This window comes from Bacteroides sp. M10 (assembly GCF_014334015.1).
Taxonomy (GTDB): domain Bacteria; phylum Bacteroidota; class Bacteroidia; order Bacteroidales; family Bacteroidaceae; genus Bacteroides; species Bacteroides intestinigallinarum.
On sequence record NZ_CP060488.1, the window covers coordinates 2,432,639 to 2,490,309 of the forward strand.

General features: G+C 42.4%; 36 protein-coding genes and 1 pseudogene (2 of these 37 running past the window's edge). 23 read left to right on the forward strand and 14 right to left on the reverse strand.

Going from position 1 to position 57,671, the window contains the following annotated elements; translation table 11 throughout:
• Together H8796_RS08640 and H8796_RS08645 are read right to left on the reverse strand one after the other, a co-directional pair.
• Window positions 1-1,922: the 5' portion of a TonB-dependent receptor gene (locus tag H8796_RS08640; RefSeq protein ID WP_117935448.1), read on the reverse strand. The gene continues 916 nt to the left of window position 1, outside the view; the window shows 1,922 of its 2,838 coding nt (coding positions 1-1,922); it begins with the start codon at window positions 1,920-1,922; its stop codon lies off the left edge, out of view.
• Between the two features lie 241 nt (window positions 1,923-2,163).
• A complete protein-coding gene (locus H8796_RS08645; protein WP_117935450.1) occupies window positions 2,164-3,171 on the reverse strand; it encodes an aspartate-semialdehyde dehydrogenase in 1,008 nt (335 codons plus the stop codon).
• A gap of 514 nt (window positions 3,172-3,685) precedes the next feature.
• On the opposite strand from H8796_RS08645, the gene H8796_RS08650 reads away from it, so the two are divergent.
• Genes H8796_RS08650 through H8796_RS08660 form a run of 3 tightly spaced genes read left to right on the forward strand, consistent with a single transcriptional unit; the run spans window position 3,686 to window position 7,201 of the window.
• Window positions 3,686-5,821 (forward strand): cation:proton antiporter, encoded by a 2,136-nt coding sequence (locus tag H8796_RS08650; RefSeq protein ID WP_117935452.1) that lies wholly within the window; start codon window positions 3,686-3,688, stop codon window positions 5,819-5,821.
• Window positions 5,803-6,537 (forward strand): ThiF family adenylyltransferase, encoded by a 735-nt coding sequence (locus tag H8796_RS08655; RefSeq protein ID WP_085938514.1) that lies wholly within the window; start codon window positions 5,803-5,805, stop codon window positions 6,535-6,537. Before H8796_RS08650 ends, H8796_RS08655 begins: the two co-directional genes overlap by 19 nt.
• A 7-nt stretch (window positions 6,538-6,544) precedes the next feature.
• The gene (locus H8796_RS08660; protein ID WP_117935594.1) at window positions 6,545-7,201 is read left to right on the forward strand and encodes an ABC transporter ATP-binding protein; all 657 of its coding nucleotides are present in this window, start codon (window positions 6,545-6,547) and stop codon (window positions 7,199-7,201) included.
• A 182-nt stretch (window positions 7,202-7,383) separates the two neighbouring features.
• On the opposite strand, the gene H8796_RS08665 is transcribed toward H8796_RS08660, so the two are convergent.
• Together H8796_RS08665 and H8796_RS08670 are read right to left on the reverse strand one after the other, a co-directional pair.
• Complete coding sequence (locus H8796_RS08665) at window positions 7,384-8,301, reverse strand: helix-hairpin-helix domain-containing protein (protein WP_117935454.1); 918 nt, start codon at window positions 8,299-8,301, stop codon at window positions 7,384-7,386.
• Window positions 8,301-9,671 (reverse strand): sodium-dependent transporter, encoded by a 1,371-nt coding sequence (locus H8796_RS08670; RefSeq protein WP_117935456.1) that lies wholly within the window; start codon window positions 9,669-9,671, stop codon window positions 8,301-8,303. The genes H8796_RS08665 and H8796_RS08670 overlap by 1 nt, the downstream gene beginning before the upstream one ends.
• Before the next feature lie 103 nt (window positions 9,672-9,774).
• Here H8796_RS08670 and H8796_RS08675 point away from each other — a divergent pair, with 103 nt between their 5' ends.
• Entirely contained in the window at window positions 9,775-10,167 is a 393-nt protein-coding gene (locus tag H8796_RS08675) for a VanZ family protein (RefSeq protein ID WP_117935458.1), read from the forward strand.
• A 118-nt stretch (window positions 10,168-10,285) separates the two neighbouring features.
• Here the strand turns inward: H8796_RS08675 and murF are convergent, their stop codons facing one another.
• Window positions 10,286-11,581 carry a UDP-N-acetylmuramoyl-tripeptide--D-alanyl-D-alanine ligase gene (murF, locus tag H8796_RS08680; protein WP_117935460.1) on the reverse strand — a complete coding sequence of 432 codons (1,296 nt, stop codon included), beginning with the start codon at window positions 11,579-11,581 and terminating at the stop codon, window positions 10,286-10,288.
• 77 nt (window positions 11,582-11,658) lie between these two features.
• Window positions 11,659-13,674 carry a HAMP domain-containing sensor histidine kinase gene (locus tag H8796_RS08685; protein ID WP_117935462.1) on the reverse strand — a complete coding sequence of 672 codons (2,016 nt, stop codon included), beginning with the start codon at window positions 13,672-13,674 and terminating at the stop codon, window positions 11,659-11,661.
• A 117-nt stretch (window positions 13,675-13,791) separates the two neighbouring features.
• Between H8796_RS08685 and folP the strand changes: the two genes are divergently transcribed.
• From folP to H8796_RS08720, 7 genes are all read left to right on the forward strand, one after another.
• Window positions 13,792-14,658: a dihydropteroate synthase gene (gene folP, locus H8796_RS08690; protein WP_008649554.1), complete on the forward strand. Its 867-nt coding sequence runs from the start codon at window positions 13,792-13,794 to the stop codon at window positions 14,656-14,658.
• A gap of 11 nt (window positions 14,659-14,669) precedes the next feature.
• Window positions 14,670-15,434 carry a diadenylate cyclase CdaA gene (cdaA, locus tag H8796_RS08695; RefSeq protein WP_004309664.1) on the forward strand — a complete coding sequence of 255 codons (765 nt, stop codon included), beginning with the start codon at window positions 14,670-14,672 and terminating at the stop codon, window positions 15,432-15,434.
• Between the two features lie 113 nt (window positions 15,435-15,547).
• Window positions 15,548-16,666 (forward strand): ATP-binding protein, encoded by a 1,119-nt coding sequence (locus H8796_RS08700; protein ID WP_117935464.1) that lies wholly within the window; start codon window positions 15,548-15,550, stop codon window positions 16,664-16,666.
• Between the two features lie 151 nt (window positions 16,667-16,817).
• A complete protein-coding gene (locus tag H8796_RS08705) occupies window positions 16,818-19,154 on the forward strand; it encodes a beta-galactosidase (RefSeq protein ID WP_187343960.1) in 2,337 nt (778 codons plus the stop codon).
• 45 nt (window positions 19,155-19,199) lie between these two features.
• A complete protein-coding gene (locus H8796_RS08710) occupies window positions 19,200-20,177 on the forward strand; it encodes a glycoside hydrolase family 43 protein (protein ID WP_032853229.1) in 978 nt (325 codons plus the stop codon).
• A 320-nt stretch (window positions 20,178-20,497) separates the two neighbouring features.
• A complete protein-coding gene (locus H8796_RS08715; RefSeq protein WP_117935468.1) occupies window positions 20,498-22,963 on the forward strand; it encodes an alpha-L-arabinofuranosidase C-terminal domain-containing protein in 2,466 nt (821 codons plus the stop codon).
• A 35-nt stretch (window positions 22,964-22,998) separates the two neighbouring features.
• Complete coding sequence (locus tag H8796_RS08720; RefSeq protein WP_117935470.1) at window positions 22,999-24,945, forward strand: glycoside hydrolase family 97 protein; 1,947 nt, start codon at window positions 22,999-23,001, stop codon at window positions 24,943-24,945.
• A gap of 798 nt (window positions 24,946-25,743) precedes the next feature.
• Here H8796_RS08720 and H8796_RS08725 read toward each other — a convergent pair.
• Both H8796_RS08725 and H8796_RS08730 read right to left on the reverse strand, forming a co-directional pair.
• A complete protein-coding gene (locus tag H8796_RS08725; RefSeq protein WP_117935472.1) occupies window positions 25,744-28,224 on the reverse strand; it encodes a glycoside hydrolase family 31 protein in 2,481 nt (826 codons plus the stop codon).
• A gap of 83 nt (window positions 28,225-28,307) precedes the next feature.
• Window positions 28,308-30,897: pseudogene (locus H8796_RS08730) on the reverse strand (helix-turn-helix domain-containing protein).
• Between the two features lie 161 nt (window positions 30,898-31,058).
• Here H8796_RS08730 and H8796_RS08735 point away from each other — a divergent pair.
• The 5 genes from H8796_RS08735 (at window position 31,059) to H8796_RS08755 (ending at window position 37,661) form a co-directional block, all read left to right on the forward strand.
• On the forward strand, window positions 31,059-32,615 hold the full coding sequence (locus tag H8796_RS08735; protein ID WP_117935474.1) for an ATP-binding protein: 1,557 nt from the start codon (window positions 31,059-31,061) through the stop codon (window positions 32,613-32,615).
• A 296-nt stretch (window positions 32,616-32,911) separates the two neighbouring features.
• Window positions 32,912-34,168 (forward strand): DUF2264 domain-containing protein, encoded by a 1,257-nt coding sequence (locus H8796_RS08740; protein ID WP_117935476.1) that lies wholly within the window; start codon window positions 32,912-32,914, stop codon window positions 34,166-34,168.
• A 27-nt stretch (window positions 34,169-34,195) separates the two neighbouring features.
• Window positions 34,196-35,218, forward strand: a complete 1,023-nt coding sequence (locus H8796_RS08745; RefSeq protein WP_117935478.1) for a glycoside hydrolase family 43 protein — start codon at window positions 34,196-34,198, stop codon at window positions 35,216-35,218.
• Between the two features lie 9 nt (window positions 35,219-35,227).
• Window positions 35,228-36,523, forward strand: coding sequence for a BNR repeat-containing protein (locus H8796_RS08750; protein WP_117935480.1), 1,296 nt, complete (start codon window positions 35,228-35,230; stop codon window positions 36,521-36,523).
• A gap of 4 nt (window positions 36,524-36,527) precedes the next feature.
• Complete coding sequence (locus H8796_RS08755; protein ID WP_117935596.1) at window positions 36,528-37,661, forward strand: glycoside hydrolase family 88 protein; 1,134 nt, start codon at window positions 36,528-36,530, stop codon at window positions 37,659-37,661.
• A gap of 91 nt (window positions 37,662-37,752) precedes the next feature.
• Here H8796_RS08755 and H8796_RS08760 read toward each other — a convergent pair whose 3' ends face one another.
• The 4 genes from H8796_RS08760 to H8796_RS08775 are packed head-to-tail and all read right to left on the reverse strand — an operon-like array spanning window position 37,753 to window position 40,891.
• Window positions 37,753-38,769 carry a GNAT family N-acetyltransferase gene (locus H8796_RS08760; protein ID WP_117935482.1) on the reverse strand — a complete coding sequence of 339 codons (1,017 nt, stop codon included), beginning with the start codon at window positions 38,767-38,769 and terminating at the stop codon, window positions 37,753-37,755.
• Window positions 38,770-38,782: 13 nt separating this feature from the next.
• Window positions 38,783-39,700: a DUF2156 domain-containing protein gene (locus tag H8796_RS08765; RefSeq protein ID WP_117935484.1), complete on the reverse strand. Its 918-nt coding sequence runs from the start codon at window positions 39,698-39,700 to the stop codon at window positions 38,783-38,785.
• 55 nt (window positions 39,701-39,755) lie between these two features.
• Window positions 39,756-40,451, reverse strand: a complete 696-nt coding sequence (locus H8796_RS08770; RefSeq protein ID WP_004299735.1) for an LrgB family protein — start codon at window positions 40,449-40,451, stop codon at window positions 39,756-39,758.
• On the reverse strand, window positions 40,448-40,891 hold the full coding sequence (locus tag H8796_RS08775; protein WP_004299736.1) for a CidA/LrgA family protein: 444 nt from the start codon (window positions 40,889-40,891) through the stop codon (window positions 40,448-40,450). The genes H8796_RS08770 and H8796_RS08775 overlap by 4 nt, the downstream gene beginning before the upstream one ends.
• Before the next feature lie 196 nt (window positions 40,892-41,087).
• Here H8796_RS08775 and pta point away from each other — a divergent pair, with 196 nt between their 5' ends.
• The 5 genes from pta to H8796_RS08800 all read left to right on the forward strand — a co-directional run bounded on the left by pta (window position 41,088) and on the right by H8796_RS08800 (window position 49,049).
• Window positions 41,088-42,107: a phosphate acetyltransferase gene (gene pta, locus H8796_RS08780; protein WP_117935486.1), complete on the forward strand. Its 1,020-nt coding sequence runs from the start codon at window positions 41,088-41,090 to the stop codon at window positions 42,105-42,107.
• 39 nt (window positions 42,108-42,146) lie between these two features.
• A complete protein-coding gene (locus H8796_RS08785) occupies window positions 42,147-43,346 on the forward strand; it encodes an acetate kinase (RefSeq protein WP_117935488.1) in 1,200 nt (399 codons plus the stop codon).
• A 205-nt stretch (window positions 43,347-43,551) separates the two neighbouring features.
• On the forward strand, window positions 43,552-44,487 hold the full coding sequence (locus H8796_RS08790) for a site-specific integrase (protein ID WP_117935490.1): 936 nt from the start codon (window positions 43,552-43,554) through the stop codon (window positions 44,485-44,487).
• Window positions 44,488-44,861: 374 nt separating this feature from the next.
• The gene (locus tag H8796_RS08795; RefSeq protein WP_117971640.1) at window positions 44,862-47,558 is read left to right on the forward strand and encodes a PL29 family lyase N-terminal domain-containing protein; all 2,697 of its coding nucleotides are present in this window, start codon (window positions 44,862-44,864) and stop codon (window positions 47,556-47,558) included.
• 501 nt (window positions 47,559-48,059) lie between these two features.
• A complete protein-coding gene (locus tag H8796_RS08800; RefSeq protein ID WP_117935494.1) occupies window positions 48,060-49,049 on the forward strand; it encodes a glycosyltransferase family 2 protein in 990 nt (329 codons plus the stop codon).
• A gap of 192 nt (window positions 49,050-49,241) precedes the next feature.
• On the opposite strand, the gene H8796_RS08805 is transcribed toward H8796_RS08800, so the two are convergent.
• Window positions 49,242-51,257, reverse strand: coding sequence for a family 20 glycosylhydrolase (locus tag H8796_RS08805; RefSeq protein ID WP_117935496.1), 2,016 nt, complete (start codon window positions 51,255-51,257; stop codon window positions 49,242-49,244).
• A 144-nt stretch (window positions 51,258-51,401) separates the two neighbouring features.
• Between H8796_RS08805 and radC the strand changes: the two genes are divergently transcribed.
• Entirely contained in the window at window positions 51,402-52,097 is a 696-nt protein-coding gene (gene radC, locus H8796_RS08810; RefSeq protein ID WP_004299741.1) for a DNA repair protein RadC, read from the forward strand.
• A gap of 33 nt (window positions 52,098-52,130) precedes the next feature.
• Here the strand turns inward: radC and H8796_RS08815 are convergent, their stop codons facing one another.
• Window positions 52,131-56,066 carry an ATP-binding protein gene (locus H8796_RS08815; protein WP_117935498.1) on the reverse strand — a complete coding sequence of 1,312 codons (3,936 nt, stop codon included), beginning with the start codon at window positions 56,064-56,066 and terminating at the stop codon, window positions 52,131-52,133.
• 259 nt (window positions 56,067-56,325) lie between these two features.
• On the opposite strand from H8796_RS08815, the gene H8796_RS08820 reads away from it, so the two are divergent.
• Window positions 56,326-57,671, forward strand: partial view of a TonB-dependent receptor gene (locus H8796_RS08820; protein ID WP_117935500.1) — the 5' end (the start) only. The gene runs 1,981 nt beyond the window's last position; 1,346 of the gene's 3,327 nt are visible here — the first part of the coding sequence; its start codon is at window positions 56,326-56,328; its stop codon lies off the right edge, out of view.

Here is a 57,671-nt window from a genome sequence, read left to right on the forward strand (position 1 = left end):
ACATCGTAGGAGAACGGAGTATAAGTACTTGTGTACTTATACGGCAGCTTGGTGCGGTTGAAATAACCGACTAATGAAATCCGGGTACGGGCGATGTTGACGTCCAAACCGATTTCTGCGTTCTGATTTCGTTGCCAGCGTAGGTTTTCATTGTGCAATAACGTGTAGGGCTGACTATAATATATATAAGATGATTCAATCTTATTATAGGAAAAGCCGAAAGTCTGTATATCCCGATATTCTTGTTTGGGATACAAGGTATAGAAAGAGGGAAGTTTTTCGGTAATTCCCCAGCCGCCACGGATAGCGATATATTCGTTCAACTGCCATCTGGCATTGAAACGCGGAGACAGAGTATTCAGATTTTTATATTTCGTTCCCTTGATAAACAAATGTTCCCAACGTACCCCTGCCATCAGTCTAAGCATAGTATTTCCCACAGGAAATGAGAGACTTTCTTCTGCATAAAGCGAAACATTATGCATATATGGATAAGCCGTGTAAGGACGGGGACGATAACCGTTCGGAGCCAATGCTGGGTCTTTGTAATATTCTCCTTCGCCCACATTGCCTGTTGCTTTCCATTGAACGCCCGCTTTCAGGTTGCTGTTTACAGTCTTAAACCGTCTGTTCCATTCATATTTTAACGATGCGGCATAATCCAGTTCTTTGGAGTCGATGATTTGGTCGGCAAAGTAAGTATATGGCAGTTTGTTTGCCATAAAATATCCTTCCTCTGTGGCATGAACAGCCGGTTGCTCCGATGCATACGAGTAGAACGTATGCGCGTGGGAGTTGTTATCATTGTAGTATATTGATGCGTCGAACTTAAGGTTGGTTATCCACGATTTGTTGAGCAGCCAGGCGAGTGAAGTGTTTGCCCGGAATACGTTATCTCTCACTTTGTTGTATTCTCCCGAATAGGCATCAGGATCATCTTTGGTATTCATTCCTCCGATATTGCCTGTAACACCGATGTCGAATCTCAATACGTTGCGGAACGTGTTGCTATATCCGGCAGAGAATCCCCTTCTTGTATAAGAAGAATAGGGAGATACCAACTTTTGAGTAGCCTTGGTCCACTCACCATTTATGTTGATGACACCTTTATCGTTTCCTAAATCCAGTCCTTTTGCAAATGAAACCTGTTCGGTGCGAGGATTGATAGACAGCAATATGTTCCAGGGTGTTTTCCCTTTCCGGGTGTGAATCTTGACCATACCACTATTCAAGTCTCCATATTCTGCCGAAGGCACTCCGGTGATGACTTCCACCGATTCAATATCTGCAACAGTGATATTCCGGGTATCCACTCCGTTCATATTGCCAAACGAACCATTGTTTCCAATACGAACTCCATCCACTTCTACGGCTGTTCCAAATGCGGCATTACCGGCTGTTGACCCTCCGTCGCGTAATGAGAAGATATGATTGGCGGTAAGATCCGGCACTTTAGTCTTTCCTCCCGGAAGGAGAGCGGAGATATCACTCACGTTGGACACCTGTAGATGCTCCAATGCATGATTTCCGATAGTGAGCGTTGTGTTTAATTCATTTTTGGGTGCTTGTGCAGTGACGACTACATCATCTAGTGCAAGTGTATTTTCTTTGAGTATGATAGGAAGGTTCTTGATATTGCTGCGTACATTTACGGGAATGGTTGCCGGTACATAACCAAGAAAAGAAACCTCCAGATTATATTTCCCTTCCTGTACTCCTTGTATCGTAAATTCTCCTTTCTGATTGGATACGGCCCACAAATAGGTACCTTTAATGAGAATAGAAGCACCAGGCAAGGGGGAATTCGTTTTTGCCTCGGTCACACGTCCCGAGATTGTATAGATGTTTGAATTAGCTGCGGCCTCAAATAAATTGAAAAATAGTAGCCCCCAAAATGCTATATTAAAAAGACAATACTTCATAGATAAGTTTTGCGCAAAATTCGATAAAAACCGAGTTTGTATCAATCACTATAAATAGTTATTTTGGCAAACCCTGATACCTATAACTAGTGACTCATTACCTACGAATAGGTATTTTCCCCTCTAATTGCAGCTTGGAGAATAAAAAACCGGCTTGCATTGCGATTACTATCACATTGCAAGCCGGTTGATTTATTGGGCTTATCTATAGTTGTCCGGATATTATTTCCAGTCCGCTATATTAGATATTTTTTACTTTAATCAGATATTCGGCAATCTGAACAGCATTCAGGGCAGCCCCCTTCTTGATCTGGTCACCTACAATCCAGAAAGTCAATCCGTTTTCGTTTGTCAGGTCTTTGCGGATACGGCCTACATATACCGGGTCTTTACCTGCCAGGAACAACGGCATTGGGTATTCTTTTTCGGCAGGATTGTCCTGCAGAACCAGACCTTCGCCATTAGCGAATGCTTCACGAGCCTCTTCTACGGAAATCGGACGTTCAGTTTCTACCCAAATACTTTCAGAGTGAGCACGTAATGCAGGAACACGTACACAAGTTGCACTAACTTTTACGTCAGAATGCATGATCTTGCGTGTTTCATTATACATCTTCATCTCTTCTTTCGTATAACCATTTTCTGTAAACACGTCGATCTGCGGAATCAGGTTGAAAGCCAACTGATAGGCAAACTTATCTACAGTCACAGGTTCGTTTGCCAATACCTGACGATATTGTTCGTACAATTCGTCCATGGCAGCGGCACCCGCACCACTTGCTGCCTGATAGGTAGACACGTGCACGGTTTTTATATGAGAAAGCTTTTCGATGGCTTTCAGTGCAACTACCATCTGGATAGTCGTACAATTCGGGTTGGCGATAACGCCGCGCGGACGTTCCAATGCATCCTCTGCATTTACTTCAGGCACCACCAAAGGCACATCGGCATCCATACGGAAAGCGCTGGAGTTGTCGATCATCACAGCACCATACTTGGTGATTGTTTTTTCGAACTCCTTAGATGTTCCTGCACCGGCAGAAGTGAAAGCAATGTCTACCCCTTTAAAGTCATCGTTGTGTTGTAAGAGTTTCACCTCGATCTGTTTACCGCGGAAAGTATATGTTGTTCCGGCACTACGTTTAGAACCGAACAAAACTAACTCGTCCATCGGGAAGTTTCTCTCATCGAGCACGCGCAGGAACTCTTGTCCTACGGCTCCGCTTACGCCAACAATAGCTACTTTCATCTTTTTCTTTTGTTAAATTGTGAATATTGAATTTCTTTCCTTCATCCTGTCGAATCGGAAAGATTTGGCTGCAAAATTATAACAATTTAGCATATAAACATCGATTTTGAGAGAAATATTTCAGCCTTTCGGAGGATTTCTTTAACCTTACGTATCGTAAGGTATGGTTGTTGGACGGGATAAACGTATCCAAAGGGAGCCATTTCCTGTTGCGATGCGAATCGGATTGATTCCGTAGCCTGATAAGATTCTCTTTATTGCCTAATATTACTTCGTTCCACTATAGTGTTCCGCAAGGATAACTATAGTCTCCCTTGCGTTACACTATAGTTATCCGCAAGAGACACTATAGTAGAACGAAATAAAAGTGCCTAACGAAATATATCTTGATAGGTAAGCGGGGGAAAAGAAGTAGTAAGGTGAGTAATTGACTACTGAATAATACGTCTGGACATTCATTGTGATTCTGCAAACTTTTTTGTTCCTTTGCATTGAATTCCTAAAGCCACAGCCTATGAACCTGTTTGATTTTAATTTAACCTTACCGATTACCGACCCGACTTGGGTATTCTTTTTGGTATTGATTATCATTCTTTTTGCTCCGATGATTTTGGGGCGTCTCCATATACCTCATATTATAGGCATGATTCTGGCGGGTGTCTTGATTGGCGAACACGGCTTTCATGTACTCGACCGAGACAGTAGTTTCGAACTGTTCGGCAAAGTAGGACTCTATTATATCATGTTCCTTGCCGGTCTTGAGATGGATATGGAGGACTTTAAGAAGAACCGGACGAAAAGTTTCGTGTTCGGCTGGCTTACCTTTCTGATTCCTATGGTGTTGGGAATATGGAGTAGTATGAGTATGCTGGGATATGGTTTTCTCACGGCGGTATTGTTGGCAAGTATGTATGCTTCTCATACCTTAATTGCTTATCCTATTATTAGTCGTTACGGACTGTCTCGTTTGCGCAGTGTCAATATCACCATTGGTGGTACTGCTGTCACCGTCACCCTTGCTTTGATTATTCTTGCTGTCATAGGAGGCATGTTTAAGGGAACTGTCGATGGCTGGTTCTGGGTATTTCTTGTGGCAAAAGTGGCTTTCCTCGGATTTCTGATTGTGTTCTTTTTCCCCCGTATCGGACGCTGGTTCTTCCGGAAGTACGATGACAGCGTGATGCAGTTTGTATTTGTGCTGGCGATGGTTTTCCTCGGAGGAGGATTGATGGAATTTGTAGGAATGGAAGGAATCTTAGGAGCTTTCCTGGCGGGTTTGGTATTGAATCGCCTGATTCCTCATGTATCTCCTTTGATGAACCGCTTGGAATTTGTGGGAAATGCGCTGTTTATTCCTTACTTCCTGATTGGCGTCGGGATGATTATTGATGTAAGAAGCCTGTTTACCGGAGGTGAAGCATTGAAAGTGGCCATTGTGATGACAGTGGTGGCAACCTTTAGTAAATGGCTGGCTGCCTGGATCACACAAAAAATCTATCGGATGCAGTCGAATGAACGGAGCATGATATTCGGTTTAAGTAATGCGCAGGCCGCAGCTACACTGGCAGCAGTGTTGATCGGTCATGAAATCATTATGGAGAATGGAGAACGGTTGCTGAATGATGATGTATTGAACGGTACGGTAGTGATGATACTTTTCACTTGTGTCATCAGTTCTTTGGTAACCGAACGTTCGGCACGTCGTTTTGCTCTGGATGAAAATGTGCAGGCGGAAGAAGAAGCTAAGAAAGTAAATACGGAACAAATCTTGATTCCGGTGGCTAACCCGGAGACGATTGAAGATTTGATTAATCTGGCTTTAGTAATAAAGGATGCCAAGCAGAAAAATGCATTGGTGGCATTGAACGTTATCAATGACAATAACAGTTCGGAGAAGAAAGAGCAGCAGGGTAAACGTAATCTGGAGAAGGCGGCTATGATTGCCGCTGCCGCTGATGTGCCTGTTACGATGGTGAGTCGCTATGACTTGAATATTGCTTCGGGGATTATCCATACAATCAAGGAGTATGAAGCTACGGATATTGTGATTGGTCTGCACCGGAAAGCAAATATTGTCGACTCTTTCTTCGGACATCTGGCCGAAAGTCTGTTGAAAGGTACGCATCGTGAAGTGATGATTGCCAAATTCCTGATGCCTGTTAATACCCTGCGTCGAATCAATATTGCCGTTCCGCCAAAGGCCGAATATGAATCGGGATTCTCTAAATGGGTGGAACACTTCTGCCGTATGGGAAGTATCCTGGGCTGTCGGGTGCATTTCTTTGCCAATGAGCGTACATTGATGCGTGTTCAGCAACTTGTGAAAAAGCGACATGCAGGTACTCCGACGGAATTCTCCATATTGGAGGAGTGGGAGGATCTCTTGCTGTTGACAGGGCAGGTAAATTATGACCATTTATTGGTAGTTATCTCTGCCCGTCGCGGATCTATCTCTTATGATCCCTCTTTTGAACGTCTCCCGGCACAATTAGGAAAATATTTCTCTAATAATAGTTTGATAATCCTGTATCCCGACCAGTTTGGCGAACCGCAGGAAATTGTGTCATTCTCCGATCCTCGTGGACATAATGAGTCTCAACATTATGAGAAGGTCGGCAAATGGTTCTATAAATGGCTAAAGAAAAACTAATGGAAAGATACGACTGGCAACAGAGAACGGAACTCCTGTTAGGGGAGGAAAAGATGGAACGCATCCGGAGCGCGCACGTATTGGTCGTGGGACTGGGTGGAGTAGGTGCTTATGCCGCCGAGATGATCTGCCGTGCAGGTGTCGGACGGATGACGATTGTAGATGCCGATACAGTGCAGCCCACCAATATGAATCGTCAGTTGCCGGCCATGCATTCCACACTTGGGAGGACGAAAGCGGAGGTGTTGGCAGCCCGTTATAAAGATATAAATCCGGAGATTGAGCTGGCTGTCCTGCCTGTTTACCTGAAGGATGAAAATATACCGGAACTGCTGGATGCCGATAAATATGATTTTATAGTAGATGCTATTGATACGATCAGTCCGAAATGTTTTCTGATTTATGAAGCGATGAAACGTCATATAAAGATAGTTTCCAGTATGGGAGCAGGGGCGAAGAGTGATATCACCCAGGTTCGTTTTGCTGATCTTTGGGAGACGTATCATTGCGGTTTGAGTAAGGCTGTGCGGAAGCGTTTGCAGAAGATGGGAATGAAACGGAAACTTCCGGTGGTATTCAGTACGGAACAAGCTGATCCGAAAGCGGTATTGCTGACGGAGGATGAACAGAATAAGAAATCGACATGTGGAACAGTTAGTTATATGCCGGCCGTGTTTGGGTGCTATCTGGCTGAATATGTCATTAAACGATTATAAGGCTATGATGATAAAACTAGAAGGGATTACGAAGAGTTTCGGCTCATTACAGGTGTTGAAAGGCATTGATCTGGAAATCAACAAAGGAGAAATTGTTAGTATTGTAGGCCCGAGCGGTGCGGGTAAAACTACGTTATTGCAGATAATGGGCACTTTAGATGAACCGGACGCAGGTGTGGTACAGATTGACGGAACAGTGGTGAGCCGGATGAAAGAGAAAGAACTATCTGCATTTCGTAATAAGAATATTGGTTTTGTTTTCCAGTTTCACCAACTACTGCCGGAGTTCACGGCATTGGAAAATGTGATGATTCCCGCCCTAATCGCCGGAGTATCTTCGAAGGAGGCGCACGAACGCGCAATGAAGATTCTGGATTTTATGGGACTGGTTGACAGGGCTTCTCATAAACCGAATGAATTGTCGGGAGGCGAGAAACAACGGGTAGCGGTAGCGAGGGCTTTAATCAACGATCCGGCAGTTATTCTGGCAGACGAACCATCCGGTAGTCTGGATACACATAATAAAGAAGATTTACATCAACTGTTCTTCGATTTGAGAGACCGGCTGGGGCAGACTTTTGTCATTGTGACGCATGACGAGGGGCTTGCCAAAATTACGGACCGGACCGTTCATATGGTGGATGGTATGATTAAAAAAGATTAATTAGAGAACCTAATTTCTAAAAATGTATACCAAAAAGGTAGAGCCTTGCAAGTGTTCTATCTTTTAGCTATATATTTATAGTCGCTTCTCTACGGAAGTCTGTGAAGATGATAGTAGAGTGTTTGTTTTGTTTGTGTGTGATGCATTCTTGTCTGGTGTGATAGGAATGCATCTTTTTTTTATTAATTATAACAAATGTAGGGCTCTAGCCGTTCAAGATCAATAGGAGTGAACTCCTCGTAGAGAGATAATTGCTTCAGACTTTTTAAGAATCCTTTCTTTTTCCGATATTCTATGATAACCTTTGCTTGGTAGTAGTTTATGTATGGATGATGCATCATTCGTTCCATACCGGCTTTATTTACATTGATGCGGCGTGTCTGATGGGTGTCAATGGAAAACCACGAACGGAGTTTCTCTGCCTTTAGATGAATCTCCTGTAACTGCTCTATTCGGAAAAAGCCTCCCAGCCGTTCACGGTAATTCACAATCATCCGGGCAATGTTGCTTCCGATTCCCGGAATCTTCTTCAGTTCGGTGGTATCTGCGGAGTTGAGGCTGATGATAGTTCCCGGGAGATATTTCACAAGGGTGTCCCGTTGTATGCTTGGTGTGGTTAACAATCGTACCGTGTCTTTATTTGTCGAACTGAAATCTTCTGTAATTTGTATATAAGGACGAAGAGTCTGGTATTGTTCTTCCGTGAGTCCATATATCTTTCGAAAATCTTCCGGGTGGCGGAATTTACCTTGTTTATAGCGATAGTGCAGGATATTCTTTATCATCCAAGATGGCAACCCAAGCGAAAGAAAAGTAGTAGAGTCTGCGATGTTCGGATCGAACACCGCAAGTTTGATTTCCCTTTGAGGGGATGATTGAAAAGAATGACCGGACTTTTGGTGAGGTTGGGTTTCCCGGAGGGAGGAAATAAAGTCGTTGTATTCCTTATCGAACTTCTCGTTCTCTCTGCAGTCGGTATCTTCAGCGTGTGTGAAAAAGGAGAAGAGTTTAGGAGCGGCATATACTCCTAAAATAAGAACGACAAGGACGATAATGCCTTGTCGTTCAGTTTTAGTATAATAAAGGAAGTCTTTCCACATTATAGCTTGATTAATCCCAGTTCATTGATAAATATCAGTGAGATGGCGATTGGTGCGATATATTTTAATATAAAGATAATGAGTTTGTATACCGGTACCTTTAATGAACCGTCATTGGTAATCTCCGACCATACAATCTTCTTGTCCAGATACCATCCGGTAAAGAGGGAGATGCACAATCCGCCCAGTGGTAACATGATTTTAGCTGTTACAAAGTCGAAGAGGTCGAACATGCCCAGTCCGAAAACGGTAAATCCTTTCATGACTCCCAGTGATAATGAACAGAATATTCCGAGGAAGACACAACCGCCGGTGACTAACCTTGCTGCTTTTCCACGGGAGAGGTTGAACTCCTCATGTAAATAAGCGGTTACTACTTCGTGCAAGGAAATAGTAGAAGTTAAAGCAGCCATTGCCAACAACGCGTAGAACATGACAGAGAATATATATGCCAGTATGGGAACTCCGCTAAATGCCTGTTGGAATACATTAGGCAGGGTGATAAAGATCAGACTCGGACCAGAATCAGGTTGTATGCCTACGGAAAAAGCTGCCGGGAAGATGATAAATCCGGCTAGTATCGCCACAAAGGTATCAATGATTCCTACGCTGAAAGCTGTTTTAGTCAGGTTGGTTTCTCTGCTGAAATAGGAGGCGTACGTGCAAAGGCATCCCATTCCCAAACTCAATGAGAAGAACGCCTGTCCCATGGCACTCAAAAATACATTTCCGTCCACTTTGCTAAAGTCGGGCTTGAGCAGGAATTCGATACCTGCACCGGCTCCCGGCAGAGTGACCGAGCAAACAACCAGTATGAGGATAATGATAAACAGGGTAGGCATCATGATCTTGGAGGACTTTTCGATTCCTTTTTCTACCCCTTTCACAATGATGAAATGAGTAATCAACAAGAATGCCACCAACCATACAACCGGTCTCCATGGGCTGCTGGAGAATTGTTGAAAAGAGGATATGAACTCTCCGGAGGTTTTTCCGGCAAAGCCATTAGTAGCAGCTTCAAAAATATATTCGAGTGTCCATCCTGCTACTACAGCATAATAACTAAGTATCAGGAAGCCCGCCAATACTCCCATGCGTCCTACCCAACGCCAATGTGTTCCAGGTGCTAATTTCTGATACGCTCTCGCTGTGTTAGCTCTCGAACGGCGTCCTATCAGGAACTCGGCAATCATAATAGGCAATCCCAGAAGAAGAATGCAGCCTAAATAGATCAATATAAAAGCAGCGCCTCCATGGTTTCCTGTTTCATAGGGAAACCTCCATATATTACCCAATCCGACTGCAGAGCCGGCAGAAGCGAGTATGACTCCTAATTTACTGCCGAAGTTTGCTCTATCATTTTTTGCCATAAATCTTGTTTTATCTTACAAATCGTTATAAAATATACGTATTAAAGTGCAAATATAGAAAATGATACTTATATTTGCACGAAAATTGTAACATTATTTAGATATGCTATCTTATATTAAGAAATATCCGATCTCGCTTTTTATCATTCTGACAGTGATTTATCTGTCGTTCTTTAAACCGCCTAAGACGGATTTAAATGAAATTCCCAACCTCGACAAACTGGTTCATGTTTGTATGTATTTTGGTATGTCGGGAATGTTGTGGCTGGAATTTTTGCGTGCGCATCGCAGGGATCATGCTCCGATGTGGCATGCATGGGTAGGCGCATTCCTCTGTCCGGTGCTTTTCAGCGGTTGTGTGGAATTACTGCAGGAATATTGCACTACTTACCGGGGTGGAGACTGGTTGGATTTTGCAGCTAATACTACGGGAGCGATTCTGGCTAGTTTAATAGCCTATTATGTCGTACGACCGAGGATGATGAAGGCTGATTGAAATTTGCTGGCTAGAAGGGTTTTCAGGCACGGATTACGCGGATTACACGGATTTTAGAATTAGCATTTATAAAGCAACCGTGTAATCCGCGTAATCCGTGCCTGAAAAAATAGTATAATTATAAGTATTCTACCATTGAGCTAAGTTTGATTCCGTTAGAGCCTTTGATAAGAATGGTATACCCTTTGGGTTTGTCAGCTTGCAAATCCTTTATAACTTCCTGCACATTTGTATAAGTTTTAAAAGAATGTTCACTTGCGGCAAACAGTTCTCCTACGAGCCATACTTTTTCAAAACCACTTTCCTTTATGTAGTCAACGATTTTCTGATGTTCGGCCGGGCTTTCAGCACCTAGTTCGCGCATATCTCCTAATATGAGCATCTTGTGGGGGACTGTCATGTTCCGGAAGTTTTGCAAAGCAGCCATCATGCTGGTTGGATTTGCATTATATGCGTCGATGATAAGCGTGTTATCTTCTGTCTTTTTAAGTTGGGAGCGATTGTTCTGTGGCGTATAGCTTGCCAAAGCCTCATCAATCTTCTTCGCTTCCACTCCAAAGAAACGTCCGATAGTGATGGCAGCCAGGGTATTCGGGAAATTATATTCTCCGATCAACTGTGTGCGAACTTGATGGCGTTCACCGTCCTTACCGGCTTTCCATTCGAAAGCGAGATAAGGCGAATTGTCAGTAATCTGTCCGTTGACATAGAGATCATCTTCAGTTCCATAAGAAATCAGGTTCAATCCTTGCGCGATATTCATCAAATAAGTGTTATCGTGATGAATAAAAGTGATGGCATCTTTCTTACGGAGGAAATCATATAACTCTCCTTTAGTCTTAATCACTCCTTCGAAAGAACCGAATCCTTCCAGGTGAGCTTTACCTACATTGGTAATAATGCCATAATCCGGTTCGGCTATTTCACAAAGAAACTTGATTTCTCCCGGATGATTGGCACCCATCTCGATAACAGCAAGGTCATGCTCCGGTTTCAAACGCAATAGGGTGGTCGGTACACCGATGTGGTTGTTGAGATTACCTAAAGTATAAAGCACGTTATGGGTTTGGCAGAGAACACTGGAAATTAATTCTTTGGTGGTCGTTTTCCCATTAGTGCCCGTAATACCGATCACACGCGTTCCGAGTTGGCGGCGATGATAGTTGGCAAGTTGCTGCATTGTCTGCAAGCAGTTGTCTACAAGTATATATCGTTTATCACCTTCTACGGCATATTCGGCTTCATCAATAATGGCAAATGCGCATCCGGAGTCTAGTGCTAGTTTTGCGAATGCATTACCGTTGAACGACTCACCTTTCAAGGCGATAAACAAAGAACCGTCCGGGCAGTTCCGGCTATCAGTAGTTACTGATTGGCAATCCAGAAAAATCTGGTAAAGAGCAGAAAGTTTCATAACCTGATCTTTTATTTAAAACGCTGCAAAGATAGGCTATTCTTTCGGATTTGATGGGAGTTCGGACAGATTTTTACTTAGGCATATACCAAAGGAAGAGTCAGTATCATCCGGCATCCGTCCGTATAGGAAGAGTCGATCCGGAGGCTGCCTCCTAACTTCTCGGCAATGCTCCGGCATATCGGCAGTCCGAGACCGGTGCCCTGTGTGAAAGAATTCATTTTGTAGAAACGCTCAAATACCGCCTCCTGCTGATCTTTCGGAATACCAGTTCCTGTATCGGTGACACTGATTTCAATTTTCTTTTCAGCTTCCAGTACCGAGTAAGCTATGCGGATACTGCCATGAGTTGTAAATTTGGCGGCATTATGCGCCAAGTTGTTCAACACCTGTGATATGCGTTCCGAATTACTGCGTATGAGCAGGTTTTCTTTTGCAGGTTCGAACAGAACTTCCACATCCTTTTGCCTGTTGTCTTTGGCCACTTCAGAGGCAAGTTGACAGATCGTATTCATATCTGTTTCATCATCTGTGGGCAGTTGCTCATATTGATCCAGTTCCGACAGAGCGAGCACGTCAGTGACCAGTCGGAGCAAGTCGTTACTGTTGCTCTTGATAATATTGACAAACTCCTGTGTTTCCGGACTATTGCTGTAGTGATCGCTTAACACCTGCGAGAAGCCTACAATAGAGTTGAGCGGTGTACGGATTTCATGGGTCATGCTCTGGATGAACGTTGTCTTCATCCGGCTGCTCGCTTCCGCTATGTCTTTGGCTTTACGTAATTCTTCCCTCGACACCGTAAGTTCCTCATTCTTTGTTTTGAGTTCTGCTTCCGAAACTTTCAGTTTGCGTTTCAGGAAGTTTTCTCTATAAAGGAATAAGAATAGAATACCTAATAAAATAATCAATGAGATAATCAATGTTGTTTTATTATGCAACTCCTTTTCCTGTGCCTGGAGTATTAGTTCTTTCTTTTCGGCATTGAGTTTCTCAACGTTTAGCAAGGTGGCAAATTCGCTGCTGGCTACTTGCTCATTGGCTATTTTTAAGGAGTCATCGGTGTTGATATACATTTGCAGATATTTGACTGCCATGTTCATATTCCCCATCTTCTGGTAGATTTCTCCCTGTGTGCGATAGTGACTGCTGCTAAGTATACTTTCGCTTAAACGGTGCTCTTCCTTTTCTTGCATCTCTGCAGCTTCCAATGCTTTTTGATATTGCCTGGTCTGCTGATAGTACAAACATTCTATATTATACAGTCTCTTTTTGATCGATTCCAGTCTTTTATCCTGTTCGAATGCAATCTGACATTCCTTCAATATTTTTTCGGCTGCCTGAAAGTCACCGAACTTGCTGTAGTAGTTAACGTACTCCAACTTGGCAGATATTTGCTGTGTAGAAGAATTGGCTGTTGAAATGGCCTTTTCCACAGCTCTCAATGCTTCTTTTTGCTTTTTCTGGCTGATGTAATAGTTGGCTATCTGGGCATACGTCTGGGAAATATTATAGTTTTCGATATTGTATTTTTCAGTTAGTTCGATTTCCTTCAACCGCCATTCGAAGGCCATCGAATCGAATCTTTTGATAGTGTAGATTTGCGACATAATGTTGTAGCAACGGGACAAACCGGTTTTGTCATCCTCCTCTTGAGCCTCTTTTAACATATTTTGCACTTCGTAAAGCGCTATGTTTGTTCTGCTTGTTTTTAAGTAATAGGTAACTAGCCTGTTGGCCCATGCAAAATAATAATATTTAGGCTGATGAGTGGCTTTGGCGAATTCTTTTACTTTGTTGGTATAGTGGATGACACTATCTTCATTGGTTCCCTGAAAATAATAGTAATCCAGTCGGGTGGCTATGGCTACTGCCTGCATTCGTTCATCATGCCGTTCACCGGCCATTCTGAACAATGTGTCGGACATGCTAAGCACAACAGGCTCTAATAAGTATTCTTGACAACGTTGATAATATTCATAGAGAGTAGAGTCAACATTGAAAGTTTCAGCCTCTTTTTGAGCTTTAGCAGTAGTGGTAAAGAACAAAATGAGGAAAAGAAATCCTACGTGAAATAGGGTTAATCGGCTCATGGTATGAATTTTTCGGTTTCTTCTATAGTTTGCAAATATACGTTTATTTCTTCTTTTTAGTACGAATACTTGCTTTTTTTATCTACATTTGTAGGCGATCTAAAAGGAATGTTGTCAATGATGAAACCTATATCTCCTATTTATATAAATGTAAAAGGGCGGTTGCTCGATCTTGCTACTCCGCAGGTGATGGGAATATTGAATGTAACTCCCGATTCTTTTTATTCCGGCAGCCGGATGCAGACCAAAGAGGACATTGCTGCCCGGGCCCGTCAGATACTTGATGAAGGTGCTTCGATAATTGATATAGGCGCCTATTCTTCACGGCCGAATGCCGAACATATTTCTGCTGAAGAAGAGATGAACAGACTGCGTACCGGTCTGGAAATCCTGAACCATAATCATCCGGAAGCTATTATCTCTGTTGATACTTTCCGGGCTGATGTAGCCGAAGAATGTGTGAAAGATTATGGAGTTGCTATGATTAATGATATAGCTGCCGGTGAAATGGACCACCGGATGTTTCAGACAGTAGCCGACTTGGGAGTGCCCTATATTATGATGCATATGAAGGGAACACCCCAAAGTATGCAGAAAGAACCGTCTTATGATAACCTGATTAAAGATGTTTTCCTGTATTTCGCTCGTAAAGTGCAGCAACTTCGCGACTTGGGAGTGAAAGATATCATTCTCGATCCGGGATTCGGATTCGGAAAAACATTGGAGCATAATTATGAACTGATGGCGCATCTGGAAGAATTCCACATATTCGAACTTCCCGTTTTAGTGGGAGTTTCGCGGAAATCAATGATTTATAAATTATTGGGAGGAACCCCACAAGATTCATTAAACGGGACAACCGTATTGGACACTGTTGCGTTAATGAAAGGAGCGCACATCCTGCGTGTACATGATGTGCGTGAGGCGGTGGAAGCTGTCCGGATCACAGAGAAATTAAAAATAGAGAGTGGATATGACAAATAAGAGGAGGGTGCATGTTTTTTGAGTTTGGCATAAAAGATTTTATCGATATCCTGCTGGTAGCTTTTGTTTTGTACTATACCTACAAACTGATGAAAGCTTCCGGCTCCATCAAGGTATTCACCGGAATTTTGGTTTTTATTCTGATCTGGCTGGTGGTGACACAAGTGCTGGAGATGAAACTGTTGGGTTCTATTTTCGACACATTGATGAATGTGGGTGTAATAGCGTTGATTGTGCTTTTTCAAGATGAGATACGCCGTTTTCTTTTGACTTTGGGATCTCACCGGCATGTCAGTGCATTGGCCCGTCTCTTTAGCGGATCGAAGAAAGAATCGTTGAAGCACGATGATATCATGCCCGTGGTAATGGCTTGTTTAAGCATGGGGAAACAAAAAGTCGGCGCATTGATTGTCATTGAGCATAATACTCCTTTAGATGAAGTCGTTCGTACAGGCGAATTGATTGATGCGGCAATCAATCAGCGTTTAATCGAGAATATCTTTTTCAAGAATAGTCCATTGCACGATGGAGCGATGGTTATCAGCAAAAAACGTATCAAGGCGGCGGGATGTATCCTTCCTGTTTCCCATGATTTGAATATACCGAAGGAACTTGGTTTGCGGCATCGCGCAGCGATGGGAATCTCTCAACAGTCGGACGCACATGCCATTATTGTTTCAGAGGAAACGGGCGCTATCTCCGTAGCCTATCGCGGACAATTCTATCTCCGCCTGAATGCGGAAGAACTGGAAAGTCTATTGACAAAAGAAAACTGATTTTATATTGATAAGGCAATGGTCAAATAATGATGGTCATTTTATGACCATCATTATTTGACCATTGTTGTTTTATTTACTATCTTTGGACCAATATCAAATGTAATATAGATATGAATAATCCTTTTGTAACTAATGGTTATGTTTCTGCCAAGTATTTCTGTGATCGGGAAAAAGAGACAGCAGATGTGATAACAATGCTGCTGAATGGGAATAATATTGCTTTGATTTCCCCGCGAAGATATGGAAAGACGGATTTGATAAGACATTGTTTTTCTCGTCCGGAAATCAGTGGGCATTTTTATACTTTTATTGTGGATATTTATGCTACACGTTCGTTGCGCGATTTAGTTAATAAACTGGGTAAAGCTATTTTGGAGGAATTAAAGCCGCATGGAAGAAAGGTTTGGGAACTTTTTGTCAATGCTATATCTTCTTTGAAAGCCGGGATATCTTATGATATTTCGGGAACACCCTCCTGGTCTATCAGCTTGGGCGATATTACTAATCCGACAATTTCTCTGGATGAAATTTTTAATTATCTGCAGAAAGCCGACAGACCATGTCTGGTTGCAATTGATGAGTTCCAGCAAATAGGGAAATATGATGAAGATACGATTGAGGCAACTCTCCGAACCTATGTGCAATATTGTAGCAATGCACATTTTATATTTGCAGGATCGCAACGGCATTTGATGGGAAGCATTTTCACCTCTCCTTCCCGACCGTTTTACCAAAGTGTAACAATCATGAATCTTCCACCTATTCCGAAAGATAAATATAGGGAGTTTGCTGTCAGACATTTCCGGGAAAATCATAAAATACTGTGTCCGGAAGTGGTTGATATATTGTATGATCGTTTTGCCGGTGGAACGTTTTATTTGCAGAAAGTGATGAATGTACTTTTCTTGAAAACTCCTGATAACGGAATTTGTGGAATGGAAATGGTGGAGTCAGCTATCGATTATATTATTAATTTTACGGCGGACACCTATGCTGAACTGTTATACCAATTACCTGAAAAACAGAAAGAAGTTTTTATAGCTATCAATAAAGAAGGGAAAGCAAGAACAATCAATTCGGGTGCATTTTGCAAACGTTATGGATTGGCTTCGCCAAGTTCCGTAAAGTCTGCTGTAAATGGACTTTTAGATAAAGATTTTATAACTAAAGAACGGGATTACTATGAAGTTTATGATAAGTTCTTTAGTCTTTGGCTAGCCAAACAATAATTATGGAATGAATGGAAATAAAGCAAAATAGCGCCAATTGGCGCTATTTTGCTTTATTTCCAACCCTTTTTGAATGATAATTATGCCCTCCTTTTTAGGTGAATCGCCTACCTTTGCCGTATACTATTAAAATTCTATTTTTGAATAAACCATGAAAAACAGATTGATTGCTTTACTGGTACTTTTTACAGTTATTTTCTTTAGTGCTGCGCAGGCGCAAACTACTGCACGGAAGTTTGAGGCAGGCAAGAACACATTCTTGCTGGATGGAAAACCGTTTGTGGTGAAGGCTGCCGAGTTGCATTACACCCGCATCCCGCAAGCTTATTGGGAGCATCGCATTGAGATGTGCAAGGCATTAGGCATGAATACTATTTGTATTTATATCTTCTGGAATATCCATGAACAGGAAGAAGGAAAGTTCGATTTTTCCGGTCAGAATGATATTGCAGCTTTCTGCCGTGCGGCACAGAAACACGGTATGTATGTCATTGTCCGTCCTGGTCCGTATGTATGTGCGGAGTGGGAGATGGGGGGACTTCCCTGGTGGCTGTTGAAGAAAAAAGATATAGCCTTGCGTACGCTCGATCCCTATTATATGGAACGGGTAGGCATCTTTATGAAAGAGGTCGGTAAGCAACTGGCTCCGCTGCAAGTGAATAAAGGGGGGAATATTATCATGGTACAGGTAGAGAATGAATACGGTTCTTATGGAATCGACAAACCTTATGTCTCTGCCGTGCGTGACCTGGTTCGTGAATCCGGTTTTACCGATGTACCTCTGTTTCAATGCGACTGGAGCAGTAACTTCACCAATAACGCGCTCGATGACCTGATTTGGACGGTGAACTTTGGAACAGGCGCCAATATCGACCAGCAATTTAAAAAACTTAAAGAACTTCGTCCTGAAACTCCGTTGATGTGTAGCGAGTTCTGGAGCGGATGGTTCGACCACTGGGGACGCAAACATGAGACACGTCCTGCAAAAGATATGGTACAGGGCATCAAGGATATGCTCGACCGGAACATCTCTTTCAGTCTGTATATGACTCACGGAGGAACGACTTTCGGACATTGGGGAGGTGCGAACAACCCGGCTTATTCCGCCATGTGCAGCTCATACGATTATGATGCTCCGATTAGCGAATCCGGATGGACGACCGATAAGTTTTTCTTGCTTCGTGACTTGTTGAAAAACTATCTTCCGGCAGATGAGACGTTGCCCGCAGTGCCCGCAGCTCTGCCTGTTATTGAAATCCCCGAGTTTCACTTCCATAAAGTGGCTCTGCTTTTCTCAAATCTGCCGGAGGCAAAACAAACGGTGGATATTCAACCGATGGAACAATTCAACCAGGGATGGGGAACGATTCTGTATCGTACCACATTGCCCGAAACGACTCTTGCAGGCGCCACTTTGAAAATTACGGAAGTGCACGACTGGGCGCAGATATATGCCGACGGTAAACTGCTGGCACGCTTGGATCGTCGTAAGGGAGAATTTACAACGACCCTGCCCGCGCTGAAAAAAGGCACACAACTGGATATTCTTGTGGAAGCAATGGGACGTGTTAACTTTGACAAGTCCATCCACGACCGCAAAGGAATTACCGAAAAGGTGGAACTTATTTCGGGTAACCAGACTAAGGAATTGAAAAACTGGACTGTGTATAACTTCCCGGTAGATTATTCCTTTATAAAAGATAAGAAATATAGCGATACAAAGATATTACCGACTATGCCTGCCTATTATAAGAGCACCTTTACACTGGATAAAGTAGGAGATACTTTCCTGGATATGAGTACATGGGGAAAAGGTATGGTCTGGGTGAACGGTCATGCAATGGGTCGTTTCTGGGAAATCGGTCCGCAGCAGACTCTCTTTATGCCGGGTTGCTGGCTGAAAGAAGGAGAGAATGAAATCCTTGTTCTGGATTTGAAAGGTCCTACCCGGGCTTCTATCAAAGGTTTGAAGAAACCAATTCTCGATGTGCTTCGCGAAAAAGCTCCCGAAACACACCGCAAGGATGGAGAAAAACTGAAACTGACGGGTGAGAAATTGGCCTATGAAGGAACTTTCACTCCGGGTAACGGCTGGCAGGAAGTGCGATTTGCCACTCCGGTGAAAGGACGTTATTTCTGTCTGGAAGCACTTTCTCCACAGGCAAATGATAACATCGCAGCGATAGCAGAGTTTGATGTCCTGGGAGCTGATGGTAAACCGGTATCCCGCGAACATTGGAAGATTCGTTATGCCGATAGTGAAGAAACGCGTAGTGGCAACCGTACAGCCGACAAGATATTCGACTTGCAGGAATCCACTTTCTGGATGACAGTGGACAATGTTCCTTATCCTCATCAATTGGTAATTGACTTGAGCAAAGTGGAAACTGTGACCGGTTTCCGCTATCTGCCCCGTGCCGAAAAAGGGTATCCAGGTATGATTAAGGAATATCGTGTATATGTGAAACCTGCTGATTTCAACTACTAAACAGTGAATGAACAAGAATAAAACAATGGATGAAAAAGCATTGAAATGATGATGAATATGAAGAAAAATATAATTCTTTTCGCATTCCTATTTGTGGGAGTGTTGACTGGGTATTGCCAGCAATCTGCTTACCTGTTTGTTTACTTCACCGGCAATCGCATGAGTGAAGAAGCCGTTCGGATGGCTGTTAGCCTCGATGGATATAATTATAAAGCCTTGAATGGAAATCAGCCGGTACTTGATTCCCGTGTGATTAGTTCAACAGGTGGAGTACGTGATCCCCATATCTTGCGCTGTGAAGATGGGAAGACATTTTATATGGTGGTGACAGATATGGTGTCCGGCAATGGATGGAGTTCTAACCGTGCCATGATATTATTGAAATCAAAAGACCTTGTACACTGGACTTCCAATATCGTGAATATCCAGAAAAAATATCCCAATCAGGAGGATCTGAAACGTGTGTGGGCTCCACAAACTATTTATGATAGGGAAGCAGGAAAGTACATGGTTTACTGGTCCATGCAACATGGCAATGGTCCCGATATCATTTATTATGCTTATGCCAACAAAGATTTTACCGATATAGAAGGAGAGCCGAAGCCACTGTTTCTTCCGGAAAACAAAAAATCATGTATTGACGGCGACATTATTTACAAAGATGGACTCTATCATTTGTTCTACAAAACGGAAGGGAATGGAAATGGAATTAAAAAGGCCACTACCTCCTCTCTAACCTCCGGCCAATGGACAGAATCGGATGACTATAAACAGCAGACGAAGGATCCGGTAGAAGGTTCGGGTATTTTCCCGCTGGTTGGTTCCGATAAGTATATTTTGATGTATGATGTATATACGAAAGGTAAATACCAGTTTACTGAAAGTTCCGATCTGGAACATTTCAAAGTGATTGACCATGCTATCAGTATGGATTTCCATCCGCGCCATGGCACTGTCATACCGATTACCCCAAAAGAGTTGAAACGCCTCTTCAAGGCCTATGGCAAACCCGAAGGTTTCTGAACTAAAATATCTCGTGGGACAGGAGAAAAACACCTGTCCCAGATTTGTTAAACCAATTGTTTTTCAGGCGGGTAATCTTCGCTTCCCAGTGAGTATTCCCATCTTTTTGTTTTCTTTTGAGTTATTCTGATAAGATGGATTCAACTAGTTGTAATCCTGGAAAACAGTATACGATACGGGAAAAAGTGTATATTTTACCCTTGTTTACTTGTTTCTTATATATTTTTAAGTGTATAATTACCAATTATTATATGAAACACGCTTGTTAGAATGATGAAAATCTTAACTTTGCGATTGATAATCTTAATGCAATATATACCATGAGAAAATTATTCCTCTTTTTAGTTGTCTTGTTTTTGTCGTTTCAGCAGGTCACTTTAGCTGCAATCAAAGAAATGACGAGTACACCCGATTCGGTTTATCTGTTTTCTTTTGCAACTTCCGGAGACGACGGACGCAGCGGACTCCGTTTTGCCTGGAGTACAGATAAAGAAAACTGGTTTGAAATTGGCCGGAACTACGGATATCTCCGGTGCGATTATAGCCGCTGGGGATCACAGAAGAAAATGCTCGATCCTTATTTGAAACAATCGCCCGATGGCGAATGGATTTGTACCTGGAAACTGAATGACCATGATGGATACGGCCAGGCTACTTCCAAGGATTTAATCAACTGGACCAGTCAGAAATATCCCCGTACTACGCCGGATTTTGACGGAGTGAGAGTGAAAGCTATTGTTGCCGGAGAAGAGCAGAAAGGAAATATCAACCGGGTAGCTTGGACCTTGGTGGATGGATTGGATAAAAATTATGGCTGGAATCAATATCGGAACTCATTACATGGAGAACGTCCGGTACAGGATGGAGAACGTTTTGCAGGTTTGAAGCCTGTAAAAGCAACGGTCACTGTACAACCGGAAGGCGCAAAAGCCATTAGTGATGTATTGCTGGGCGCTTTTTTTGAAGACATCAATTATTCGGCAGACGGAGGACTCTATGCAGAACTTATCCAAAACCGCGACTTCGAGTACGACCCTTCGGACAGAGAAGGAGATAAGAACTGGAACAGCACTCATTCCTGGGCACTGAAAGGAGAGAAAACGACTTTCACTATTGATACTACCGACCCTATTCATATCAATAACCCACATTATGCCGTGCTGAATGTAGAACAACCGGGAGCTGCATTAGAAAATACAGGTTTTGATGGAATCGCACTGAACACCGGAGAGAAATATGATTTTTCCATCTTCGCCCGGGTTCCGCAGGGTAAATCAAATAAATTGCAAGTTCGTCTGGTAGATGGAAAAGGAAATGTGTGTGGAGAAACTTCTCTAACAGTGTCTTCCCGTCAATGGAAAACATATAAAGCAGTGATAACTGCTAAAGCTACTGCGGACACTCATCTCGAAATCATCCCTCAATCTGTTGGTGAATTAAATCTGGACATGATTTCCCTATTCCCGCAGAATACATTTAAAGGACGTAAGAACGGGCTTCGCAAAGATCTGGCTCAAGTGTTGGCTGATATTCATCCCCGTTTCATCCGTTTCCCCGGTGGCTGTGTGGCTCATGGTGATGGTTTGAAAAACATTTATCAATGGAAAAATACAGTAGGTCCGTTGGAAGCAAGAAAAGCACAGCGTAACCTTTGGGGATACCATCAAAGCATGGGATTGGGTTATTTTGAATATTTCCAGTTTTGCGAGGATATTGGTGCGGAACCGCTTCCAGTGCTGGCGGCCGGTGTTCCTTGCCAGAACTCTGCCTGTCACGGCGACTTGAGAGGAGGACAACAAGGTGGTATCCCGATGAGCGAAATGGGAGCTTATATTCAGGATATTCTTGATCTGATAGAATGGGCAAACGGTGACGCTAAGAAGACAAAGTGGGGAAAGGTACGTGCCGAAGCCGGGCATCCGAAACCATTCAATTTGAAATACATCGGTATCGGAAATGAAGATCTTATCACTGATATCTTCGAAGAACGCTTCACGATGATCTTCAATGCCATCAAAGAAAAATATCCTGAAATGATTGTTGTCGGTACAGTGGGACCGTTCAATGAGGGTACAGACTACGTGGAAGGATGGAAACTGGCGGACAAACTGGGTATTCCGATGGTCGACGAACATTATTACCAGACTCCGGGATGGTTCCTGAACAACCAGGATTTCTACGACAAATACGATCGTTCGAAAAAGACAAAAGTATACTTGGGCGAATATGCAACTCACATACCGGGACGAAAGGCGAATATCGAAACAGCACTGACAGAAGCTCTTTATCTTGCAGCCTTGGAACGTAATGGAGATGTTGTACACATGACTTCCTATGCCCCTCTTCTCGCTAAAGAAGGACATACCCAGTGGAATCCGGATTTGATTTACTTCAATAACCGGGAAGTGAAACCTACCACCGGCTACTATGTTCAGAAACTCTACGGACAGAATGCCGGAAACGAATATTTGCCGTCAAAGATCGCTCTTGATAATAGAGACGATCAAGTACGGAAACGCATTGCTTCTTCTATTGTCCGTGACTCGGCAAGTGGCGACGTGATTGTGAAGCTGGTCAATTTACTTCCCGTAGAAGTGAATACGAATGTCGACCTTTCTGGAATCGGTGCTATACAGTCTTCTGCAAAAAGAACCGTACTGACCGGCAAACCGGCCGATACCCCGCTACCTGTTGAAGACACGATGGAAGTAGCAGAAAAGTTTGACTATCAATTACCTGCCTATTCTTTTACGGTGATCCGCATAAAGAAGGCAAATGAGAAATAACAGAAAAAAGTGAAGATAATAACGACATAAATAATATGAAGAAGATAATAAGTACCCTGCTGGCTAGTTGCTGTCTGACTTCTCTGATAGCACAGGAAGTGGTAGTGAAAGGGCCGGATGAAAAACTGCAATTGGTTGTATCTGCTTCTCCAGCCGAAAAGCCAAGTTATTCGATTACCTACAATGGAAAGACAATGTTGGAGAAATCTCCTTTGGGTATGAATACGAATATCGGTGACTTTGCAAAAGGAATGAAACTGACAGGACACGCTGTTACTCCGATTGACACTGTCTATCATCAGGATCGTATTAAAACCTCCAAGGTGCATTATCAGGCAAACGAACTGATTTGTAATTTTGAGAATCCGAAAGGGCAGAAAATAGATGTAGTCTTTCGTGTCAGCAATCACGATGTAGCTTTCCGCTATACTCTTCCGCGTCAGGATGGAAAAGGAAGTGTAACGGTAACTGCCGAAGAAACCGGCTTTCGCTTTCCGCAACAAACAACTACTTTCTTATGTCCGCAAAGCGATGCCATGATAGGTTGGAAGCGTACCAAACCCAGTTATGAGGAAGAGTACAAGGCAGATGCTCCCATGAGTGACCGTTCGCAGTACGGGCATGGCTACACGTTCCCTTGTCTGTTCCGTATCGGTGACGATGGTTGGGTATTAGTCAGCGAAACAGGTGTAGACAGTCGTTATTGCGGTTCTCGTTTGAGCGATGTAAGCGAAGGTAATCTGTATACGGTTGCTTTCCCGATGGCAGCAGAAAATAACGGTAACGGAACTTCTGCTCCGGCGTTTGCCCTTCCCGGTGCTACTCCCTGGCGTACCATAACTGTTGGCGAAACCTTGAAACCGATTGTGGAAACAACCGTTGTCTGGGATGTCGTACGTCCTCTTTATGAAACGAAGCATGACTACCGTTTTGGACGAGGCACATGGAGCTGGATTCTCTGGCAGGATGGTAGTATTAACTATGACGATCAGGTGCGCTATATTGATTTTGCAGCTGCAATGGGGTATGAGTATGCTTTGATCGATAACTGGTGGGATACGAACATCGGCCGTGACCGCATGAAATCTTTGATAGAATACGCACGAAGCAAAGGAGTGGAACTCTTCTTATGGTATAGCTCTTCCGGCTATTGGAATGATATTGAGCAGGGGCCGGTGAATCACATGGACAATGCTATTATCCGCAAACGTGAAATGAAATGGTTGCAAAGCCTTGGAGTGAAAGGAATCAAAGTTGATTTCTTTGGTGGCGACAAGCAGGAAACGATGCGCCTGTATGAAGATATTTTGAGTGATGCTGACGACCACGGTCTGATGGTAATCTTCCACGGTTGCACCATCCCTCGCGGATGGGAACGTATGTACCCGAACTATGTAGGCAGCGAGGCTGTACTGGCCTCCGAAAATATGGTTTTCAGCCAGCACTTCTGTGATGAAGAGGCTTTCAATGCCTGTCTGCATCCGTTTATCCGCAACGCGGTGGGTTGCATGGAATTTGGTGGTTGTTTCCTGAACAAACGGCTGAATCGCAACAATGACGGAGGAACTACCCGCCGTACTACTGATATCTTTCAATTAGCCACTACCGTATTATTCCAGAATCCGGTACAGAATTTTGCGCTTGCTCCCAACAACCTGAAAGATGTTTCCCCTGTTTGTATGGACTATATGAAAACGGTTCCTACCACGTGGGATGAAACACGTTTCATTGACGGATATCCGGGAAAATATGTAGTCTTGGCACGTCGCCACGGTGACACTTGGTATCTGGCGGCTGTGAATGCCGGGAAAGAAATCGTAAAGTTGAAACTGGATTTAGATATGTTTGCCGGAAAAACCGTTTCTCTGTATAAGGATGATAAAAAAGGAGAACCTCAACTTGTGACGTTGAAAGTAAAAGAAAGCGGAAAAGTGCAACTGGAAATCCTTCCACAGGGAGGCGTTGTATTGGTGAACAACTAGATGATATTTTTACTGACAGAACCAATTATAAACATAATGACACGTAATAGGGATGTGAACTGGAAAGTTCTGTTTTGAATCGTTGCGGAATCATATGGAAATGATTGTTCGGTAAAAGTTGGCAGAATCAATATTTATAGCGTAATTTATGTAGCACTTTTTATGCTACACAAATTACGCTATAAATAATATGTGTTTAAAATACCCTTCACCTTTCACAATACCCTATTCATCGGCATTAGCGGGTGAAGGGCAGGCTTTCACCTTCCTTTCACCTTTTTACCCTGGCTTTCACAGATTGTCGAGTCTGCTAAATCTTTTATCTATAGTTGGCAGAAGAAGTGTTAGCAGATAGCTTCCAGACTATTATAGGAAAACTTCTTTTCTATAAGGGATAAACTTCCTTTGTATAGGGACCAAACTTTCTTTGCATCATAAGAAAACTATAAATGCAAGCTTTGATTATATAAATGAAACTTGCATTTGTATAATCAAAGCTTTTGTTTTTATAAACGCAACTTGCAATTATAGATTGCATTTAATGAAAAGCAAGTTTACATACTGGTAATAAGAAGTTTACCAGTAATCAAAAGAAAGTTTGTTATTAATGAAAAAGAAGTTAGTTAGTAATGAGTGGGAAACAGGTTAGATATGTCTTTAGAAGTAACAGGTGGAGAAGAATTATACAGGGTTAAGAAAACGGAGGGTGAAAGGCGGATGAAAGAGCAGCCTTCACCCGCTAATGCCGATGAATAGGGCATTGTGAAGGGTGAAGGCTGTACTTGTAAAGTTGAAACTTTATAATTTTAAGTCTACTCTCTTTCCCCTATAAGAAACAGATTGATCGAATGTCGTAGCATCACCGTCACCACAACCCTTTCCCGGTTCTACAATGATAATGTTGAATTTACGATTTTTCAGCATTCTTTTGTAGTTACCTTGCCGGTCGTTAATCGTCAGGGTGCGGTCTTTATCATTCCATTTCATGGCAATGGTAGTGTATGCTCCCTTTTCGTAATTGTAGTTGTCGAACTCATCTTCGTAAAGAGTAAATTCTGCGTCGGCACCCGGATAAATGCGAAGTGTCAGATTATCCCATTTCTTTTCGGTGGAATATTGTACAGCCGGTCCCCAGGGTAGGATAGAACCTGCACGGATATAGACCGGCATGATGTCGATAGGCACTTCACGCTGGATGGTTTGTCCGCCTTTCAGGCTTTTTCCGGTCCAAAAATCAACCCATTGGGCACCTGCGGGTAGATAAACATCTGTCTTTCCTATCTTATTCATATTCTTCTGATAGCCGTTCTGTTTGTCGTCCTGCCATGTATAAAGCGAATCAGTTACGGGGCGGACAAGGAAATTACGGCCAAACATATACTCTGTATCCATCTCGAGTACTTTCTTATCTTTAGGAAAATCCATCATGAGTGGTCGGATGATGCTGCCCGCTTTGTTGGTAACTTCCCATGAAGTGCTGTAGAGATAGGGCAAAAGGCGATAGCGCAGGTGAGTATATTTTTCGAGTGCGTCATAAGCCCAGTCTCCTTTCTTGCCGAACTGGTATATTTCCACAGCTATCGGACTGGAATTGTGTGAACGCATGATCGGCTGGAATGCTCCCCACTGATACCAGCGCACGTGCAATTCATGATAAGCGATATTGTGTACATTATTGTTATATTTCCATGCGAAGAATCCGCCTAGGTCGGTATTCCAGTATGGTATGCCGCATAGTGAGTAATTTAGTCCTGCCGCCAGTTGTTTCTTCATCACTTCCCAGGTGGAGACTACATCGCCGCTCCATGAATGTGACGCATAACGTTGCTGTCCTAGGAAAGACGAACGTGTGAGCAGGAATACCCGCTTGTCGGAAGTGGTGGCACGTTGATGTTCGTATACACCCTTGTTAGACATCAAAGGAAAAGCGTTGTGCACTCTGCGGAATGAACCCAGATAAGTGGGGGTATCGAAATCTTTGTCCTTGATTTCCAGATGATCCGGCTCGGTAGAGTCGAGCCACCAGCCATCCATTCCGAGATCGAAGATATTCTTTTTCATTTCTGCCCAATACAAATCGCGTGCTGTCGGATTGAACGGGTCGTAAGGTTTTACTCCGGCTTTGGGAGGCCATGTCTCGAAGTGAAGCAATGCTTTCAGGCTATCCATTTTCTGGTACATCTCTGTCCACGGACCGAACGAGGCCCATACTGAAATCATGATATGTGCATTCTGTTTATGTACATAGTCGATCATTTCTTTCGGACTTTTGATGCGTGGCGTTCCATAATTAGCATTTCTGTCTTCTCCGTTCGGGAGGAATTTCATGTATTCCGGATCACCCATTTTGTTGATATAGCGTGGGTTTTGGAATTTCATCGAGTTCCAGTTTTCGTTGCATCCCCAATATTGCCAGTCTTGGATGATACCGTCCAGAGGTACTTTCAGTTCACGGTACTTGTCTACTACTTCGCAGAGTTCGTCCGGACTTTTATAGCGTTCGCGGCATTGCCAGAATCCCAGTGTCCAGAGCGGATAGAGCGGGGCCTGACCGGTCAGTTCGCGCACTCCGGCTATTACACCGTCCGCATTGCCGCCGTAAATGAAATAATAATCAGCGCAATCGCCTACTTCCGAGTCGAACGACATCTCTTGCGGATTGTCGAGGAAAGTAGTGGGAGAGTAATTATCCCAATAAAGGGCATATCCTTTGACGGAATGAATAAACGGAATACAGATACTCATATTCTGATTGCGGAGGAGTAGTTTCTGGTTACGTTGGTTCACTTTACCCGTCTGCTGCTGTCCCAATCCGTAGATTACTTCGTCTTTATCCAGCAAAAAAGCCTGGCGAACATTGAAAGACGGAACACCTGCATCATTGAAAGGAGTGAATTGTGTTCCGTAATCCTTGTCCGTCAACAGACGTTGGCCGGACGAATCGAAAAAATGGATACCACCAGTCTCCGGGTTCACTTCCACTTGGATAAGACGGCTGCTTAATGTCACATTTTTCCCCTTTTCACCGAAAGAAACAGGAGTCGACTCGGGCGTTTTGACAATGACCAGACTTTCTTTATTGCAAGATTTCTGACTGGGCGTCTTATAAATCCTGACAATGAAGGGTGAATAAAACTCTACGTTGACATCCATCCCCTGTGTGGCACACTTGATGCCTTGTGAGGTACGCTGTACATTTTGTGCTGTACCATTGCCTGCTGCAACCATTGTTGCACATACAAGCAAGAAACCGGCTTTTCTAATAAGATTCATTTTCATGGTTTTTTAAGTGCTTTATGATGCAGCAAAAGTAGGGTGGAGGCAAGTAAAACGGACAACAATCAGGTTGAAACAAACAGTAATCACGTTGATTTCTTCGCTTTTTCGGCATATTCTGATGGGCGGCATCCATACATTTCCTGAAAACATTTGCTTAAATAACTGGAACTGCTAAAACCTGTGTGTTCCGCAATTTCTGTAATACTTAGCTTGCCCTCTGTTATCAGTTGTGCTGCCCGTTGCAGGCGAATGTTACGGATAAAGAGGCTGGGAGACTGATCGAGCATAGTCACCAGTTTGCGGTATAATCCCGTTCGCTCCATACAGAGATCGCGGCTTAGTTGCTCCACCGAATAGCCATTGACGTGCAGATTCTGTTCCACCAGTTTGATGGCTTGTGCCAGAAATGCAGATTCTTCCGTATCCTGTTGCTGATGGTCGGGAGACGTTTCTTCTATGCCACAGGTTAGAGAATTATTTTGTTCGATCAGGTTGCGGATACGGAGTAATAGAATCTCTTCTTTATGCTTGCGTTCCATTTCCTTTCTGCTCCAATAGATATACAATCGGATACCGGTGAAAGCAATCAGTAATAAAATGACTGCATACAGGATATAAGCCGTGCTTGTTTTCCACCACGGTGCATGGATGGTTAATTTTATAGCTGTCACTTTGCCGTTCCACTGAAGAGGATTGTCCGAGGCCATGACTTTGAATGTATAATCTCCCGGTGGTAAATTGGTGTAAACAGCTTGAAGAAGACCTTTCCCCACAGTCGCATTTCCCTGTCTTCCTGCAAATGTACTCATCCATTGCGGGTCGATACCTTCCAGTTGATAACGGTAGTATGTGCGTTCATGATTGATATAATTCAATGCCGAAAATTCGAAAGTCAGGAAGTTTTGGTTATAGTCCAGTTCGATTTCGGTTGTATAAGGAGCAGCCTTGGACAGGATGATGCGGTTGCCATATTCTTTTCCTGTATTCACTTTTTCTCCATACAAGCGTAAGGCTGTGAAAACCGGCGGGTCAGGAAGCATCGGATGAATGGAGTCCTTGTCGGGATGGAATATGCTAAAGCCATCAATACCACCCAAATAGAGAGTGCCGTCGGAAGAACTGAATACGGCATCTTTTATGTATTCGCCGTCCAAAGCACCGTCCAACTGATTGAACCGGGTGAAACTGATGTTCTTATTCTCCGGATTTATGTGGATGCGTGTGACACCGTTACTGGTCGTTACCCAGATATCTCGATATTTGTCCTCAATAATGCCCTGGATAAAGTTATTGCTCAATCCGTTTTCACGATAGAAGATACGTGGGGCAGAGTCGTTTTCGCTGGTAAAAAGTTCCAGCCCGTCAGGAGTTCCTGCCCATGTCCATCCGCGCGTGTCGGTATATAATGTATTGTATACTTTATTTCTGAAATGATGGTTTTTGTTGGGGTTCAACCGATTCAGTATTTCAGGAGAGACAGACGGGATAGCTGCTGACTTTAATACATGGGATTTTTGTTCATTAGCTGTCAGTCGATAAATTCGGGAATGAGCTTTCAGATAGATATTTCCATCTTTATCTTCGGCGAAAGATTCAATATTGATTTCTTCTTCCGGGGAGACGGGAAATGCATTGCGACCTATATGAGTCAGTTTATGCATGGACGGGTGATGATATAATAATCCCCGATTGAAAGTTCCGAGCCATAACCCTCCTTGTCGGTCTTGAAAGACAGTGCTGATTTCGGTAGAGACAATCTGTCCGTTTCCGGTTTCCAATAGGGGGATGTATTTTTGTGTTCCTGTGTGGAGGTCAATCATCCAAAACCCGTGAACGCAACTGATATAGGCTTTCTCACCATTAGGGGTAATGATAAGGGTGTTGAGAGTATAGTTCTGTTCGAAGAGTTTTTTCCATGTGCGCTTGTGGCTATTGAAATAGAATAAACCGCCTTTACGCCCGTTGCGTAGTTGATAGAAGCCGTCTGCACTTTTGACGACGAGAGAAGTCTTTTGATATTCAGCCTGTTCGGATGTAGGATAAGCGGCTATATTGTATACTGTTTTTTGGTCGGCTATGCGGTAACAGGACACTTCGCCTGTGTCATAGAATAAATATAGGGAGGTACTGTCGGCATTCAGGTCCTGCAATTTTCCGGAATACTTGTCGGGCAAGGTTATACGGGTCTTGTTGTTTAATTCCAGTAATTCGTTAGCTATGAGTAGCCAGATGTGTCGAATCGTCTACAAAAAGATCTTCTACGGGGGCTTGTATCTCTCTGTTCTTAAAGTAAGCATCTAAATCAGGAATGTATTCCTCTCTGTACAGGTCAATGCACATCAGTTTGTGAGTATCTTTAATCCATAAAAGAGAATCCCCACTCTGGTAAATGCGGTAATGCCCGTTATATTGGTTTAATGGATATACGTATTCCGTGGTGCGGTGAAGATAGCTGAAATGTACACCGTCGTATAAATTTACATTACCGCTGGTGGTGAATACCATTCTTCCGTCGGGCAATTGGAGGATATAACGTATTTGGTTATCACTCAATCCTTGCGACGCATTGATGGTGGTGAACAGGAATTCACCGGCATATATGAACGGTGTCATCCTGAAACAGAAAAATAAGCAGAGCAGAATCCGTATGTTTCTCAAACTATTGGTAGTCATGGCTATTTCAATATTACAAAGGTAATTGTTTCTTTCGAAAATAGAGAGGATAGGTGGAATAATTATGATATAATCATTCCTAATCTTTTAACATCCTTCACTTTGTCTGCGCGAGGAAATCGTTTATCTTTGCGTTGTGAATACTTAAATATCATCCCATTATGATTTACCCCATAGGAATACAGAACTTTGAGAGTCTGATAAATGACGGTTATGTGTATGTGGACAAGACGGCGTTAGTCTATCAGATGGCTACTACCGGACGTTATTATTTTCTTAGCCGTCCCCGACGTTTTGGGAAGAGCTTGCTCCTTTCTACGCTGGAAGCTTATTTGAGTGGGAAAAAGGAACTTTTCAGAGGGCTTGCCATCGAGAAGTTGGAACATAAATGGGAAGGACATCCTATTCTGCATCTTGACCTGAACACTGCCAAATATGATGCGGCGGATAGCTTGAATCATGTTCTTGACGACAGTCTCAAAAAATGGGAAGAGATATACGGCACCTTTCCTACTGAAGTAACCTTTGCCCTGCGCTTTAAGGGAATCGTAGAACGTGCTTACGAAAAGACCGGTCATCGCGTAGTTATTCTTGTGGATGAATATGACAAGCCCATGCTGCAAGCTATTGGTAACGAGGTGTTACAGGCTGAATATCGCAGCACGCTGAAAGCTTTCTACTCTGTACTCAAAACGCAGGACCGCTATATCAAACTTGCTTTCCTGACAGGTGTGACGAAATTCGGCAAGGTGAGTGTGTTCAGTGACTTGAATAACTTGAATGACATCTCCATGGACTACCGCTACATCAATATTTGCGGTATTACAGGCAAAGAGCTCCACGAATACTTTGATAATGATGTGGCACTGTTAGGTGAAAGAAATGGGTTGACAAAGGAAGAATGTTACACTAAACTGAAGGAACAGTATGATGGTTATCATTTTGACTACAAGGCTGAAGGACTCTACAATCCTTTCAGCATCCTCAATACTTTAGCTAAAATGAAGTTTGCCGATTACTGGTTTGAAACAGGTACACCTTCATTCCTCGTTTATCTGATGAAGAATTCGAATTACCAGTTGGACAAGCTAACCGAAGAGCAAGTACCTAGTGACTTTTTGAATAGCATTGATTCCATGTCACGCAATCCTATTCCTGTCATTTATCAGAGTGGTTATCTCACGATAAAGGGATATAATGAAGAATTTGATATCTACCGGTTGGGCTTTCCCAACAAAGAGGTGGAGAATGGTTTCATTAAATATCTGATACCTTTTTATACACCGATAGAAGAAGAAAAGACGGGATTTTTCATCACTAACTTTATCATGGATATACGTCGTGGTGCTCCCGAAAGTTTTATGCAGCGAATGCAATCCATGTTTGCCGATACTGACTACAAGATAACGGGGAAGATGGAACTTTATTTTCAGAATGCGATGTATCTGGTGTTCAAAATGCTGGGTTTTTATACCGATGTAGAACGTACCACTAGTAATGGTCGCATAGACATTGTGTTGAAAACCAAGGACTATATTTACGTGATGGAACTGAAACTTGATGGTAGTGCCGACGATGCTTTGCGTCAGATAGAAGAGAAGGGTTATGCTTTGCCTTTTGCCAAAGATCCTCGCAAATTATATAAGATAGGCGTTGACTTCTCTTCCGAGACACGTGGCATTGAGGAGTGGAAAATAATCCCTGATGCTGATGCATAGCGCATTATGAAAGTTATGTAGCGGTCTTAGGGATTAATATATCTTCCCCAAAACAACAAATATCAATATCATGCAAACAGTATAGTTGGTCATTGAAATATGCAATAATGGATAGGTGGAAGGTGGAGTAATGTCGTATTATATATAGTGGCAATGAGATTCATTTGCGAAAAGATGGCCTTATAAAAGATTTTCATGCGAATAATGGTCTTTTTGTATCCCTTTTTGACGTAAAATTGGACTCTATTTAGCTAAGTATGGAGTACCTTTGTAGACGAAAAACCTAAAATAATATCATGAATTTGAATAGACATTACTTACTACCGTTGCTGATAGCAATGTTGTTGATCCCTGCACAGGATCTGTCTGCGAAAAAGAAAAAACAAGTAAAAGAACCGACCGACCGCGAACTATGGGCACGGGTATTATATCGTATGGCCGCCCCTGTACTTAGTAATATGAGTGAGGGAAAGCTACAACAGAATATGCTGGTAGAGTTAAGTCCGACATGGGATGGACGGAATAAGAAAGTCACTTATATGGAGTGCTTCGGGCGTTTGATGGTAGGACTGGCTCCCTGGATTTCATTGCCGGATGATGATACGGCAGAAGGTGTTCAGCGTAAACAGTTGCTCGAATGGGCGTTAAAGAGTTATGCGCAGGCTGTAGATCCGGAAAGTCCCGATTATTTGTTATGGAGAAAAGAGGGGCAGACGTTGGTGGATGCAGCCTATATTGCAGAAAGTTTCATAAGAGGATATGATGCCTTGTGGGTTCCGCTGGACAGTGTGACAAAACAACGTTATATTACCGAATTTACACAACTTCGCCGGGTAGACCCTCCTTATACTAACTGGTTGTTATTCTCTGCCACAGTGGAATCTTTCCTGCGTAAGGCTGGTGCACCGAGTGATACTTATCGCATTGCTTCGGCTCTACGTAAAGTGGAAGAATGGTATGTGGGAGATGGCTGGTATTCGGACGGTCCGGATTTTGCTTTTGACTATTATAATAGTTTCGTTTTACACCCTATGTATATAGAACCGTTGGAAATCATGACAAATGCCGGTAAGAACAAAGTCTGGAATATGCCGGATTGCGATTATAATCGTGCAGTCAAACGGATGCAACGCTTTGGAATAATTCTGGAACGGTTTATTTCTCCGGAAGGTACGCTCCCTGTATTCGGGCGTTCTATCACGTACCGTACAGGAACTTTACAACCTTTAGCATTACTGGCATGGAGAGAGTGGCTCCCTAAAGAATTACCAAATGGACAAGTACGTGCAGCTATGACGGCAGTTATCAAACGAATGTTCAGTGATAATCATAATTTCAATGAAAAAGGATTCCTGACTTTAGGATTCAATGGTAAGCAGCCGAATATATCAGACTGGTACACGAATAATGGTAGCTTATATATGGCTTCACTCGCATTCCTCCCATTGGGACTTCCGGCAGAACATCCATTCTGGACTTCACCTGCCGAGGATTGGACAAGTAAGAAAGCCTGGGAGGGGAAAGATTTCCCGAAAGATCATGCTGTTCATTAAGATGGACTAACTAATAAAGATTTATATATGACTAGACTATTATTATTTATTGTAGTTTGTCTTGGCTTGTTGCCGATGCCGGTACAAGCCCAGAAAAACTCTGCATTTATCCCCGGAGAAGTTTGGAAAGATACGGACGGGAATCCGATCAATGCCCACGGTGGTGGACTTCTATATCATAACGGTACTTACTATTGGTATGGAGAATACAAGAAAGGGAAAACCATTTTGCCTGACTGGGCTACGTGGGAGTGTTATCGTACGGATGTGACCGGAGTAGGTTGTTACTCTTCTAAAGACTTGCTGAATTGGAAATTTGAGGGTATTGTGCTTCCGGCAGTTAAAGACGATCCGAATCATGACCTGCATCCCTCCAAAGTATTGGAACGTCCGAAAGTGGTTTATAATAAGAAAACGGGCAAATTTGTAATGTGGGCCCATGTGGAAAGTGCTGATTACAGTAAGGCTTGTGCCGGAGTGGCAGTTTCCGATTCTCCTGTCGGTCCGTTCGTTTATCAGGGAAGTTTTCGTCCGAACAATGCGATGAGCCGCGATCAGACTGTTTTTGTGGATGATGATGGACGTGCTTATCAGTTTTATTCTTCAGAAAATAATGAAACGATGTATATCAGCCTTCTGACTGATGATTATCTGAAACCGAGCGGACGTTTTACACGCAATTTCGTAAAAGAATCGAGAGAGGCTCCGGCAGTATTTAAATATAATGGTAAATATTATATGTTAAGCTCCGGTTGTACTGGCTGGGATCCTAATATAGCCGAGATCGCAGTAGCCGATTCTATTATGGGAACATGGAAGACAATCGGAAACCCTTGTACGGGACCGGATGCAGATAAAACGTTTTATGCCCAGAGTACTTATGTCCAGCCCGTTGTCGGAAAGAAGGATGCATATATTGCCATGTTCGACCGTTGGAAGAAGAAGGATTTGGAAGATTCCCGTTATGTATGGTTGCCTGTGTTGGTAAAAGATGGGAAAATAACTATCCCTTGGCATGAAAAATGGAACCTTTCTATCTTTGACAAATAAAAAATAAATATGAAACGGATACTGCTACTACTTTGCGGAATAATGCTCGTTCCCGTTATTGCCTGTTCCCAGCATTTGGTTGAAGTGGGAAAGGGGTATAGCTGTACTTCGGTCAATACGACGGTCTTTCGGAATAATTCGCTGGTTACACACGGTGATGAACAATATATCAGTTATTACGATAACGATGGCTATCTGGTACTTGGAAAGCGGAAACTGGATTCGGAACAATGGACATTACATCGCACCCAATATCAGGGAAATGTGAAGGATGCTCATAATATAATTAGCATGATGATAGATGGAGAAGGGTATATACACGTATCTTTTGACCATCATGGACATCCATTGAATTACTGCCGGAGCATTGCTCCCGGTTCTCTGGAACTGGGGGATAAAATGCCCATGACCGGAGTTGACGAAGGAAATGTCACCTATCCGGAGTTCTATCCTTTATCTGGAGGAGATTTATTGTTTGTTTACCGCTCCGGTTCTTCGGGTCGTGGAAATCTGGTAATGAACCGTTATTCGCTGAAAGAACATAAATGGACTCGTGTGCAGGATATATTGATCGACGGGGAAAATAAACGGAATGCCTATTGGCAGTTATATGTTGATGAGAAAGGGACGATTCATCTTTCATGGGTATGGCGCGAGACTTGGCATGTGGAAACAAACCATGATATTTGTTATGCCCGTTCTTTTGATAATGGGGTAACTTGGTATAAGACGAGTGGAGAACGATATGAACTCCCGATCAAATTGTCCAATGCGGAGTATGCCTGTCGGTTACCTCAAAACTGTGAGTTGATAAATCAGACGAGTATGAGTGCCGATGCGGGAGGAAATCCGTATATAGCTACTTATTGGCGGGAACCCGATAGTGATGTTCCTCAATACCGCATCGTCTGGAATGACGGGAAGATGTGGCATCAACGGCAGATAACCGATCGCCGGACACCTTTTACCTTGAAGGGTGGAGGTACGAAAATGATCCCTATTGCCCGTCCGCGTATTGTGGTAGAAGGTGGAGAAGTCTTTTATATTTTCCGTGACGAAGAACGGGGAAGCCGTGTGTCGATGGCACATACGACTGATGTGGGTACCAGTAAGTGGACGATAACGGATCTGACGGATTTTTCGGTGGATGCCTGGGAACCCTCTCATGATACGGAACTTTGGAAAAAGCAGCGGAAACTGCATCTCTTTGTACAACACAGCCGTCAGGGAGACGGTGAACGCACAGCGGAAATTGAGCCTCAAATGATATATGTATTGGAAACGAATATGGATACAAATAAATAAAGATATGAAGAAACTATATGCAACTCTTTTTTCTGCACTCTTTCTAGGCGGTGCAATCTGTGCAAGTTGTACGGATAAGAAGGATGCTTCTGCTGAAGAAGTGATAAACACCATTCATAAAGTGAATAATTATTGGCAGACGAATCATCCGGAACACGGACGTTCTTTTTGGGATAATGCCGCCTATCACACCGGAAATATGGAAGTTTATTTTTTGACTAAGCAGCCGGAGTACTTGGAATACTCGAAAGCCTGGGCGGAACATAATGAATGGAAAGGGGCAAAATCAGATCATAAGGAAAACTGGAAGTACAGTTACGGTGAAAGTGATGATTATGTGCTTTTCGGTGACTATCAGATTTGTTTCCAGACGTATGCCGATCTCTATAATCTGGAACCGGATACACAGAAAATAGCCCGTGCCCGCGAAGTGATGGAATATCAGATGAGTACCCCCAATCATGATTATTGGTGGTGGGCAGATGGCTTATATATGGTCATGCCGGTCATGACAAAGATGTATAACATTACTAAGAATCCGCTCTATTTGGAGAAACTGCATGAATACCTCGCCTATGCTGATAGTATTATGTATGATGAAGAGGCCGGACTTTATTATCGGGATGGAAAATACGTGTATCCTAAACACAAGAGTGTGAACGGCAAAAAGGATTTCTGGGCACGTGGAGACGGCTGGGTATTGGCCGGATTGGCAAAAGTCTTGAAAGAACTTCCTGAAACAGATAAGTATCGTCCGGAATATATAGATCGTTTCCGTACCCTGGCTAAGTCGGTTGCTGCTTGTCAACAGCCGGAAGGTTACTGGACACGCAGTATGCTCGATCCATTGCATGCACCGGGACCGGAAACCAGTGGAACGGCTTTCTTTACCTATGGTTTACAATGGGGAATCAATAACGGTTTTCTGGATGCTGCAGAATATCAGCCGGTGGTTGAAAAAGCATGGAAATATCTCTCAACAGTTGCTTTGCAGCCTGATGGCAAGATTGGTTATGTGCAACCGATTGGTGAGAAAGCGATACCCGGTCAGGTGGTAGACGCAAACTCAACTTCGAATTTTGGAGTAGGTGCGTTTCTATTGGCAGCCTGCGAACGGGTTCGTTATTTGAATAAATAAATACAGGCACGGATTACACGGATTTCACAGCTCTTAGAGGCATGCCTTAATATAAGTCAACAGCGTAATCCGTGTAATCCGTGCCTAAAATTTAATTCAGCATCAAGCTCATATATGGCTTTAACGGCTGAAGTATTCTATTGGTTAATTCGCTAATATTCATTTGTATATGTGCACCGGGCAGTCGCTCGGTATTATACATACACTTTCCTTTGCACAGGTAATAATAGCCGTTGTTTACAGACAATTGTTTGTCCGATAATTCCAGCTGTATTTCATTTTCAGGAAAAGCCGCGGCATAGATTTGCAGCACTTCTTTGGCATTGATGATGCGTGCCATGCCTAGCGGATGTTGAGGCTGTTTATCTTCAGGAGGCAGTAGTTGAACCATGCGCTTGCAGCCGGTGTGCTGCCTGATCGCATGCAATAAACTATATTCCACATCCTTATCATCAGCGCAAAGTTCATTGATAATGATATGTTTGTCTCTTTTATATACAATGGTTATTCCCTTGATCTCGTTTTCCTGTCTGGCTACAAATAAATAACCTCCACTAATGGCAAGATCGGTCATAATAACCTGAAAGTCTTCCGATGTGTGCTGAATACAGCAAACCCGTTCGGAAAGCTTCTTATTCAAATAAGAATAGACCTCCTCCTGAAATTCTGAAACAACACTGACCGCTATCTCTTTAGAAGGGATAAACTCGGGCAAAACGATCTCTTTAGTTGAATACTTGAATACCGAAGCATATCCCATACGGGCATAATAATCAAACAACCAGGGTTCTGCCGGTATCAATGTGCTGAAGTGTACTCCATTCCGTAACATCCGGGCGAAAGACTGTGATAAAAGCTCGCGCATGACTCCTTTGCTTCGAAAATCGGGATGCGTACAGGCTCCTGAAATATAGGAGGTCTGTACAGTCTCTCCACCAAAAGTCATCGGATAAGGAAGCATTTGAAGGGCAGAGATTACCTCATCACCACTTTTGATGGCAACGTTCACCTCTGTCTTATAGCGTAGTCTGAAGTACATCTCGACGAATTCTTCACTATCGTCAAAACAGACTTTCCACAATGCTTTTACTTGCTCCTTTATCATCATATTTATAAAGAGTTTACCATTTAACCATATTCATGGGATGCTCTTTGAGACAAGCCATGTATTTTTCCAGAATCGTCACCGGTTGGTAAGACAATTTGGCTTTGCGCAGACCTTCGAGACCTAAATCCTCTTCCCGGTTGATATAGATATATTGTTCGGGAATCCGGTTGGCAAATTCATAATTAATCATAGCATACGCGCCTTCAATGCTGGTATCCGCTTTTTCTACATGCACGCCGAACGTTTCATGATTGATAGGCATACCGAATGTAAATGCTACGATTTTACCGTTCACATGAAGAATTCCACCCGTCAGTCCGAGTGCTTCGAAGTTGTGAAGAGCATAAATCAGGGCACGACGTTCATTGCCCGTCCCTTCCTGTTGGTCGCAATTATTCACTTTACACCATTCCGCTTCCAAATCCAGGCATTCCTGAATACGGTCCGGAGTGATCGGTGTATATTCATAATCCGGATAAGTGTTTTTGAATCGGTTAGTATGATTTCTTTTTGCTTGGAATTTCTTACCTTTCAATGTCGAAAGATCACTTCTTAAATAGATATAATCCGCATAGTCGCGGTCTTCTGTGAAAGTGAACTGTTCCGGGAGGATAGCTTCGAGATCAGCACGCATATTACTGCATACTCCCAGCATACAGAAAGGCTGGTTTTCTTTACGGGCGTCCTCTATCAGCTCCCACAATATTGCTTTCAAATCTCCCGTACCTACGGGCATCATATAAGCAAGTTGATCTCCTGCCCAGAATTTGAACACTAAGAAATTGTCGACCACTGCAAATTGAGTATTATATAGGAATCTCCAACTACAAAGATTGGAAAATGAAAGATCGCAATTACGGCGATTACTTTTCATTGTGAATGAGGTGATTGTGTCTTTGTCTGCTAACGTGATGTCTTTAAATGGAATCATAAAATTGTTTTTGGTGTTTAACTCCTTATATAACGGAAAAATAGGAGATTTTGTTTTACAGGATACCTAATAATCGAAGGATAGTAGGTGTTAGCAGTGCAGTGAATATTCCATTCAGCGTCAGTCCCAGGCTGGCGTATGCTCCATATTTGCTGCTGATATCCATTGCAGTGGAGGTTCCGACGGCATGAGCGGCTGTTCCCATTGAAAGCCCTTGGGCGATCGGACTGCCTACACGCATGATTTTCATTGTCTTAAAGCCACAGATAGCCCCTAATAAACCTACTGCAACAACAACTGCCGCTGTTAGTGACGGAATACCGCCGATAGCTTTGGTTACTTCCATCGCAATCGGGGTCGTAACTGATTTCGGAGCCAGTGACAGGATTACCTCTTGTGAGGCTCCCATGAATTTCGCAATCAGTACTACTGAAATAACTCCGACGATGCAGCCTGCCAGTTGAGACAGTAGAATAGGCAATAACTGCTTTTTTATCATTTCCAGTTGAAGATATAAAGGTACGCCTAAAGCTACAACGGCCGGGCGTAGCCAGAATTCGATCAGATGTCCTCCTTTATTATATGTCTCATAAGAGATATTGGTCATTTTAAGGAAGATGATTAGTAGTGCGATGGTCAGCAATATAGGATTTAATAATACTAGTCCTGTTTTCTTCTGAAGTAGTTTGGCGAAGAAGAAAATCCCGAAGGTAATGGCCAGCAGGAAGAAATTATTTTCTAAGAAGCTCATTTGTCTTTATTCGTTAAGTTGATTTTATCTTTAAGGTGTAGTTTCTCCGGTAGATGGAAATCTGACAGATGAAGTTTGCGTGCCAGTTTGATCTGACGCGCCAGCCTGAACTTGCGGACGATCTGATGTACCCATCCCGTTACAACAAGTACAAGTGCGGTACTGACAATGGTAGCTATCACAATCGGCCAGAATTCAGCCGCAATAACATCGAAGTATAACATAAGAGCCACACCGGGGGGAACGAAAAAGAATCCTAAGTTAGCAACCAGAAAGTCGGACAATCCCTGTACCCAGTGTAACTTAATCCAACCTAATTTTAAAAAGAGGGTGAGCAGCAGCATACCGATGATGCTGGAGGGGAGCTTGATACCCGTAAGATAAACTATTAATTCACCCAAAGCCAAACAGCCAAATAAAATGGCGCACTGACGTATCATAACTAATAACCTATTGATTTTGTTTGAAAACACTGCAAAGGTATGAAAAATAGGAGTACAGTGTTAAATATTACAATATTTTAGACTTGGAAGAGAAAAATAGGCGAAATTGTAATGTGGATATTGCAAAATTGAGTACTTTTGCACCGCAAATTACAAATTGTAATGAGGTTTTATAATAACATTCAATATATCTATGCTCAATTTAATCAACCAAATCGTGGCGCGTGCGAAAGCAAATCGCCAACGTATTGTTCTTCCGGAAGGAACTGAAGAACGCACATTGAAAGCTGCCAATATGATTTTGACAGATGAAGTAGCCGATCTAATTTTACTGGGTAAACCGGATGAAATTAATGAACTTGCTACAAAATGGGGATTGGGAAACATCGGTAAAGCTACTATCATTGATCCTGAAACTTCTCCGAAACACGAAGAATATGCACAGTTGTTGTGTGAACTTCGTAAAAAGAAGGGGATGACTATCGAAGAAGCCCGCAAATTGACGAGCGATCCTTTGTTCTATGGTTGTTTAATGATTAAGAGCGGTGATGCCGACGGTCAGTTGGCTGGTGCCCGTAACACTACTGGTAACGTATTGCGTCCTGCTTTGCAGATTATCAAGACTGCGCCGGGAATCACTTGCGTGTCTGGTGCTATGTTGCTTTTGACTCATGCTCCTGAATACGGAAAGAATGGCATTCTGGTCATGGGTGATGTTGCTGTAACTCCGGTTCCGGATGCTAATCAGCTGGCACAGATAGCTATTTGTACTGCGCAGACTGCGAAAGCCGTTGCCGGTATTGAAAATCCGAAAGTAGCTCTGTTGAGCTTCTCAACCAAGGGTTCCGCTAAACACGAAGTAGTGGATAAAGTGGTAGAAGCTACTAAGATTGCAAAAGAGATGGCTCCTACTCTTGATTTGGATGGTGAAATGCAGGCTGACGCTGCTCTTGTACCGGAAGTGGGTGCTAGCAAAGCGCCGGGTTCTCCAGTAGCCGGAGAAGCAAATGTGCTGATCGTTCCAAGTTTGGAAGTTGGTAATATTTCTTATAAATTAGTTCAACGTCTGGGACATGCTGATGCTGTCGGTCCGATTCTTCAGGGTATTGCCTGTCCGGTAAACGACTTGTCTCGTGGTTGTTCTATCGAAGATGTATATCGCATGATTGCTATCACAGCTAATCAGGCCATTGCAGCAAAAGCGAATAAATAAGTATTAGATATAAACTATTAAGTATAAATCGACAACGACATGAAGATTCTGGTATTGAACTGCGGAAGTTCATCTATTAAATATAAATTGTTCGATATGACCACCAAAGAGGTGATTGCACAAGGTGGCATCGAAAAAATCGGTCTGAAAGGATCATTCTTGAAACTTACTTTGCCGAATGGTGAAAAGAAAATATTGGAGAAAGATATTCCTGAACATACAGTAGGAGTAGAGTTTATCCTGAACACGCTGATTAATCCTGAATATGGCGCTATTAAATCTTTGGATGAGATCAATGCAGTAGGTCACCGTATGGTACACGGAGGCGAGCGTTTCAGCGAATCTGTATTGCTGAACAAGGAAGTGCTGGAAGCTTTCGCTGCTTGCAATGACTTGGCTCCGCTTCACAATCCTGCTAACTTGAAAGGGGTGAATGCAGTTTCTGCTATTCTTCCTAATATTCCGCAGGTAGGTGTATTTGATACGGCTTTCCATCAGACAATGCCGGATTATGCTTACATGTATGCTATTCCTCACGAACTGTATGAAAAGTATGGTGTACGTCGTTATGGCTTCCACGGAACTTCTCATCGTTATGTGTCAAAACGTGTATGCGAATTCCTGGGTGTAAATCCGGTAGGACAGAAAATTATCACTTGCCACATTGGTAACGGTGGTTCTATCGCTGCTATCAAAGATGGTAAATGTATGGATACTACTATGGGCTTGACTCCATTGGAAGGCTTGATGATGGGTACTCGTAGCGGTGATATTGATGCCGGTGCAGTAACATTTATCATGGAAAAAGAAGGCTTGAACACAACCGGTGTTTCCAATCTGTTGAACAAGAAGAGCGGTGTACTGGGCATTTCGGGTGTATCAAGCGATATGCGTGAACTCTTGGCTGCTTGTGCAGCTGGCAATGAGAAAGCTATCCTTGCTGAAAAGATGTACTATTACCGTATTAAGAAATATATCGGCGCTTATGCTGCTGCATTGGGCGGTGTAGATATTATCCTGTTTACGGGTGGTGTTGGTGAGAACCAGATGGAATGTCGTCGTGAAGTTTGTAAGGATATGGAATTCATGGGCATCGAACTTGATAACGAAGTAAATGCTAAGGTTCGCGGTGAAGAAGCAATCATTTCTACTCCTGCTTCTAAAGTGAAAGTAGTAGTGATTCCAACAGACGAAGAACTGTTGATTGCATCGGATACAATGGATATTCTGAAAAAATAATAACTGAACTGGTTTTATATTGTACGGGGATGTGCCAAGATTGGTGCATCCCCGTCTTTTTGGTTTAGTTTTTACATCGCTACTCTTTATCATCTACTTTTAAAAAACAACATTGTCATTGTTATTGTTATTTGTAGCTTACAGGTTTGTTTGTTCTTAAAAATTCCTGTATGTTTATTGTGTAATTAAATTAAGTAATAGTAACATGTTAAAAGTAGTAGCATTTATGAGGCAAGTGGCTAATGGGCTACAAATGGGGGGAAACTTTGGGACGGCTCACGTATATCGTAGCAGTCTCAATGCCATTATTGTTTATTGTGGGAAAGGAGACTTTACTTTTGATAAAGTAACTCCGGTATGGTTGAAAGGTTTCGAGATACATCTTCGTAGTCGTGGTTGTAGCTGGAACACTGTTTCAACTTATTTGCGTACATTTCGTGCAGTCTATAATCGTGCGGTCAATCTTCGAAAAGCACCTTATGTACCGAATTTGTTTCATTCGGTTTATACCGGTACGCGTGCTGATCGTAAACGGGCTTTATGTGAAGAGGATATAAAGAAAGTATTTGCAAAATTGCGTCCATCAGTTTCAACTCCGGCTTTGCGGTGTACACAAGAATTATTTACTCTGATGTTTTTGCTTCGTGGTTTGCCTTTTGTCGATCTCGCTTATTTACGAAAGGATGATTTGCGTGATAATGTGATTACTTATCGCAGGCGTAAGACGGGGCGTACTTTGTCAGTGACATTGACTCCGGAGGCAATGATTTTGGTGGAGAAATACATGAATCGTGACATTTCTTCTCCTTACCTTTTCTCATTGTTGAAAAGCCGTGAAGGAACAAAAGAGGCATATCGAGAATATCAGTTGGCATTACGCACATTTAATCGGCAATTGATGTTGTTGGGTGAATTGTTGGGACTAGGTGATAAATTGAGTTCATACAGTGCCCGCCATACGTGGGCTACAACAGCGTATTATTGTGAAATTCATCCGGGCATCATTTCCGAAGCGATGGGGCACTCGTCCATTACGGTGACGGAGACTTATCTGAAACCTTTTCAGAATAAGAAAATAGATGAAGCAAACAAACGGGTTATTGATTTTATCCGATATTCGGTTAGAAATGCAATTTGCTGAAAATAAGCCTGTTACTTTGTAGGTAACGGAAATAAATATCGGTGCAAATATGAGCATATTTCTTAAAACAACCAAACGAAATCGCACATTTTTTCTAATAAAGCACTCAAAAGAAGAACATAAATAGATAAAACACGTGGATTCTTTGTATTAGGGCATATCAACCTCTAAATTTTGCATGAGATTTCCCTCCCCTCTACCTCTTTCTCGAAGTAGGGGTTAAAAAGTTTCATTGTATATCATATCGTTTTCTAGTATTGACTACTTAAAAAGAGCAGGTGCAAAGTATTTCCCGTTACCTACAAAGTAACGGGCATGCTATTATTGAAACTTAGTGTTTAATAATATATTATTAATGTAATTTTTAAGTAGTTATGAAGAAAAAGTTTGTAAAAGTGATGCTCTTCGGGGCGCTGGCGCTTTCTGCTATCAGCTACGTAGGATGCAAAGACTACGATGATGATATAGATGGTTTGCAACAGCAGGTCGACGCCAATAAGAGTAAAATTGAAGAGGTGGAAGCTGCAATGAAAGCCGGTAAATTTATTGTCAGCTATACTCCCGTAGCAAATGGTTATGAATTGTCTCTTTCTGATGGTTCTAAATTGACTATCACCAATGGTAAAGATGGAGAGAACGGGCAGCCTGGACTAAATGGCGAAACGGTAATTCCTAAATTTAAAGTGTCTAGTGACAACTATTGGCAGGTAAGTACTGATGATGGTAAAACCTATGAGTATGTTTTGGATGCAGATGGAAATAAGGTTAATGCTACTGGGAAGAAGGGAGAACAAGGTGAACCTGGTCAGCCTGGTGAACCAGGTCAGGATGCATCAGCTAACGTGTCTATTAATAAAGATGGGTATATCGTTATTGGTGATGTGGTAACAAGTTTGAAAACTGATACTAAAGTTCCTTCTATTGTTATAAATGAGGTAGATGGTTTGTACGTCATCACTCTTGACGGTAAAGAATATAAAATGTTGGCAGAAGGTTCTGCTTATAATGGTTTGCAAAGCATTATTTACAGAAGACAAGCTGCTAATGATAAAGATGATTTTGTAAAATCAATCGGGTTGATGTCGTCCAATGATCCTGATGCGGAATTATTGGCAACCAGTGCTTCTGTGGCTACTTTTAAAGTATGGCCTACTACACTGGATCTAGGTAAAGCTGTATTTGCATTTACCGATACATACAAAACCAGAGCACTTGTTCCTGCATTGAAATATGTAGAAGGTAGTGCAAAATGGGTGGATAATCGGCAAGGTATCTTGAGTGTAAATATGATTTCCGAAAACATTGAAGTTGATAAACCTTACGCTTCTTCTTTGGATGTAACAATTAACGGTTATACAACAGCCTCTGATTATTTCAACTTCAAAGCTGAAAAATGGACTCCGGCTGATTTGAGTTTTGTGCATACAAAAGATGCAGTTGAAGTTCCTACTGATATTTTGGCTGATGCAACAACTACCGAATCCGATTTTTCATCTTATGTTGAATATACATTTGTTTATAATAAATCTTATAATTTGAATGATTCTGTAGCTTTAGGACATGGGGCAGAAGAGGATTTTATTTCAATGGCTGATTTAGGATTTAGTGGTATCACTGTTGAATTCAAACAAACAGCTGATAAGGCAAAAGGTATCTTTGAAATTAAAGACGGTGTTATTACAGCTAAATCTAGTGAGCAAGCTTCAGCTATCAATGAATTATGCTATGTGACAGCAACTTATAAGAATGAAAAGGGTACGGAAATCATTTCTTATGACTTTGCAGTGAAAGCTGTTCGTGAGCAGCAAGTGGCTCCGGCATTGGTTGATATTGATGTAGAAACGAAAGATGCAGCCGCAGCTGATAAGTTAGCTAAATTGCAGTATAGCACAAGTGAACAAACGATTGACTTGAATGTTCGTGCATTCTTGAGCTCACTGGGTGGACGTGATTATATGTCTGACAATGATAACGTAGATCCTGTTAAATATGGTTTGTATTACTTGACTACTGAAGATGGTAAGACTTATGCTAATAAGGTTAATGCATATATTGAATTTACACCGGGTAGAAGCACAGATTTGGATAATCTTAAATTGATATTCCCTGCCGGAACTGTTATCAATGGAGATCAGCAGTTGTATTCATTCGAAACATGGCCAGGTGGTGGAAACTCAAAATATGAAATTACAAATTCTGAAGAATATGCATGGCGTAAATCCACAACAACTCATCGCGTTAACGGTTCTAACAAACAGTATACTTTGAAATTGAAGGATCTTGTTAAGTGCGAGCGTAAAGTAATCATCAAGCAAAATAGTGCATTTGTCGTAGATGGTAAGACAACTATTACTGGTGCATGGACTGAAGCTGATAAGTCATTCAGTATGACTGCTGATTTGACAGTTCTTTATGCTGCATATAATACAGATAACAGTGCTTCTAGTGAAGTGATCGAATATTATCTGGCTCCGCAAGAAAAACAATCTGATGCTGTTAAAGCTGTTTATAGTCAGATAAATATTGCTGGTAATGTCATTACTGTAACTCCGGATGTAGATGTGAAGACTTTAGGGGCTATCAAGATCGGAGCTAAAATACAAGGAACCGATATTGAAGCTACTATTCTTGATATAAATGGAAAAGATGTGACTTATTGTGAACCAGTATTGCGTTCTCCGCTTGATGTTTTATCATACAAGTCTTCTATTGATTGGAATATTGATGGTGACCAGAATAAGACTATCAATGTAGGAGAGAAAGCAGAAATCAAGATGTCTGACAAGGATATTAATGTAACTAAAAAGAATGTAGTTATTGAAAAGGGCGTAGCGAAAGCTCCTTGGGCTACTGCTTATGGCATTGATGCTGCTGCTATTACTTATGCAATTGATGGATATAGTGCTACTGTAAATGAAGGTACCTATACTATTGCTCCGTCAACAGGTGTGATTACATGTAACAACACAGCGATTGTTCAGTCATTGGATATCTATGTGAAAGTAACAGTGAAACACAACTGGGGTACAGAAACTATTAAGAGAATAACAGTGAAAGCTTCTCTGAAATAGTCCCATATTTATGTTTTAGATAAAAAGAAAGGGTAACTTTTTTCTTTTGTGTGGAGTTACCCTTTTATTGATAATATAATTGCTCCGATGTGGTGGCATCGGATATGATTGATCGAATTATTCATCTTTGTGAAAAGGTGGATATATTATTTCCCACTAAGGATTTTGACATCCTTAATTTATTAGATGAAAAAAGGTAAGGACCGTACTTGTGAAAGACCGGTCTAATAATAAACCTTTATTTCGAAGGGCGTTCTAATTTTCCCTTATTTCCCTGGAACGCCCTTTTTTATTATATAAATAACAAAGAAAGGTTTATAGTTTGAGAAACTCAATTTCTTTTTATGATGATTCTGATGGGAAATGGTAAACTATGAAAAACTTGTTAAAAAGTAGACAGGGGGTATATTTAGTTCTTTTGTTTTTTCTGCAGATTTGGGAGTAGTCTCCCTTTTTTTGTCTTAATTTGCATCTCAAATTCATTCTTAAAACGAATTTACTATGCGTTACTCCGTCATAATTCCCGTTTATAATCGTCCCGATGAAGTGGATGAATTATTGCAAAGTCTTACTGTACAACACTTTAAGGATTTTGAAGTTGTTGTTGTTGAAGATGGTTCTTCCATTCCCTGCAAAGGAGTAGTAGACCGGTATGCAGATCGGTTGAATATAAAATATTTCTCTAAACCCAATTCCGGTCCGGGACAAACCCGTAATTACGGAGCAGAACGTAGCGAAGGCGAATACCTTATTATATTGGATTCTGATGTCATCCTTCCCGAAGGCTACTTCGATGCGGTAGAGAAGGAACTTACCACTTCTCCTGCCGATGCTTTTGGTGGCCCCGACCGTGCACACGATTCTTTCACTGATATTCAGAAGGCAATTAACTATTCCATGACCTCTTTCTTCACGACCGGAGGTATCCGTGGCGGAAAAAAGAAGATGGACAAATTCTATCCCCGTAGTTTTAATATGGGAGTTCGCCGGGTAGTGTACGAGGCTTTGGGAGGTTTTTCAAAGATGCGTTTTGGGGAGGATATTGATTTCAGTATCCGTATCTTTAAGAATGGGTACACTTGTCGTCTTTTTCCTGATGCCTGGGTATATCATAAACGTCGGACTGACTTGAAGAAATTCTTCAAGCAGGTGCATAACTCCGGCATTGCCCGTATTAATCTTTATAAGAAATATCCGGATTCTCTGAAACTGGTGCATTTGCTTCCAGCCGTATTTACATTGGGAGTGGCTCTTCTATTATTAGGAACCCCCTTCTGCCTCTTCAGTTTCACGCCGATCATTCTCTATGCGTTGCTCGTATGCATTGATTCTACTATTCAGAATAAAAGTCTGTCTATTGGCGTTTATTCCATTGCCGCCGCATTTATACAGCTTATAGGCTATGGTACAGGCTTTTGGCGCGCATGGTGGCAACGCTGTATCAGAGGGAAGGATGAGTTTGAGGCTTTCCAAAAGAATTTTTATAAGTAATCCATTTTTTATTTGCCTATAACCATTCCTATTTTTGTTTAAAAGGAATGTTGTCTGACACCCGGGTCTCAATACGTCTGACACCCGGGTGTCATGCTACCCAACACCCGGGTGTCAGGTATGCTGAGACCCGGGTGTCAGACAAGTTATACTTTCATGGGAAAAAAGTAATGGATGCAATCGAAGAAATTTTTATAGGCTATATCTTTTTTCATTTAGTGGAGTGCAAATCACATTTCTTATTCGTCCCTTAAATCCCAACAATTTGTCGCCTATCTGTTTCAATGGAAAGATAAGTGTTTCCTGATACCAAATGCTGTCTTTACGCTGGCTTTTTTGATTGTAAACTACACCGATTCGTCCTTCCAAACGTTCTTGTAGCTCTCCGTTTATGTAAAGTGAGGTCCCTTTGGCATCTCCCTCTACACGAACCTTTGTCCATTTTTCCACAGGCAAACGATAGGAATGGAAGATGAATTCATAGCCGTCGCGCGAGAATGCGAATTTACCCGTATTTTGCCAGTTCGCGGTGAAAACAGAATGGGGACCTTTGAATAAGACCGCATCGATATTGGGCTTTGGATCTGTGTAGATTTCAAATTCCACACTATATGGATAACCGATTTCGGGTATAGAGGTAAGAACCGAGTCGTTACCTTGCAGAATAATTTCCTGGCCGGAAAGTGTTAGGTCTTTTCTGCCATCTATGCTGGCCTGTAGATTTACGCCCGGTGCTTCCGGTGTTGTTCTGCACCACGTTTCGAAGGTTTCAAACGGTATGTTTCTTGTGTTTTCTCCTTTCCAAAGTTTCTCGCTCATAACCTGCATGGCAGGGAAGGTGCGTATATGTACATCCTGTTGGCTGATTCCATTTCCGACACGGTCGTTCCATACAGCAAACATGGCTCCTAATAAATTAGTAGACTGCTCTATCATTTCTCCCTCTTGCATCATTCGTGGTGACCAACTCTCATATATCCATTGATGATCCAGAAAGTTATGGTAGTAATTCACGGCTGGTACGATATATAGAAATGCATCGCATGTATTAATCGCTTTGGCTCCTTCCTGCAGTGCGGTTTCTAAGTCTAGCCAGCTATAATTCCATGCATTGACCGTTTTTCCTTTCAGATTTACGGGGGTATTTCCTTTCATGTGTTTCAGGCTTCCCCATAATCGCGGATTTTTTCCATATTTGGTGATATACTTCAGATAGTATTCAGTGAAATAGCGGAATTGTTCCGCTTCTTTGAGGTTGTACTCATCAGTGCCGATATGTACGTCCGGTCCGACAAATACCGGGTGATCTCCCGAGAGATATTCGTCAAACAAAGTATCAAGGAAATCATATACCTCTTTTTTATAGAGGTCGAGATGATCCATACCATATTCTTTTTTGTCGGCTGCCAGTATCGGATTGTAATGGGTGAAAGCGAGTGAGTGTGCCGGAACATCAATTTCTGGGATGATATTGATTCCATATCGTGCGGCCATTTGCTGGAAGTTGCGGAATTCTTCTTTGGTGTAGGAACCATCTTTGGATGTGAGTCCCGGAAAACGGTCGCTTTCCAATCTGAAGGCGGCGTATGTTTTGTTCCAGTCATTATCGAAAAACTCAACGAAACCATTATCATTCAGATGTATTTGCAGTTCATTCATTTTATAGAACGAGAGAATTTTTACGTAATCCTGCAAATAGTCCATTGTGAAAAATTTTCTGGCTACGTCAATCATCAGTCCGCGGTGAGCATACTGCGGATAATCCAATGCTTTTCCTTTCATGAGTCCGAAAGGCTGGTTATGGATCATTTGCAACAGTGTGCGAGTTCCCCAGAATACTCCTTTTACGGTGGAGGCTTCGATGGTTACATGGTTGCGTATATCCAGTTCATAGCTTTCTTCTCCCAATGATGAAGAGGATTTTTTCACTGACAGATAGATAGAATGATTTTTCGGTTTTCCGGAGGTTACCTGATAATTCCAGCCGAACATATCTTTTAAGTCTTTTGCCATTATTTCCGCAGTTTCTTTCAACAGGTTTTCTGCTTCCGGAGCGATTATAATCTTTCCTGTTTCCGGTAGTGTCAGTTTGCCTTTTGCCCCATTCCAATGTTGTAAGGAGGGAATCACCTGCGGGATATCCGCTTGCGCGTATACTGTCATTCCTAATAGTAGTAAGATGGATAAGATGCTTATTCTCTTTTTCATATTTATTAGATGTTTATATATTAATCTTGATAGCGCAAAACTACGATATTTGGAAGTAAGGGGATTCTAAAAATAGACTTATAGCTTCCAAAATTCATTTTTTCAGTTATATAAGACTATCTTTGTGACTTAATTTGATTAATAATGGAAAGTAAACACAAACTATCCATCAACCAGTGGGCACTGGAAGACCGCCCACGGGAAAAAATGATGGAGAAGGGAGCAGCCGCATTGAGTGATGCCGAACTACTCGCTATATTGATCGGCTCCGGAAATACGGAAGAAAGTGCTGTCGAATTGATGAGACGCCTGCTCCTGTCTTGTGATAACAATCTGAATTCATTGGCAAAATGGGAGGTGTGTGACTATTCCTCTTTCAAAGGTATGGGACCCGCAAAGAGCATTACAGTGATGGCAGCCTTGGAATTAGGCAAACGAAGAAAGCTGCAAGAAACCAAAGAGAGACTTCGAATCACTTGCTCAAAAGATATCTATGATATTTTCCAACCGATCATGTGTGACTTGGAACAGGAAGAATTCTGGGTGCTCCTATTGAACCAGGCAACCAAACTAATTGATAAGGTACGTATAAGTACTGGTGGCATAGACGGAACTTATACCGATGTGCGCACCATTCTCCGGGAAGCATTGCTGCAAAGAGCTACACAAATCGCGGTGGTGCATAACCATCCTTCGGGAAATATTCATCCCAGCCAACCGGACAGGAGCTTGACAGAGCATATCCATAAAGCGGCGGAAACGATGAATATCCGTCTGATAGATCACGTCATCGTTTGTGAAGACGGATTTTTCAGCTTTGCAGATGAGGGCCTACTCTAATTAGTAATACTACCTTATTTAAGTGAGAATATTTTATTTATTCTCACTCCTGCATTCATTTTTATACTGCGTGGGCGTCAAGCCTGTGTACTGTTTGAATGCCGTACTGAAATAACGTAAAGTAGTGAAACCTATCTGATCTGATATTTCAGTAAATGTCAGATCGGTGGTTTTTATCAGAGTAATGGCTTGCTCCAACCTGAATTTGTTGATATAGTCATTTGCCCCCATATCGGTGATAGCCTTCAACTTGTTGTAAAGAGATGTTTTACTCATTCCAATCTCTCTGCAGATAAAAGGAATATCTAAAGACGGATTGCTGATATTCTCGGAAATGAGCTTGTTAAACTTTAACAAGAACGTTTCATCCGCCTGGCTGAAAGTACTCTCCAGCGGTTGAGGGAAGTTGCCTATATGTTGATAGTGCTCTTTCGTTTGCTCCCGGTTGTATAGCCGGTTCTGTATAATCTTAACAAGAGTGTCTATCTCAAAAGGTTTTCCCAGATAAGCGTCCGCCCCGATTTTATACCCATACAGTCGGCTCTGTTCATCATTGCGCGCTGTGAGCAGAATCACAGGAATATGACTGATGCCGATATTCTCTTTTACCGCTTTGCACAGTTCGTATCCATTCATAACCGGCATCATCACATCGCTCACAATAATATCCGGAACTTGCTTTTGCGCTATTTCGAAAGCTTCCCGGCCATCATGTGCTATATAAATTGCTTTGAATAAGGATTTCAATTCTTTGGAGAGGAAATCTGTCAGGTTATGATTGTCGTCTACCAATAGCACTGTGTAATTCTGCGTAGAGAAGTCGAGTGTCTCGGGAGTGTTGATCTCATGATCTACGTCCGGTGTAATCAATTCATTGATGTAAGGTTTCGGCTGGCAGATGACTTCGCCCGACTCTAATCCCAAAGGCAAGTCGAAGAAGAAAGTGGCTCCTCCCGCTTCGTTGTTCATGACTCCGATTTTACCTTTATGCAATTCCACCAGCATCTTGGCGTATGAAAGTCCGACTCCGCTACCGCCAATTTCCTGCTTGCCTTGATAGAAACGGATGAATACTTTCTCCATGTCTTCCTCTTGCATACCTTCTCCCTGATCCAAAACGGAAACACGGACGTATGAGTCATTTTTGCTGGTACGAATAGTGACGGTTGTGTTTTTAGGACTGTGTTTCAGTGCGTTCGTCAATAAGTTTGTGACTACGATTGTACACATACCCTTGTCAAATACCACCTCTTTTATGCTGTCGTCGAGCTGATAATCTATCTGCACTTCCTGGGCAGCTCCCTCGTCCGTAAAATCGGCACCAATCTCCTTTATCCATGAGTTGAATGGATAGGCTTGGAGTTTCAACTTGGTTTCTCCTACTTCCATCTTACGTACGTCCAGCACCATGTTGATAAGATCTTTCATCCGTTGAGCCTGTTTATGTATATTCTTCAACGGTGGATAAATGGCATCTGTAGAAGGAAGTGTCTTTAATATGCGGCTTAGCGGGGCATATATGAGTGTGAGCGGAGTTCGCAGTTCATGGCTGATATTAATCAGAAAACGAACTTTTTCTTCATACACATTCTGCTCGTGTTCTTTCATCATCCATTTCATCTTGTTTTCTTTGCGTCGAAGCAGAACGAAAACAATTTGTACCACAATGCCTATGCAGGCAATGATGCAGAGAGAAACGAACCACCAGCTTCTGTACCAGGGTGGCAGTACGTTTAATGTGAAAAGAAACTGGGGAGTTGTTTCATTTCCTTCCTGTGTGTTACAACTCACCATGATGGGATAACTTCCCGGAGCAAGAGATGGGATCATCAATTCAGGGTTGTAGCCTTCGGTTTTAAGGTCTCCCATTTGGAAATGATAGACTTTGAGCCGGAGAATGTCCGCACCATAAGTCATGACACGGATCTTGATGTTTTTACTGTTCCAGGGGATGGATATCTTGTCTTGATTGAGCTGATACATCCTGTTCTCTCCATTTATGGTCAGTTCGGCAAGGCGTATTTCCGGAGAGTCACTACTCTTTTCTATTTGAGTGTCCGCATTGATACATAGTAAGCCTTTTACACCTCCCATATAGATGTTGCCTTTTGGGGAAATGAGACGGGGCTCGGCCAAGTATTCATTGGGGGAAATTCCATCCGCTTCTCCGAACCATACAAAACGTTTGGCATCGGTGAGCCATATAAAGAGTTTCTGTTCAGCTCCTATCCACACTTTTCCTTTATTGTCGCATAACACGGTATTTACTTCATTAAATAAGGTGGTAGGAATTCTTTCGAATTTGCGGGTATCAGGGTGATAGGTGTACAGGCCGCGGGTGCCTGCAATCCAGAATACGCCCTTGTCATCCCTGGATACAGCATTGAAGAATCCCTGTGGAGCACTTGCAAATATCTCCACTGTGTCTTTTTTACGATCCAGTCTATATATATTATAAGGATCGTTCAGGTAAATGGCAGTGGAATCATATCCAATGGAACTCAACAAGCCTTTTATTTTCACTTCTTTGGCACAAGGGACAGGAGTGAGCTGCCGGGTGGAAGTATGGTAGCGGTAAGGAGGCGAACTCAATATTAAGATTGAATTGGGAGTATCCCGGTATAAGTTGATTGGCTGTCCGCTATAGCGGATGTGATGCTCTAATGAAGGGCTCATAATAGCGAAAGGACGCTTCTTTCCTGTCTTTTTATCGAATATGAAGATACCTTTGGAAAAGGCAGATACTAACAATTCGTTGGGTGTGAAGCCGGTGATGGAGACCATCTTGTCTCCCCAAGTGTCGGGATAGTGCACAAATGCTTCTGTAGAAGGAATGAATTTATTGATACCTCCTCCGTCCGTAGCGATCCAAAGTTCTTCGGAAGCCGGTTCCTGATATAGTTGTAATACCGTACTTTGACTTAATCCTTTGTTGTGCCCTAACACAACATTAGTGTAAGTTCTCATGGATACTTCACGAATATTGATAACCCCTTCACGTTTACTTCCCGCCCATATATTTCCGGCAGAGTCGCTATGCAGGCAGAGTATTGTATTTGTAGGAAGGGAATGATTATCTCCGGAGATATGTTCGAGTACGGTAATATTGCCGGTTGTGGGATCGAGGATATTGATGCCTCCCCCGTCTGTTCCCATCCATATTTTTTGTTTGAATTCGGTCATGCACAATATGATGTCGCTGCTCAAACGGGAGTTTTGAGTGGTATAGCTGGCTATCAATTTTCCCTGGGCGGAGAAACACTTGACGCCATTATTGTAGGTTGACAGCCATATTCTTTGTTGGGAGTCTATGATGATTCCTACGTTGTCGTTCCCGTATTGGAAAGGAAATGGGGTTATCTCGAAATTCTTGAGGTTCATTTGCAGTATGCCCTGTTGCCAGCTTAGACACAATATGGTATCGGTTTTCCACATTTGTATGGATCGTATAATGAACGGCTCGTCGGTCTTGAATTCCCGTATGAGAGAAATCGTGTTGGTGGCATAAGAATATTTATATATCTTGTTGATCCCTCCGAACAGAAGCCCGTCTGCTATTTTGCAGATCGATTTGGCAATGATGGGCTGATTATTTAGTTTGGGGATAAAGAAGTTGTCGTGAATAAGAGAATAACGGGCGATTCCTGTGGTGGTCAGTATCCAGGTTGTCTGCTGATTATCTTCAATAATTTGCAGGATACTGTCGTTAGGCAGGGAATTTTCATTATCAGGTTGTGCGGTGTACTTTTTGAGTTCCGTTCCATCAAATCTGATTAGTCCTGTCGGAGTACCGATCCAGATGAATCCCTTTTGTTCGGTATAGATACAGCTGATGATAGACGGCATTCCGTTTTGGGAACCAATCAGTTTAAAGTCGTAATGGTTACCTATACTTATTGCTGGAAATGTGCCTACGATAAGAAAAGCCAGTAAGCAGAAAAAGTGTTTTATCCAAATACTTTTTTTCATCAGTCAAGATTATTAAGGGGAGATTAGCGAAGCAAAAGTATGATTAATTCTGCTATAAAACAAAAGAAATATTTCCAAAAACCGCCATAAAGACGTTCAAAAACGGAATATGGATGTTTTTGGAAACATTTTGGCGATTTTATGAACTCGCCATTCTGCCAATCAATCTACTTTTGTGGCGTATTTCAATGCCGGGTAGTGTGGGCTATTGGCAAATGAAACTCAAAAAAACTTTTAGTATTAACTTTAATATAATGTTATGAAGAAAATGCAGATTAGGATGCAACTGGTGTGTCTCTTTTCAATGCTTTTACTGTTCTTCCCTGTGGAGCTCTTTGCCCAACAGGGCACTATCACTGGTAAGGTGGTAGACGAACGTGGCGAGTCCGTAATCGGAGCAACCGTTATGGTGAAAGGTTCTACTGATGGTACTATTACCGATTTGGATGGAAACTTTAAAATTAACGGTAAAGTAGGTACAACGATAACTGTCAGCTATGTGGGCTATGCTCCTTTGGAAGTGAAAATCACTAAGCTAACAGGAAATCGGTTCGTGATGAAGGAAGACTCCAAAACTTTGGATGAAGTGGTGGTAGTCGGTATGGGAACACAGAAACGTAATACTATTACAGCGGCTGTAGCTACAGTTAATGCGGATGCAATCGCTACCCGTCCTGTGACGGATGTAACTAGCGCCTTACAAGGTAATGTGGCTGGTTTGAACTTTGCCTCGGATGCTTCAGAAAGTGGTACCGGTGGTGAAGTTGGCGGAGAAATCAAATTTAATATTCGCGGTATCGGTTCTATTAATGGTGGAGAGCCTTATGTATTGGTGGATGGTGTGGAACAGAGCTTGCAGAATGTAAATCCTGCCGATATAGAAAGTATCAGTGTATTGAAAGATGCTTCTGCAGCAGCCGTGTATGGTGCTCGTGCTGCGTATGGTGTGGTGTTAGTAACGACCAAGAGCGGTAAACAGGATAAAGCCCGGGTGACTTATCGCGGTTCTGTGGGTATGAGTGCACCTATCAACATGCCCGAGATGATGAACTCTGTAGAGTTTGCCAATTATAAAAATGCGTACCGTTCGGCAATTGGTGAGTCTCCATACTTCTCACAGGAGACTATTGATTTGATGAATCAGTTTTTGCAGAACCCCTATGGTGAAGGTCTGCCCGGTATTACCGCCAATCAGGAGAATACCGGTTGGCGTGGCGGTGAATCGCAGTATGCCAATACCGACTGGTTTGATTATTTCTATAAAAACAAATCTTTGCGTCATTCACACAATCTAAGTATCTCCGGTGGATCGGACAAAGTGACTTATTATGTCGGTCTGGGTTATACTTACCAGGGTGGTTTGCTGGATCGTGTAGAAGACTCTCTGGATAAATACAACGTGAATACCAAATTTCAGATCAAGCCGAATGACTGGTTGAAGTTTAACTTCAATAACAATATCACGTTGAATCTGATTTCCCGCCCGCTCCCCGATATGTCTATTCTTTATCATCAGATAGCTCGTTCGCAGCCTAATATGGTGACTGAAGTTCCTATTTCCGGGCTTTATAATCTTCCTTCATGGAATGAAGCTTTGTATCTGGA

Bases quoted from the DNA above. Each gene is read 5' to 3' on its own strand.
- H8796_RS08785 (WP_117935488.1), top strand. From the start codon at position 42,147: ATGAAGATTCTGGTATTGAACTGCGGAAGTTCATCTATTAAATATAAA.
- H8796_RS08650 (WP_117935452.1), top strand. From the start codon at position 3,686: ATGAACCTGTTTGATTTTAATTTAACCTTACCGATTACCGACCCGACT.
- H8796_RS08755 (WP_117935596.1), top strand. From the start codon at position 36,528: ATGAAGAAACTATATGCAACTCTTTTTTCTGCACTCTTTCTAGGCGGT.
- H8796_RS08740 (WP_117935476.1), top strand. From the start codon at position 32,912: ATGAATTTGAATAGACATTACTTACTACCGTTGCTGATAGCAATGTTG.
- H8796_RS08715 (WP_117935468.1), top strand. From the start codon at position 20,498: ATGAGAAAATTATTCCTCTTTTTAGTTGTCTTGTTTTTGTCGTTTCAG.
- folP (WP_008649554.1), top strand. From the start codon at position 13,792: ATGATGAAACCTATATCTCCTATTTATATAAATGTAAAAGGGCGGTTG.
- H8796_RS08725 (WP_117935472.1), bottom strand. From the start codon at position 28,224: ATGAAAATGAATCTTATTAGAAAAGCCGGTTTCTTGCTTGTATGTGCA.
- H8796_RS08800 (WP_117935494.1), top strand. From the start codon at position 48,060: ATGCGTTACTCCGTCATAATTCCCGTTTATAATCGTCCCGATGAAGTG.
- H8796_RS08655 (WP_085938514.1), top strand. From the start codon at position 5,803: ATGGCTAAAGAAAAACTAATGGAAAGATACGACTGGCAACAGAGAACG.
- pta (WP_117935486.1), top strand. From the start codon at position 41,088: ATGCTCAATTTAATCAACCAAATCGTGGCGCGTGCGAAAGCAAATCGC.
- H8796_RS08805 (WP_117935496.1), bottom strand. From the start codon at position 51,257: ATGAAAAAGAGAATAAGCATCTTATCCATCTTACTACTATTAGGAATG.
- radC (WP_004299741.1), top strand. From the start codon at position 51,402: ATGGAAAGTAAACACAAACTATCCATCAACCAGTGGGCACTGGAAGAC.
- H8796_RS08750 (WP_117935480.1), top strand. From the start codon at position 35,228: ATGAAACGGATACTGCTACTACTTTGCGGAATAATGCTCGTTCCCGTT.
- H8796_RS08710 (WP_032853229.1), top strand. From the start codon at position 19,200: ATGATGATGAATATGAAGAAAAATATAATTCTTTTCGCATTCCTATTT.
- H8796_RS08815 (WP_117935498.1), bottom strand. From the start codon at position 56,066: ATGAAAAAAAGTATTTGGATAAAACACTTTTTCTGCTTACTGGCTTTT.
- H8796_RS08790 (WP_117935490.1), top strand. From the start codon at position 43,552: ATGTTAAAAGTAGTAGCATTTATGAGGCAAGTGGCTAATGGGCTACAA.
- H8796_RS08795 (WP_117971640.1), top strand. From the start codon at position 44,862: ATGAAGAAAAAGTTTGTAAAAGTGATGCTCTTCGGGGCGCTGGCGCTT.
- H8796_RS08700 (WP_117935464.1), top strand. From the start codon at position 15,548: ATGAATAATCCTTTTGTAACTAATGGTTATGTTTCTGCCAAGTATTTC.
- H8796_RS08675 (WP_117935458.1), top strand. From the start codon at position 9,775: ATGCTATCTTATATTAAGAAATATCCGATCTCGCTTTTTATCATTCTG.
- H8796_RS08705 (WP_187343960.1), top strand. From the start codon at position 16,818: ATGAAAAACAGATTGATTGCTTTACTGGTACTTTTTACAGTTATTTTC.
- H8796_RS08720 (WP_117935470.1), top strand. From the start codon at position 22,999: ATGAAGAAGATAATAAGTACCCTGCTGGCTAGTTGCTGTCTGACTTCT.
- H8796_RS08775 (WP_004299736.1), bottom strand. From the start codon at position 40,891: ATGATACGTCAGTGCGCCATTTTATTTGGCTGTTTGGCTTTGGGTGAA.
- H8796_RS08770 (WP_004299735.1), bottom strand. From the start codon at position 40,451: ATGAGCTTCTTAGAAAATAATTTCTTCCTGCTGGCCATTACCTTCGGG.
- H8796_RS08735 (WP_117935474.1), top strand. From the start codon at position 31,059: ATGATTTACCCCATAGGAATACAGAACTTTGAGAGTCTGATAAATGAC.
- H8796_RS08765 (WP_117935484.1), bottom strand. From the start codon at position 39,700: ATGATTCCATTTAAAGACATCACGTTAGCAGACAAAGACACAATCACC.
- H8796_RS08645 (WP_117935450.1), bottom strand. From the start codon at position 3,171: ATGAAAGTAGCTATTGTTGGCGTAAGCGGAGCCGTAGGACAAGAGTTC.
- H8796_RS08745 (WP_117935478.1), top strand. From the start codon at position 34,196: ATGACTAGACTATTATTATTTATTGTAGTTTGTCTTGGCTTGTTGCCG.
- cdaA (WP_004309664.1), top strand. From the start codon at position 14,670: ATGTTTTTTGAGTTTGGCATAAAAGATTTTATCGATATCCTGCTGGTA.
- murF (WP_117935460.1), bottom strand. From the start codon at position 11,581: ATGAAACTTTCTGCTCTTTACCAGATTTTTCTGGATTGCCAATCAGTA.
- H8796_RS08685 (WP_117935462.1), bottom strand. From the start codon at position 13,674: ATGAGCCGATTAACCCTATTTCACGTAGGATTTCTTTTCCTCATTTTG.
- H8796_RS08660 (WP_117935594.1), top strand. From the start codon at position 6,545: ATGATAAAACTAGAAGGGATTACGAAGAGTTTCGGCTCATTACAGGTG.
- H8796_RS08665 (WP_117935454.1), bottom strand. From the start codon at position 8,301: ATGTGGAAAGACTTCCTTTATTATACTAAAACTGAACGACAAGGCATT.
- H8796_RS08670 (WP_117935456.1), bottom strand. From the start codon at position 9,671: ATGGCAAAAAATGATAGAGCAAACTTCGGCAGTAAATTAGGAGTCATA.
- H8796_RS08760 (WP_117935482.1), bottom strand. From the start codon at position 38,769: ATGATGATAAAGGAGCAAGTAAAAGCATTGTGGAAAGTCTGTTTTGAC.